This window comes from Pseudomonas matsuisoli (assembly GCF_014647635.1).
Taxonomy (GTDB): domain Bacteria; phylum Pseudomonadota; class Gammaproteobacteria; order Pseudomonadales; family Pseudomonadaceae; genus Pseudomonas_P; species Pseudomonas_P matsuisoli.
Genome location: NZ_BMPO01000004.1, coordinates 402,489 through 460,159, shown reverse-complemented (window position 1 = coordinate 460,159; position 57,671 = coordinate 402,489). Strand labels below are relative to the sequence as shown.

At 61.7% G+C, this 57,671-nt stretch carries 44 protein-coding genes and 1 pseudogene (2 of these 45 cut by a window edge); 13 read left to right on the top strand and 32 right to left on the bottom strand.

Annotated features, from left to right (window positions below):
• On the bottom strand, positions 1–390 hold the start of the coding sequence (hemB, locus tag IEY47_RS11375; protein ID WP_188983344.1) for a porphobilinogen synthase. Its footprint begins 624 nt before the window's first position; the window shows 390 of its 1,014 coding nt (coding positions 1–390); it begins with the start codon at positions 388–390; the stop codon falls past the left edge of the window.
• Between the two features lie 230 nt (positions 391–620).
• Between hemB and IEY47_RS11370 the strand changes: the two genes are divergently transcribed.
• The gene (locus IEY47_RS11370) at positions 621–1,175 is read left to right on the top strand and encodes a DedA family protein (RefSeq protein WP_188983343.1); all 555 of its coding nucleotides are present in this window, start codon (positions 621–623) and stop codon (positions 1,173–1,175) included.
• 130 nt (positions 1,176–1,305) lie between these two features.
• A complete protein-coding gene (gene elbB, locus IEY47_RS11365; protein WP_188983342.1) occupies positions 1,306–1,959 on the top strand; it encodes an isoprenoid biosynthesis glyoxalase ElbB in 654 nt (217 codons plus the stop codon).
• 253 nt (positions 1,960–2,212) lie between these two features.
• On the opposite strand, the gene IEY47_RS11360 is transcribed toward elbB, so the two are convergent.
• The 4 genes from IEY47_RS11360 to IEY47_RS11345 are packed head-to-tail and all read right to left on the bottom strand — an operon-like array spanning position 2,213 to position 5,764.
• Positions 2,213–2,662, bottom strand: a complete 450-nt coding sequence (locus IEY47_RS11360) for a YaiI/YqxD family protein (RefSeq protein ID WP_188983416.1) — start codon at positions 2,660–2,662, stop codon at positions 2,213–2,215.
• On the bottom strand, positions 2,662–3,294 hold the full coding sequence (locus IEY47_RS11355) for a LysE family transporter (protein ID WP_188983341.1): 633 nt from the start codon (positions 3,292–3,294) through the stop codon (positions 2,662–2,664). The genes IEY47_RS11360 and IEY47_RS11355 overlap by 1 nt, the downstream gene beginning before the upstream one ends.
• Before the next feature lie 11 nt (positions 3,295–3,305).
• Positions 3,306–3,848 (bottom strand): mechanosensitive ion channel family protein, encoded by a 543-nt coding sequence (locus IEY47_RS11350; protein ID WP_188983340.1) that lies wholly within the window; start codon positions 3,846–3,848, stop codon positions 3,306–3,308.
• Positions 3,848–5,764: an ATP-binding cassette domain-containing protein gene (locus IEY47_RS11345; RefSeq protein WP_188983339.1), complete on the bottom strand. Its 1,917-nt coding sequence runs from the start codon at positions 5,762–5,764 to the stop codon at positions 3,848–3,850. Before IEY47_RS11345 ends, IEY47_RS11350 begins: the two co-directional genes overlap by 1 nt.
• A gap of 76 nt (positions 5,765–5,840) precedes the next feature.
• Here IEY47_RS11345 and IEY47_RS11340 point away from each other — a divergent pair, with 76 nt between their 5' ends.
• Positions 5,841–6,296, top strand: a complete 456-nt coding sequence (locus tag IEY47_RS11340) for a TIGR02444 family protein (RefSeq protein ID WP_188983338.1) — start codon at positions 5,841–5,843, stop codon at positions 6,294–6,296.
• Between the two features lie 60 nt (positions 6,297–6,356).
• On the opposite strand, the gene IEY47_RS11335 is transcribed toward IEY47_RS11340, so the two are convergent.
• From IEY47_RS11335 to IEY47_RS11295, 9 genes are all read right to left on the bottom strand, one after another.
• Positions 6,357–7,349, bottom strand: a complete 993-nt coding sequence (locus tag IEY47_RS11335; protein WP_188983337.1) for an AlgP family protein — start codon at positions 7,347–7,349, stop codon at positions 6,357–6,359.
• Between the two features lie 161 nt (positions 7,350–7,510).
• The gene (rsd, locus tag IEY47_RS11330; RefSeq protein WP_188983336.1) at positions 7,511–7,996 is read right to left on the bottom strand and encodes a sigma D regulator; all 486 of its coding nucleotides are present in this window, start codon (positions 7,994–7,996) and stop codon (positions 7,511–7,513) included.
• Positions 7,997–8,287: 291 nt separating this feature from the next.
• Complete coding sequence (locus IEY47_RS11325; protein WP_188983335.1) at positions 8,288–8,779, bottom strand: disulfide bond formation protein B; 492 nt, start codon at positions 8,777–8,779, stop codon at positions 8,288–8,290.
• Between the two features lie 161 nt (positions 8,780–8,940).
• Complete coding sequence (locus IEY47_RS11320) at positions 8,941–10,221, bottom strand: heme biosynthesis HemY N-terminal domain-containing protein (RefSeq protein ID WP_188983334.1); 1,281 nt, start codon at positions 10,219–10,221, stop codon at positions 8,941–8,943.
• Positions 10,218–11,441 (bottom strand): uroporphyrinogen-III C-methyltransferase, encoded by a 1,224-nt coding sequence (locus tag IEY47_RS11315; RefSeq protein ID WP_188983333.1) that lies wholly within the window; start codon positions 11,439–11,441, stop codon positions 10,218–10,220. Before IEY47_RS11315 ends, IEY47_RS11320 begins: the two co-directional genes overlap by 4 nt.
• A gap of 16 nt (positions 11,442–11,457) precedes the next feature.
• Positions 11,458–12,222 (bottom strand): uroporphyrinogen-III synthase, encoded by a 765-nt coding sequence (locus tag IEY47_RS11310; RefSeq protein ID WP_188983332.1) that lies wholly within the window; start codon positions 12,220–12,222, stop codon positions 11,458–11,460.
• A complete protein-coding gene (hemC, locus tag IEY47_RS11305; protein ID WP_188983331.1) occupies positions 12,219–13,157 on the bottom strand; it encodes a hydroxymethylbilane synthase in 939 nt (312 codons plus the stop codon). The genes IEY47_RS11310 and hemC overlap by 4 nt, the downstream gene beginning before the upstream one ends.
• Before the next feature lie 115 nt (positions 13,158–13,272).
• Positions 13,273–14,019 (bottom strand): LytR/AlgR family response regulator transcription factor, encoded by a 747-nt coding sequence (locus IEY47_RS11300; RefSeq protein ID WP_188983330.1) that lies wholly within the window; start codon positions 14,017–14,019, stop codon positions 13,273–13,275.
• A complete protein-coding gene (locus IEY47_RS11295; protein WP_188983329.1) occupies positions 14,016–15,104 on the bottom strand; it encodes a sensor histidine kinase in 1,089 nt (362 codons plus the stop codon). The genes IEY47_RS11300 and IEY47_RS11295 overlap by 4 nt, the downstream gene beginning before the upstream one ends.
• Positions 15,105–15,439: 335 nt before the next feature.
• Here IEY47_RS11295 and IEY47_RS11290 point away from each other — a divergent pair, with 335 nt between their 5' ends.
• The 4 genes from IEY47_RS11290 (at position 15,440) to IEY47_RS11275 (ending at position 19,950) form a co-directional block, all read left to right on the top strand.
• Positions 15,440–16,237 carry a PP2C family protein-serine/threonine phosphatase gene (locus IEY47_RS11290; protein ID WP_229779375.1) on the top strand — a complete coding sequence of 266 codons (798 nt, stop codon included), beginning with the start codon at positions 15,440–15,442 and terminating at the stop codon, positions 16,235–16,237.
• A gap of 4 nt (positions 16,238–16,241) precedes the next feature.
• Complete coding sequence (locus IEY47_RS11285; protein ID WP_188983327.1) at positions 16,242–17,975, top strand: serine/threonine-protein kinase; 1,734 nt, start codon at positions 16,242–16,244, stop codon at positions 17,973–17,975.
• A gap of 32 nt (positions 17,976–18,007) precedes the next feature.
• Positions 18,008–18,853, top strand: a complete 846-nt coding sequence (locus IEY47_RS11280; protein WP_188983326.1) for an FHA domain-containing protein — start codon at positions 18,008–18,010, stop codon at positions 18,851–18,853.
• A gap of 128 nt (positions 18,854–18,981) precedes the next feature.
• Positions 18,982–19,950: a ribonuclease Z gene (locus IEY47_RS11275; protein ID WP_188983325.1), complete on the top strand. Its 969-nt coding sequence runs from the start codon at positions 18,982–18,984 to the stop codon at positions 19,948–19,950.
• Positions 19,951–20,076: 126 nt separating this feature from the next.
• Here the strand turns inward: IEY47_RS11275 and IEY47_RS20780 are convergent, their stop codons facing one another.
• The 8 genes and pseudogenes from IEY47_RS20780 to IEY47_RS11240 form a co-directional block, all read right to left on the bottom strand.
• Positions 20,077–20,790: a methyl-accepting chemotaxis protein gene (locus IEY47_RS20780; protein WP_373293569.1), complete on the bottom strand. Its 714-nt coding sequence runs from the start codon at positions 20,788–20,790 to the stop codon at positions 20,077–20,079.
• 141 nt (positions 20,791–20,931) lie between these two features.
• Positions 20,932–21,999: pseudogene (locus IEY47_RS20775) on the bottom strand (methyl-accepting chemotaxis protein); the annotation flags it as partial.
• Between the two features lie 215 nt (positions 22,000–22,214).
• Entirely contained in the window at positions 22,215–22,835 is a 621-nt protein-coding gene (locus IEY47_RS11265; RefSeq protein WP_188983323.1) for a LysE family translocator, read from the bottom strand.
• Positions 22,836–22,863: 28 nt separating this feature from the next.
• Entirely contained in the window at positions 22,864–23,643 is a 780-nt protein-coding gene (locus tag IEY47_RS11260) for a transporter substrate-binding domain-containing protein (RefSeq protein ID WP_188983322.1), read from the bottom strand.
• Between the two features lie 98 nt (positions 23,644–23,741).
• Complete coding sequence (locus IEY47_RS11255; protein WP_188983321.1) at positions 23,742–24,398, bottom strand: hypothetical protein; 657 nt, start codon at positions 24,396–24,398, stop codon at positions 23,742–23,744.
• 501 nt (positions 24,399–24,899) lie between these two features.
• On the bottom strand, positions 24,900–27,968 hold the full coding sequence (locus IEY47_RS11250) for an efflux RND transporter permease subunit (protein WP_188983320.1): 3,069 nt from the start codon (positions 27,966–27,968) through the stop codon (positions 24,900–24,902).
• Positions 27,965–29,215, bottom strand: a complete 1,251-nt coding sequence (locus IEY47_RS11245; protein WP_188983319.1) for an efflux RND transporter periplasmic adaptor subunit — start codon at positions 29,213–29,215, stop codon at positions 27,965–27,967. The genes IEY47_RS11250 and IEY47_RS11245 overlap by 4 nt, the downstream gene beginning before the upstream one ends.
• On the bottom strand, positions 29,212–30,288 hold the full coding sequence (locus tag IEY47_RS11240) for an efflux RND transporter periplasmic adaptor subunit (protein WP_188983318.1): 1,077 nt from the start codon (positions 30,286–30,288) through the stop codon (positions 29,212–29,214). Before IEY47_RS11240 ends, IEY47_RS11245 begins: the two co-directional genes overlap by 4 nt.
• Positions 30,289–30,780: 492 nt before the next feature.
• On the opposite strand from IEY47_RS11240, the gene putA reads away from it, so the two are divergent.
• Positions 30,781–34,722, top strand: a complete 3,942-nt coding sequence (gene putA, locus IEY47_RS11235) for a trifunctional transcriptional regulator/proline dehydrogenase/L-glutamate gamma-semialdehyde dehydrogenase (protein WP_188983317.1) — start codon at positions 30,781–30,783, stop codon at positions 34,720–34,722.
• Between the two features lie 342 nt (positions 34,723–35,064).
• Here putA and gudD read toward each other — a convergent pair whose 3' ends face one another.
• Positions 35,065–36,414 carry a glucarate dehydratase gene (gene gudD / locus IEY47_RS11230; RefSeq protein ID WP_188983316.1) on the bottom strand — a complete coding sequence of 450 codons (1,350 nt, stop codon included), beginning with the start codon at positions 36,412–36,414 and terminating at the stop codon, positions 35,065–35,067.
• 286 nt (positions 36,415–36,700) lie between these two features.
• On the opposite strand from gudD, the gene IEY47_RS11225 reads away from it, so the two are divergent.
• Both IEY47_RS11225 and IEY47_RS11220 read left to right on the top strand, forming a co-directional pair.
• Complete coding sequence (locus tag IEY47_RS11225) at positions 36,701–37,414, top strand: FadR/GntR family transcriptional regulator (RefSeq protein WP_188983315.1); 714 nt, start codon at positions 36,701–36,703, stop codon at positions 37,412–37,414.
• Complete coding sequence (locus IEY47_RS11220; RefSeq protein WP_188983314.1) at positions 37,411–38,037, top strand: class I SAM-dependent methyltransferase; 627 nt, start codon at positions 37,411–37,413, stop codon at positions 38,035–38,037. Before IEY47_RS11225 ends, IEY47_RS11220 begins: the two co-directional genes overlap by 4 nt.
• Before the next feature lie 279 nt (positions 38,038–38,316).
• On the opposite strand, the gene recD is transcribed toward IEY47_RS11220, so the two are convergent.
• The 7 genes from recD to IEY47_RS11185 form a co-directional block, all read right to left on the bottom strand.
• On the bottom strand, positions 38,317–40,167 hold the full coding sequence (recD, locus tag IEY47_RS11215) for an exodeoxyribonuclease V subunit alpha (protein ID WP_188983313.1): 1,851 nt from the start codon (positions 40,165–40,167) through the stop codon (positions 38,317–38,319).
• A complete protein-coding gene (gene recB, locus IEY47_RS11210; protein ID WP_188983312.1) occupies positions 40,160–43,708 on the bottom strand; it encodes an exodeoxyribonuclease V subunit beta in 3,549 nt (1,182 codons plus the stop codon). The genes recD and recB overlap by 8 nt, the downstream gene beginning before the upstream one ends.
• A 175-nt stretch (positions 43,709–43,883) precedes the next feature.
• Positions 43,884–47,129: an exodeoxyribonuclease V subunit gamma gene (gene recC / locus IEY47_RS11205; RefSeq protein ID WP_188983311.1), complete on the bottom strand. Its 3,246-nt coding sequence runs from the start codon at positions 47,127–47,129 to the stop codon at positions 43,884–43,886.
• Positions 47,130–47,133: 4 nt separating this feature from the next.
• Positions 47,134–48,360: a spore maturation protein gene (locus IEY47_RS11200; protein WP_188983310.1), complete on the bottom strand. Its 1,227-nt coding sequence runs from the start codon at positions 48,358–48,360 to the stop codon at positions 47,134–47,136.
• A gap of 384 nt (positions 48,361–48,744) precedes the next feature.
• Positions 48,745–48,906 carry a DUF1328 domain-containing protein gene (locus IEY47_RS11195; protein WP_188983309.1) on the bottom strand — a complete coding sequence of 54 codons (162 nt, stop codon included), beginning with the start codon at positions 48,904–48,906 and terminating at the stop codon, positions 48,745–48,747.
• Positions 48,907–48,964: 58 nt separating this feature from the next.
• Positions 48,965–49,147 carry a hypothetical protein gene (locus tag IEY47_RS11190; protein WP_188983308.1) on the bottom strand — a complete coding sequence of 61 codons (183 nt, stop codon included), beginning with the start codon at positions 49,145–49,147 and terminating at the stop codon, positions 48,965–48,967.
• 10 nt (positions 49,148–49,157) lie between these two features.
• Positions 49,158–49,436: a hypothetical protein gene (locus IEY47_RS11185; protein ID WP_188983307.1), complete on the bottom strand. Its 279-nt coding sequence runs from the start codon at positions 49,434–49,436 to the stop codon at positions 49,158–49,160.
• Between the two features lie 636 nt (positions 49,437–50,072).
• Between IEY47_RS11185 and algB the strand changes: the two genes are divergently transcribed.
• Positions 50,073–51,419 (top strand): sigma-54-dependent response regulator transcription factor AlgB, encoded by a 1,347-nt coding sequence (gene algB, locus IEY47_RS11180; protein WP_188983306.1) that lies wholly within the window; start codon positions 50,073–50,075, stop codon positions 51,417–51,419.
• Positions 51,416–53,215, top strand: a complete 1,800-nt coding sequence (locus IEY47_RS11175) for an ATP-binding protein (RefSeq protein ID WP_373293563.1) — start codon at positions 51,416–51,418, stop codon at positions 53,213–53,215. The genes algB and IEY47_RS11175 overlap by 4 nt, the downstream gene beginning before the upstream one ends.
• Before the next feature lie 37 nt (positions 53,216–53,252).
• Here IEY47_RS11175 and IEY47_RS11170 read toward each other — a convergent pair whose 3' ends face one another.
• Positions 53,253–54,041, bottom strand: coding sequence for an N-acetylmuramoyl-L-alanine amidase (locus tag IEY47_RS11170; RefSeq protein ID WP_188983304.1), 789 nt, complete (start codon positions 54,039–54,041; stop codon positions 53,253–53,255).
• 342 nt (positions 54,042–54,383) lie between these two features.
• Between IEY47_RS11170 and IEY47_RS11165 the strand changes: the two genes are divergently transcribed.
• Positions 54,384–55,805: a DASH family cryptochrome gene (locus IEY47_RS11165; RefSeq protein ID WP_188983303.1), complete on the top strand. Its 1,422-nt coding sequence runs from the start codon at positions 54,384–54,386 to the stop codon at positions 55,803–55,805.
• Between the two features lie 141 nt (positions 55,806–55,946).
• On the opposite strand, the gene IEY47_RS11160 is transcribed toward IEY47_RS11165, so the two are convergent.
• Positions 55,947–57,671 carry the 3' portion of a GGDEF domain-containing protein gene (locus IEY47_RS11160; RefSeq protein ID WP_188983302.1) on the bottom strand. Its footprint extends 180 nt past the window's final position, so 1,725 of the gene's 1,905 nt are visible here — the last part of the coding sequence; its start codon lies off the right edge, out of view; the stop codon is at positions 55,947–55,949.

The following is a 57,671-nucleotide window of genomic DNA, read 5'->3' as shown; positions in this document are numbered from 1 at the left end:
CAACGCGACGTCGGTCATCACTCCCAACTCGGGGAACTGCTCGCGCAATGCGCGAATCGCACGCTGAACCAATCCATCCGGGTTCCAGGCTTCCGCGCCGTCGAGGGATTTGCGTTCGACGGGAATGAAAGGGAACAAGTCGATCACCGGGATGCCCAACTCAACCCAGCGCTTCGCTTCGATAAGCAACTGGTCGATGGACAAGCGTTCCACGCCTGGCATGGACGCAACGGGTTCGCGACGATTGTCACCGTCGAGAATGAAGACCGGAAGAATCAGGTCGTCAGTGGTCAGGACGTTCTCACGAACCAGTCTTCGGGAAAAATCGTCACGACGGTTGCGGCGCAGGCGGGTGGCCGGAAACAGACGATTCGCAGGCGTAAAACTCACGGCAGACTCCCAAGGCCCGATACACAGGCACAGTGCGTTAACATGTAACTCAAGATTATGAACAAATGATGACTAACCGACTCCCCGATGCGACCACGCGTCACATCTCTCCATTGCGCGCCGGTTCCAGAACGATCGCAATGCGACCTGGACATGACTGGATTCGCCTTCGGCTTTCCCTCGCCAGCCCCAGAGCATAGACTGCTCGCCTACCTCACCCGGTCGTATCCATGCTCGAACAGCTTCTCCAGCAGGCAGGCTACCCCGCCGTCGTACTCGGCACCTTCCTCGAAGGCGAAATGTCGATTCTGCTGGCTTCCTTCCTCGCTTTTCGGGGCTACCTGCAAATCGAATGGGTCGTTGCCTGTGTCTTCGTCGGCACCTTCGCTAGCGATCAACTCTGGTACTTCCTCGGTCGGCGGCATGGCCGTCGCATCCTTGCCCGCCGCCCTAGCTGGCGTGCGCTAGGCGATAAAGCACAGGCGCTCCTAGCGTTGCACCCGGATCTTTGGGTGCTTTGCTTTCGGTTCTTCTGGGGCATGCGTACCGTCATGCCCATCGTCATCGGATTGTCCGGCTATTCCTGGCGACGTTACCTCGTTCTCGACGGCATCGGGGCCATCATCTGGGCGGTGGCACTCGGCGCGATCGGCTACAACCTGGGCTACGCGCTGACCGCGGTGATCGAAGATTTCCATCTCTACCAGATGTATCTCCTCGGGGCACTGGTCCTGCTGGGTTTGTTGGTCTGGCTGTACCGACGACGACGCGACTCGGGCGAATAGCCGCCGAACGCGCGCTACCGGGTGCGTTCGAATGTGTCACGTGGCCTATCGGGCACCTACTGGGGCTAGCCGCCGGGAGCTACCCGCCCGGAGCCATTCACATCTCTCCAAGATCCAAGAGGAACCCGTCATGAGCAAACGCGTTGCTGTCATCCTGTCCGGCTGCGGTGTCTACGATGGCGCCGAAATCCACGAAAGCGTGCTCACACTGCTGCGCCTCGACCAGCAGGGTGCGCAAGTGCAGTGCTTCGCGCCCAACGTCGAACAGATGCACGTGATCAACCACCTTAACGGTGAAGAGATGCCGGAAAAGCGCAACACCCTGGTCGAGGCCGCCCGTATCGCGCGGGGCGAGATCAAGGACGTTCGCGAGGCGCGCATGGAAGACTTCGATGCGCTGATCGTCCCCGGCGGTTTTGGCTCCGCGAAGAATCTGTGTGATTTCGCCATCAAAGGCGCCGATTGCAGCGTCCAGCCCGACGTATTGCAATTGGCCCAGGCATTCGCCGACGCGCGTAAACCGATTGGCTTGATCTGCATCTCCCCGGCGATGTCCGCACGCATCTTCGGTGAAGGCGTGGAATGCACCATCGGCCACGACGCAGACACCGCGGCAGCCATCGAAAAAATGGGCGGTGTACACAAGCCGTGCGACGTCGACGGGATTGTCGAAGATACCAACCGAAAGCTGGTGACGACGCCTGCCTATATGCTGGCGAAGTCCATCAGCGAAGCCGCGAGCGGCATCACCAAGCTCGTAGATCGTGTGCTGGAATTAGCCTAACGCCTTGTAGGGGGACTCTTGTAGGGGGCGACTTCAGTCGCCTTAGCGGACCCGACCGATCGCGGCCCGACCGATCGCGGCCCGACCGATCGCGGCCCGACCGCCCCTACATGCCCTACAGAACCGTGGTCATCTACCGTAACGTAGGTAACACATATCCTCTGTAGGAGCGGGCCGGGCGGCGATCCGCTTGCCCGCGAACGCAATTGCCGCCACGACGCCTTCGAAGGTTGAATCGCCCAAATCCTTCAACCTACCGCATCAACCTCGTCAGCACGCGATCCAGCCCATTGGAAAACGCCTGCTTGTCCTTTTCACCGTAAACCGCCTGACCACCACCGACCTGCCCCTGCTCACGCAGGTCGGTGAATAGATTCCGCGTCGCCAGACGATCACCCATGTTGCGCTCGGTAAACTCCTGGCCACGTGGATCGAGGGCTGCGACGCCCTTCTTCACCAAGCGATCAGCCAAGGGAATATCACTGCAGATCACGAGATCCCCGGGCTCGGCGTGCTCGACCAAATGATCATCCGCGGCATCCGGGCCGGCGGGTACCACGATCAGGCGAACACACACGAAGGGCGGCTTGACTTGCCCTTGCCCCGCCACCAGCACCACCTCGAACTTGCGCTTGAGCGCGAACTTCACGACCTGGTCTTTGGCCGCCTTCGGGCAGGCATCCGCGTCGATCCATACCCGCATCAAGCACCCGCTCGGCGAATACTGGCCAACAACAACGCAGCGGTACCGAACAAACCGGCGAATGTCCGGTTCATGAGGCGTTGCTGACGCGGAGACCGCAGCAGGCGCAGCACCTTTGCAGCGAGCCCGGTGTACCCCGCCATGACGATCATATCCACGATGACCATGGTGACGGTGATGACCACGTACTGTGGCAAAAGCGGCAACTGCGGCTGGATGAACTGGGGCAGCACGGCAAGCATGAACACGGTCGCTTTCGGATTGCTGGCATTGATGAGGAATCCGCGCAGCACGAGCGCCGAAGCGCGATCCGACACGGGTGCAGCCTGCGTGCTATCGACGTCCACAACGGGGGCGCGCCATTGCCGGTAAGCGAGAAACAACAGATACGCCACACCGAACCATTTGATGAAAGCGAATGCCAGACTGGAGGTCGCGATCAACGCACCGACACCCGCCGCGACGATGGCAATCTGTAACACTAGCCCGAGCTGCAACCCCAGAACGGTCCAGTAACCGCGCCGAAAACCAAGCGTCAGCCCGCTTGCCATCGACGCAACCGCGCCCGCACCGGGCGAAATGCTGATGACCCAGCATGCAAGGAAATACGGCAGCCAATTTGCAAAAGACATAAAGCCCTCTCTCAGCGCCAGCGCCGGACAGCCTTCTGGAAGAACAACGTGTTAGGCACCTGGACCAACGCACCAGCGCCCTCTTCGGAGACATCTTCCAGCGTGACGTAGAACAAGTTGATGAGAATGACGCGGCCCTTGATGCCAGGCTTATCGGCGGTGTCGACCACCTCGACGGTATCGCCCAGCCGAAACGGGCCCATGGAAAAAATCAACACCGCGCAGAACATATTCGACAGCACGCTCCAGATGGCGAAAAACGCCACCGCCGCTACTGCCGCGAAGCCGGTAAGCGCCGTCCACAGCACCTGCGCGGAAACGCCAAAGCGCTCCAGCACCAGCATGAATGCGCTGCCCAGAATCAGCCATCGCAGGACGCCCCGCAGCGGAAGCAGCACTTCTCGCGGTAACGACGCATAACGGTGCCCAAGGCGCGTTATTGCGCGCGTTACCACGCGCTGCGCTAGCCACGCCAACAAGAGAATCAACAGCACCTGGCCGAAGCGAACCAGCGGCACACTCCAAGCCAACAGGATCTCCTCGTACCGCTCCATCAATTCGCCTCCTCTAAGTGGCGCTGCAAGTCCTCGAGTTCCTCGAGCGCAACCAGCCAGGCCTCTTCGAGCTCACTTTCCTGGCCTTTCAATCCCGCCTGCTGATTGAGCAGCGTCTTGAGTTCGTCCTTGCGCGCCGCCTCGTACAGGCCCGCCTCACCCAGACGCTCTTCGACTTCGGCAAGCGCCTGTTGTACGGTCCCCAGTTCTTTTTCCAGCTTGTCCGCTTTGCGCTTGTGAGGCGCGAGCAATTGCCGCAGGGACGCCGCAGCTTGGCGCTGTGCGCGCTTGTCCGTCTTTTCGCCTTCGCTCTCGGCAACCGCAGACGTTGTCGATGACTGCCGCGCACGGTGATCCAGGAGCCAACGCGCGTAGTCTTCCAAATCGCCATCGAATGGCTGGACACGCCCTTCGGCCACGAGGAAAAACTGGTCCGTCGTGCTCTTGAGCAGATGTCGATCGTGGGACACCACCAGAACGGCGCCCTCGAAATCCTGCAGCGCCATCGTCAGGGCAAGGCGCATCTCCAGATCAAGGTGGTTGGTCGGCTCATCGAGCAACAGCAGATTGGGCTTACCCCATGCGATCAGCGCCAGTGCCAACCGCGCTTTCTCTCCGCCGGAAAAATTACGCACCGCCTCATCGCACCGCTCACCTCGGAAATCGAACCCCCCAAGGAAATCACGTAATGTTTGCTCTCGTTCACCCGGCGCGATCCGTTGAACATGCAAGAGTGGACTCGCTGCCGGGTCCAGGGCATCCAGCTGATGCTGGGCGAAATAGCCGACGACGAGGTTTTCGCCCCGGGACAACGCTCCCGCGACCGGCGCCAGATCGCCTGACAAGGTCTTGATCAGTGTCGACTTGCCTGCACCGTTCGGGCCGAGCAGGCCGATACGCGCCCCCGGCACGAGCTGTAGCTTGACCTTTTCCAGTACCGCGCGGCCTTCATAACCCAGTGCGCCTTCACTCAGGTCGAGCAACGGGCTGGAGACCTTGTCCGCCTCACGGAAGCTGAAATCGAACGGTGAGTCGACATGAGCCGGCGCCAGTTCCTCCAGCCGTTCCAACGCTTTGATGCGACTTTGTGCCTGGCGCGCCTTCGTGGCTTTCGCCTTGAAACGGCGAATGAAATCTTCCATGTGCGCGCGTTGCGCTTGCTGCTTCTCGAACGCTTGCTGCTGTTGGGCCAACCGTTCTGCCCGAGTACGCTCGAACGCAGAGTAGCCGCCGCGATAGAGCGTGAGCTTGCGCTGCTCGAGATGCGCGATGTGATCGACAACGGCATCAAGGAAGTCACGGTCGTGAGAAATCAGCAGCAACGTCCCGGGATAGCTGCGCAGCCAACCCTCCAGCCACAGGATGGCATCCAAATCGAGGTGGTTCGTCGGCTCGTCCAGCAACAGCAGGTCCGAGGGGCACATCAGTGCCTGGGCAAGATTCAGGCGCATGCGCCATCCGCCAGAAAAGTCACCGACGCGGCGATCCATTTGCGCGTTGTCGAAACCCAGACCGGCGAGCAACTTGCGCGCACGTGCTTCGGCGCTGTAGCCATCGACGCTGTCGAACTCGCTGTGCAGCCGTGCTTGCGCAGTACCGTCATGGGCGGCTTCGGCAGCCTGCAGCGCGGCCTGGATGCGCCGCAGCTCGAGATCACCGTCTAGAACGTAATCCACCGCTAGGCGGTCGAGCGTGTCCACCTCCTGCCGCATGTGTGCAATGCGCCAATCAGGAGGCATCTGGCAATCGCCGGCATCTGGTCCAAGATGCCCACGAAGCAAGGCGAACAGACTGGACTTGCCCGCGCCGTTGGCACCAATGAGGCCTGCTTTCTGGCCCGCGTGCAGGGTCAACTCCGCGCCTTCGAGCAAGCGCTGCGGACCCCGTTGTAACGTAAGATTCTGAAGTCGGATCATAGTGGGCGCGGATTTTATCAGGTTGGCCCAAGGGCGTATCTAACGTCCTTAGGGGCGCGTGAGGGGAATACGAGGCATGCTGAAACTGTGGGATTTCGCACTGGATTTTTACGCTCGGCCTGGCGTCGAGGCGGATTGCCTCGCGCTTCAGGAGCGCGGCGTGGACGTGTGCCTGTTGCTCTGCTGCGCATGGCTCTTCGCCAACGGTACGCCCTTCGAGCCCGCGCGCTTCGCATCGCTGCAAGGCATCGCGTCCTCGTGGCAGGACCACGTCATCGCCCCGTTGCGGCGCATCCGACGTGACTGGAAGGAAGGCGCACGCGAGGACACCGCGCTGAGCGCGCTGCGTGAACGGCTCAAACGCCTCGAACTCGACGGTGAACGTATTTTGTTGGAGCGCCTGGAGACAGCGACCGCGTCATGGCCGAAAGGCCGAACGCCTTCGCCCAACTGGCTCACAAGCGCAACGCAGATCGCCCGTGATGACGCAGCCACGCAACGCCTGATCGAACGCTTGCGTGGCGGTGCGTAAGCGGAACGTCCCGCACTTACAGCCCGGCAGCCAATGCCGAGCTGTCAGAATACACACGTATCAGGACGGCTTTTCAGGCGTGTCCGACGTGTCCACCGAGTTAACGGGGACGTTCTTGACCGGCGCTTTGCGGGTACTGGGCTTGGCCGCAGGCTTGCGCGCCGCGGGAACGGCGGCAGCCGGATTTAACGCAGGCGTGGTAAACGCCGGTACCGCGGTGTCACCTTCGACAGGCTTGGCCGGCGTCGTCGGTTTCTTGGCGGCAGCGGGTTTTGTAGCGGGCTTGGCTGTGCCATTCGAGGCCGCGGGCGTCTTGGCAGCAGCAGGCTTGGCAGCGGACGCAGGCTTAGACGCCGTAGGCTTCTTCGCCGCGCTATTCGCTTTTACCGGCTGCGCTTTCGTAGGAGTTGCCTTGTTTGCTGCTACGGGAGGTTTAGCGGCGGCAGTGGGCTTGGCTTTAGCCGGCGCACTCGCTGGTTTAGCTGGAGCCGTCGTCGCCGCTGCGGTAACGGGCTTGCGCGTCGTTCTGGCGGCAGGAAGCGGCTTGGCTGACGTAGTGGAGGCTTTGCTCGGGGATGTCTTAGCGGCCACTTTGCGGTTGTTCGCAACGGGTGCGGTCGCCGCCTTCTTTTTCGCGGCGGGCATATCGCGGTCGACCAATGCCTTGCTAGCGGCCAGTTGAACCTGCTCGATGCCTTTGGCGAGCGAGCGGGTCTCCTGCACGTCGCGCTTGAGCTGCGCGATGTACGTGAGGGTTTGTTCCTGGCGGGTCTTGAGATCTGCGATCAGCGGTTCGAGCTCGGCAACCTTCCCGGATGCTTTGTTCTGCGCTTTGGCCTTACCGGCATCAGTGGCCTTTTGCAGTTTTTCGCGCGCACTCTGCAACTTCTCTTGGGCTTTGCCGCGCTGCTTTTCATGATCGGCGAGTAGTTTTTCCGCATCGGTCAGTGCCGATGAGCAGGCCTCATCCAAATGGTCGATCAGGCTCTGTGAGAGTTGTTGCAGCAGATGAAGCGGTGTAGCGACGGGCGACGACTTCTTTTTGGCTGACATAACGAGCCTCCTGACTGAAACAGGCCCCCATACTAGTCAGCACAGATGACGATCGCAAAGCGGTCGCGCGCGAGTTCAACAAGCATAGGCACCGAACGCCGCACCGCTCGAAAAACGGTGCGGCCCCATTTCAGTCAAACGACCGCATGGGACAATGACGATCAGGCCGATGCGGTGGGGGCTTCAGGTGCGGTCTGTGCTTGCTCGTGCGCCTTGTGCAGCACCTCGATCAAGCAGTCTTCGAGCTCGAAGCGCTCTTGCAACATCTGACCGAGACGCTTGAACTGGGCTTGCGCATTCGCATTGGACGCGCGCGCCTCGCAGCCATCGTTATAGGCAAGAACCGCCTCGGTGCTGGCTTCGATACGGGGATAAATTTGATGGGCGAAGTCGATACCGCGCGTGTCACCGAAGGCTTCGGCTTCACCTAGCAACTGCTCGTACACTTCGAAATGGCCCGCTGAGACGTAGTCCAGCAGGATGCCGCAAAATTCACGCTGATTCTCTGCCGTGGTCGCTTCTACTTCGGCCTTGTCATTCATGTCGGCATACGCCTTGATCAGCTCATGCCGTGCGTGAAGCCAGCGATCTACCAACTGATTGACTCCGCCCCAGCGCTCTTGAACGTTCTCGCAGCTATTGAGCATGTTGACCTCACTCCCCTACAAATTATCGGCAACACACCGGATCAAACCGGCCGCCATGGGTGCCACGACGCGCTGCATGGCACGCCGCATACGAGTTTCAAGACATCCGGAGAGTAAGCCGGTGTCCATCCAGCCCACAAGACTGGCCGTCGGAAACCTGCTTTCGACAATGCAAGTCCTCAGTCGGCAAAAAATAAGAACACGGCATGGAACCGGTTGTTCCATCAGATTGCTGGCGATCTGCCCCGGCTTGGCCGTAACGCAAGGCTCAGCCACCCAGACGCACTGCACCTAATGTCGGCGTAGCAATTGAAAAGCAGACAGCAGCATGAAACCTGCAAATGCCAGCAGGCTCCATTCCGCAACGCTCATGCCGTACAGGCTCCAATTCACTTGCAGGCAGTCCGCCGAGCCGTCGAAGATGGCCTTGACCATGGTAGGGAATGTCATCTCGTCCAGCATGCGTTCCAACGGCATGAGGCAGTCGGATGAACCTTCACGCGGCAGATTCTGCAACCACACCTGACGACCCGCGCTGAACGCTCCGAACGATGAGAACGCCAGTGCCACGGCACCGTAGATACGCCGGCCGAAGGCCTTAGGTCGATGCACGACAGCCGCGAGGCAGGCCACCGCAAAAGCGGCCATGCATGCACGCTGTATCAGGCAAAGCGCGCAAGGCGCGAGCCCAATCCCGTGCTCGAGATAAAACGCTGTTCCCAGGATCGCCGTGGACACCAGCAATCCGAGCAGGAACAACAACGGCGGGCCGGCTAAAGGCATTGGATCACCGACTGAAGAAGAGGCTTTACGGTAAAAAAACCATGCGACGCTTTCAAGCGGACACGCCGCGCCTCGAAGGCTCGGCATCATCCATTATCTCGCGCACCTCCGCCAGGAGGGCGCGCAGGCAGGTTCTTGATACCTAAGACGTCATCGCTAAATCAGTTACGGGCAATCGTCGCGCCGGGCACTGTTGCGGCACGGATTACCGCACCGCTGTGAGCCGTAGTGACCAACGCGGGCAGACGCCGATCCGAAAGCTCGAGCCCTTCGACGAACAACCGTTGGCTCTTCACGTCCTCACCCAATTGAGCAAGCAATCGAGCAAGCTCCGCACAGGTTTCTGGCTGACGATCGAAGCTCAGGCTGCTTTCGAGATAGTCCCGCGCCTTGCCCCAGAGGCGGCATTTCTGGCTCAGCCGCCCGAGACAGCGCAGCAATACAGCGTCGGATGGATGTTGCGGCAACCAGCGCTCGGCAACCTTCAACTGCGCTGCAGGATCGCGCGTCAGCAACACGCCGTAGAGCTCAACTAGAGGCCCTGCGTAGTTCGCCTGGATGGCGTGTCGCAGGACGGGCTCGGCTTCATCGTCTGCGCCCATTCGATGCAGCGCAGCGGCGTAGCGCACGACCAGCTCCGTGTCTTCTCGCAGCGCCGGACTCAACTCGCGCCATGCGTCGATCAACCGCGCTGGGGATTCGCTGGTAGCGGTCTGCCCGAGTAGACCTTCCAAACGTCCACGCCACGCCTGGCGTTCGAGCAATGCCAGCTCGTCACCCGTTAGCACTTTCTGCTTACGTAGCGCTGGCAACAGTTCGATAACCGCAGGCCAATCGTCACGTCGCTGATGGACCTGGGCCAACTGGCGCAAGACATGGCGGTGACTGGGATGGCGTTGACGCATGGCCTCCAGTGTCGTGACGGCACCGTGGGCGTCGCCGTGATCTTCCTGCAACTCCGCATGCGTCAGCGCGATAGCAAGTTCCGCTTTCGGCTGGCGCTCCAGCGCACGCTCCAGTAACGCGTCGCGCTCTTCGACCTGTCCAAGCTCGTTCGCTGCGCGGGCCGCGCCAAGGTAGAGCAAAAGAGGCTGGGGGTCAGATTCGGCGGCACGTTTGAGGTGCCCGAGTGCGCTCTGCCAACGTGCCTCCGACAACTCCAGCATGCCCTGTTCGACCGCTTTACGGTTACGGCGCTCGCGGTGATAACGCGACCACGGGTTGACGGTCCGGCCAGAGACGTACAGCGCGCGCAACAGCCATCGAATCAGGATCAGCGCAACCAGAATGGCAACGAGAAGGCCCAGAAAAACCCAGAGCGTCGATTCGTAGCGAAACCCTTGGTAGGCGATGAGGACGTAGCCGCTGTGCAGGCTCATGGCATAACCCAACGCACCTGCGATCGCAGCAAGGACCAGAACGATCACCAATACCCGGATCATGCGCCATTCTCCGCAGGCTGTTCGGCTGGCTGCTCGCTGTCCTCGCCCGGCGCGTCGGCGTCCGGCATATCGGCGCCATTGGGTTTATCGACGCCAGCGTCGTCTCGCCCGCGCTGGCGTACGTAGGCTTCCAGACGCGTCAGCGCGGGACGCAAATCAGGCGTTTCCACCTCGACGATCTGGCCGGATAACTGGCCCAACCGCTGCTGCAGCGACTGCACGCTGGCGTTGCGCGCATCGAAATACTGCTCAAGCACCTCGCGTGCTTGCTTGACCGCGCCCTCGTAGACGTCCTGACGCGCATTCAAGGCGCCCCATTGCGCTTGCTCCATCGCCAGCGACAATGTCAGACGCACCTGGGATAGCGTCTGACCGGCCAGCTGTGGACGGATGTCCTGGTCCGCATGCAGGTCAAGGCGCACATATTGAGCAAGCGTGTCGCGCCACCGCTGCCAGTCCCACCATGGGCGGGTGGTTCCGTCCATCGCCACCGCGCGCGAACGTTCATCGACGACGAACTCAGGCGCCATCGCCTGAAGGTCGTCGACCTGCGCGCGTAGTGCCGCCAATTGCAGATACAGGCCATTACGGTCGGGCTTGGGCAGGCTGCGCAATGCCTCCAACGCCTTGATCAATTCACCGCGGGCGGCAAACGCGAGTGGATCGTCCTGCACGCGGATGATGTCGTCCGCGGCCTGCAGCAAGGCCGTCGCACTGTTGATGTCCTGAAGCGCGGAAAGCCGCAGCATCCCGAGACGGACCAAGTGTTCGGCCTCGGCCAGACGCCAAGCCTCACGGCTTTCACCCATGACCTGAGAGAGCCCCTGCGCAAGGCTTTGCTGATTGCCCTGCAGCGTCATCAGCAAGCGCTGTTGTTCCGCCATTTGATCGGCGGTTGGCAGTGCCTCGACACGACGTTCCAAGCGCTCGCTACGCTGCCCCTGATCGCCGGCAAGGCGACGCGCCTCGTCGATCGCCTGGGCGATTTCGGTCTGCTGTGTGTTCGAGCCGTCACGCACCTGCTGCCACTGCCAGGCGCTCCAACCCCCGACGGCGATACCCACGGCGCCCACGAGCAATGCAAGCAGGGCCAGGCCATTCCCCGAACGGCGTTCCGCCGTCACGGGCGGAGCGATGGGGTCAGGTGACGGCGTGTTGAGTTTGGGTTCGTCCGCAGGGGCGGTTGAATGATCGTTCTTCTCGGGTGGCGTTTCGTTCACGTAACCTTCCTTTGCCTTATTCCTCGGGCTGACTTTTCGCCAGCGCCGCCAGCAACGCTTCGTTGGAAGCGCCGCGACAATCCACTATTCGAGTACATCCTGCATCGCGAGCAAGCGCCGCTACACGGGCGCTGGGAACGAACAGGGGCAACTGACTCAGCGCGGGCCACGCATCGCCGGAAGCGCGCTGCAGATGTTCAAAACCCTGCCCACTGCTGACAACCAGCCCATTCAGGCGTTCCGCCTGCACGACCCGCGCGGCGTGTCCAGGAGGGGATTCGAGAGGACTTCTGCGATAGAGCGCCAGGGCATCCACCTGCGCGCCCCGCTCGACGAGCCCATCGTGCAATGCTTCCCGCCCGCCTTCTCCGCGCAACAGCAGCACCTTCGGCTCGGGCACCGCCAGCGCCTCATTCAACTCGGGCAGCGCCAGAAGCGTTTCACTGTCCTTGCCATCCGGCCAGACCGCATCGATGCTGAATTCCGCCAACACGGCGGCGGTCCCAGGTCCAACCGCGAACCAGTACGGTGCCAGGGGCAATTGCGGCCAATAGATGTCGATACGCTCGCAGCCGAGGCGAGCGGCGGGTTTGCTGATGGCAATGACCGCATGGTAACGGTCGAGCTCCAGGATGCACGTGCGCTGTTCAGGCGTTTCGGGCAGGGCTTGGATGTCCAGCATCGGCAGGCTGTAACCAAACAGCCCGTGCGCCTCAAGCAATGCGGCAAGCGCCTCGCCCTCGGCAGCAGGACGTGTCAGCAACAGGCGCCAAGCCATCATTCGGACGCGCCGTAAACCGCATCGAGGATTTGCTGCGCACCTAATGCGAGCAGATCCTCGGCGACACGCTCACCCAACGCGACAGCCTCGTTACGGGGCGCGCGCTGCTCCGCCTGCAACAGCACGCCGCCATCGGGCTGTCCCACTAATCCGCGCAACCACAACTGGTCGTCCTCGAGCTCGGCGTAACATGCAATCGGCACCTGGCAGCCACCGTTCAACCGACGATTCAACGCGCGCTCAGCCTCGACGCGGCTGGCGGTATCGGCATGGTGTAACGGCGCCAACAGGGCATGAATCTCCTCGTCCTGGGTCCGGCACTCGATACCTACCGCGCCTTGTCCGCCGGCGGGCAGGCTTAGCTCTGCCGAAAGACAATCGCGAATACGCGCTTCGAAGCCAAGGCGAATGAGCCCTGCCGCTGCGAGGATGATGGCGTCGTACTCGCCGGCATCGAGTTTCGCCAGACGGGTGTTTACGTTGCCACGCAGGAAATGAACCCGGAGATCAGGACGCCGCGCGAGCAACTGCGCTTGCCGCCGTAGGCTTGAGGTGCCGACGACGCTGCCTGCTGGCAGATCATCGAGATGGGCGAAATGGTTCGAGATGAAAGCGTCGCGTGGATCTTCTCGCTCGCAAATGCAGAACAGCCCCAACCCTAGAGGAAATTCCATCGGTACGTCTTTCATCGAATGCACCGCGATGTCGGCGCGTGATTCGAGCAGTGCGGCTTCCAGCTCCTTGACGAAGAGTCCCTTGCCGCCGATTTTTGCGAGCGGCGAATCGAGCAGCTTGTCCCCTCGACTCACCATCGGCACCAGCGACACGACCAATCCGGGATGAGCCGCCTGCAATCGGCTTTTGACGTACTCCGCCTGCCACAGGGCGAGGGCGCTTTGGCGCGTGGCGATGCGGATTTCTCGGGGGAACGACATGGCGGCACTCAACAACAAAAGGTCGCCATGATAACAAGAAGCGCCAGGCTTCGAAGGAAGTGGCAGAGTGTCGCGCTGCCAGCGGTCGGCAGCGCTTACCGGTTCGAATGGACCGTTAGAGCGTGCTCATCAAACGGCGTACACCGGCCACATGCCGCCGGCTCACCGTCAATGCGTCACCGTTCATGCCCCGCAGGAACAACTGGAAGTGCCCGAGCGGGGTCCGCTGCAAGCGCTCGATCCGCTCGCGGGCGACCAATGCATTACGGTGGATGCGTACGAATCGATCGCCAAACTCGTCTTCCAACGACTTGAGCGGCTCGTCCAACAAGACTTCTCCGTGGTCGTGGCGCAGCGTCACGTACTTGTGGTCGGCGATGAAGTAGATCACCTGATCCAACGGAATCAGCTCGATCCCTTTGCGCGTACGCGCGCTGATATGGCTGCGCGGCCCATTTCCGGTATCCGCGGCCGGCCGCGTCAATGCGGCAAGCTGCACACGGTTCGGGCGCTCGGCATTCTTCAACGCCTCGGCAAGTGATTCCGGCCGGACCGGCTTCACCACATACCCGATTGCGCTCACCTGAAACGCTTCCAGGGCGAACTCGTCATGTGCAGTGCAGAAAATCACGGCAGGCGGCGTATCGCGCTCGCAGAGCTTGGCGGCCACTTGCAGGCCATCCAAGCCCGGCATGCGGATATCGAGTAGGACGACATCTGGCTTCAGGCTGTCGATCAGCGTAAGCGCCTCTTCACCATTACTGGCAGCCGGCTCGAGGACTCGATAACCACCGAGATCGCTTACCAGGCGATTGAGACGTTCTCGGGCCAAGGGTTCATCATCAACGATCAGGACATTCATATAGATCTGGCTTCCTGGCGGTTGTCTCGCAGGGGGTAACGTAGACGGGTAACGTGACAGCCATCACGGCGCTCTGAAGTGAGACTAGCCTCGGCTCCGAAAAGTGCCACAAGCCGGGCCTCGATGTTCAGCAACCCCTGTCGCGTGCCGCGTGGCGATGTTGGTTTGACCGCATCGTCGTAGGGGTTACTGACCTGGAGTTCAAAAAAACCGGATTCGACCCATGCATCGACCTCGATGGTGCCACCTTCGACGCGTGGCTGGATACCATGCAACACCGCATTTTCTAGCAGCGGTTGCAGGGTGAGCTGTGGAATACGCATCTCTTCCGGCACACCCTCGACCCGCCATTGCATCGCGAGCCGGTCACCGCAGCGGTATTGCTCGATGGACATGTATCGCTGTGCAAGCTCCAACTCCTCGCACCACGGCACCAAGGTGTCGGGGCGCGCAAGGCTGGCCCGGAACAAATCCGAGAGATCGAGCACGGCCTGCTCGGCTTTGTACGGGTCGATCACGATCAAACTCGCGATACTGTTCAGGCTATTGAATAAAAAGTGCGGGCGGATACGGGCCTGCAAGGATTCGATACGCGCGCGCAACTCCGCCTGCTGTTGCCGGCGCCACTGGCTTTGCAGGTAGAAATAGCGCAGTAGCAGCGCCGACATGATCAGCGCGATGCTGCCGTGACGCAGGTAGAGATTCATCTCGTCCACGCGCTGCAGCGGCCCTACGAGCTGGAAGTAGTCGCTGACAGCCGTGCAACCCAGCGTTAGCGCGACAACCACAAGCGCACAGCAGAAACCGGCGATCGCAGGACGCAGCCGCGCTAACAGCGGGCGCAGACGGCACAGGAGCGCGGCCGAGAGCAGCACGATCCACTGTACGAACAACGAGGTGAGCGCAAGCCTTACCCAGTCGAAATGCACCTGCCGAGCGTCCGCGAGCACGAGGACCAGCACCAGCAATTCAGCCGCCAGCACGAGGCCCAACAACGCCTCGGATTCGCACAGCTCTGGTAGGAAGAAGTCATCGACCCGAGCGGGTTTGGATTTGAACGCTAGCAGGTTGCGTAAACGCCACATCAGGTCAACGGACTCGCGGGTTCGATAGGAGATCGTCGCGATCCGGCGTTGACCGCGTCCTACGGTCGGCTTACCGGACGGCAGCCATAGCTGAGCATCTTCCCCGGAGCGCGCCCTGTCGGCAAGTCACGATCATGAGCCAAATACGTCTTTGTGATGCAGCTTGAGTAACCTCGTGTAGCGCGACTGGAATGAACGGCGTCGACTATCCTTCCTTTCTCCAGACACCTCTTGCAAAAGGCGTTGTCTATCGACCGGTTTTCTCGACGCAGCGACGACGCGAATACACCAGCGTAGGCAGTGGACAACCATGGAGATCGGCAAGGATGACGGCGTTGGCAAGACATAAAAGAGCGTTCGCGGCCCTGACCGTAGCCGGCCGCGTGCGCAGGCACAACGAAGACGCCGTGCTCTGTTCGCCGGAGCTGGGACTTTGGGCCGTTGCCGACGGCATGGGTGGCGCGCAACGTGGCGAAGTCGCCAGTGCTTTGGCCCTGGAAACCCTCCAGCGGGCCATTGCCAACGGCCAGGGCCTGCGCACGGCGATGCATGCGGCAAACCTTGCCGTGTTCGAATACGCCGAGGCGAACAACCTGGAAATGGGGACCACCCTGGTCTGCGTTCGCATTCATGACGACTCTGAATATGAATTGGCCTGGGCGGGAGACAGCCGCGCCTATTGCATCGACGCCCACGGCATTCGCCAACTCTCCCATGACCATAGTTGGGTCCAGACCATGGTCGACGCCGGCGAACTGACCGTGGACGAAGCCCGCCGCGACCCCCGACGCAATATCGTGCTGCGCTGCATCGGCCAGACGCTAGAGGGGTTCGATATCGGCTACAGCCGCGCCCCGCTAGAGCCCAACGAGCGAATGCTGTTGTGCAGCGACGGACTCTCGGGCGAGCTGGACGACACTGAGCTCTTTCGTCTTTGCAACGATGACGCCGACCCTACGACCACTGTGAACCGCCTTGTGCAAGGTGCGAACGACTGCGGCGGGCGAGACAACATTTCATGCATCGTGATCGGACGGAACGTTACGGCAGTGATGACGATCGAATCGGCGATGCGCCGTTTTATCCGGCGCCTGATCAGCCCGAAGAAACCCCGACAACCCTATACGCCCTGATGCCATGACCGAACGGACAATCGAAATGCGCGGCTATGAAGTCCACAGCCTGCTAGGGCGCGGTGGTATGGCCGAAGTCTATCTGGCGACCCAGCGATCGCTTCAGCGCAAAGTGGCAGTCAAAGTGCTGCTCAGCGCGGACGACGAAGAATTCAAGCAACGCTTCATTCGCGAGGCGCACATCGTCGCGTCTCTCCACCACCCCGCCATCATCACGATCCACGATGTCGGCCGGCTGGCGGACAACCGCCTCTACCTCGCCATGGAATATGTCGCTGGTGGTGACCTGCGCCGCTACAAGGGTCGCGCCTTGCCCGCAGGTCAGGCGCTGGGCATCATTCGCGAGATCGCCGAAGGGCTGGCGGTCATTCATGACAACGGCCTGGTCCACCGCGATCTGAAGCCTGCCAATATCCTGTTTCGTGAAGACGGCACGGCGGTCATCACCGATTTCGGCGTCGCCAAGAAGCTCGAAATCGACAGCGACGTGACGCAATTCGGCATTGCCGTCGGCAGTCCGGCCTACAGCAGTCCCGAGCAAGCGCGCTGCGAGGTGCTCGACCAGCGCAGCGACATTTACAGCCTGGGCGTCATCCTGCTCGAACTGCTTACGGGCACGAACCCCTTCAAGGGCACAGGCTACAACGAGACCGTGCTCAACCAGGTCCAGTTGGTCGCACCGCCGCTCACCGGGCGCTTGGCTCTCTATCAACCGCTCCTGGACCAGATGCTCGCCAAACACCCGGACGACCGTTTCAAGGACTGCGGTGAATTGCTGGCGGAGCTCGACGAATTCCAAGACGACAGTGTGCCGCGCATGGCGCTGGCCCCTATCGCCACAGCGAAGGCGTCCGCACCGACCGCGAGCACGCCGACACCTGCCACAACATCGACCGCACCCACCAGGACCCGCGCCGCCGGACGTGGCAAACCGGTCCTTCTGATGTGGTGCCTGCTGGGCGTCATTACCTTTGGTGTCCTGGGAGGTGGCGGGTATTTCGCGCACCAACATTGGCAACTCGCGAATTACATCGAACAGGGCAACCAGCGCTTCGCCGAAGGCAAATTGATCGAACCTGGTGAAGACAGCGCAGATCACTATTACCGCCTGGCGCTCGCTCAGGCCCCTGAAAACCAGGAAGCGCTCGCCGGTTTGCAACGCGTGAAAAGCGCTCGCGTCACCCGCTTGCTCTGGAAGGCCGAACAGCGCCTGGAGGACGGCCAGTTAGTCGCGCCTGTCGGTGACAGCGCGGACGACTACTACCGCCAGATTCTCGCGCTCTCACCTGGTCACGCTGCCGCCGAAGCCGGCCTGCGACGCGTGGCGGAACAACGTGTCGCGCAAGCATTGCAGCAGGGTGACGAACGTCTGAAGCAGGGCCAGCTCGTTCTGCCCGAAGATGACAGTGCCGTGTACTACTATCGTCAAGTGCTTGAATGGGAACCACAGAACAGCGCGGCGCAAGAGGGTCTCGCGCAGGTCAACCAACGCTTCGTGGATGAAGCCAAACGCGCCTACGCGCGTCGTGAATACACGCTGGCCAAGGAATACATCGCGCAAGGGCTGGAAATCGATGAGAACAACGCTGCACTGATACGGCTGCAGGATACCCATACGCAACGCACCAAGGCTGCACCGTCCCGCTCAGCCGCGACGACGACGGCTTCTACCGGTAATGGCACCTTGGAAAACCCGGTCATCCAGGTCAAACGTATCTGGAACCGTATCTTCAACTGATGTTTGCTCAGGGAAAGGAGCAGGCAGGGCAAATGCTTAAAATTCAGTTCAACGATAATCGCCAGGCACCGCTCTGGCTCGTCAATCAGTGTTTCACGATCGGCCGTGACTCCCGCAACGATCTCGTTCTCGAAGACGACGGCGTTGATGATTTTCACGCCGAAATCCGCAACGAGCAGGGGATCTATTACCTCTCCGACACCGACAGCGAAGGCGGCGTGCTCGTCAACGGCGCGCTGATCGAGGAGCGCTACGCGCTGCAAGCCGGTGATCAGGTGCGCATCGGGACGGCTGACCTGCAATTACTCGACCCCACACGAGCGCACAGCGCCAGCGGTGGCGGCCGTTGGTATCTGCAGGTGCTCAGTGGCGAGCAGGAAGGCAAGAAATTCCACATCAATGGTTCCATGACCTTTGGCCGCTCGATCAAATGCGAGCTGAGTTTCAGCGACATGGCCCTTTCCCGTCGGCACTGCGAATTTTTCCTGCGCGATGACATCCTCGAGCTGAAGGACCTCGCGTCCATCAACGGTGTGACCGTCAACCAGCAGCGCGTTACGACGGCGCAACTCAAGCCAGGCGATGAAATCCAGATGGGCTCGGTGACGATGTTGGTCATCGGGCCCAAACCTGCGCAACAGGACGTCATCGATGAGGACGCGACCGTTTTCATGCGGGCAGCCGACCTGCCACCGCCCACGCCGCGCAGCGACACACCGCCGGCGAACCGTCGCTCTTATCGGCGTCGCCAGCCGGAGCCTGTGGGCAATATCGTCCCCGACGCGCCGACCACTGGGACGGGAAAGATCGTACTCATCGGCCTCAGCGCCACCGCCGTGGTTGCCGTAGTAGGCACCCTGCTCATCTGGTTTACCTGATCGCCACGCCGACGAAACCTTACCTGTGGGAGCGAGCCATGCTCGCGACAGCGTACGCCCTCACAAAACCCAAACGCCTCCATACCTCTAAACTGACGACGCACACGTAGCGACTCGAACGGACACTCATGGACTTGATCTTCCTAGGCACCTCCGCCGGCACGCCTACTCGCTCTCGCAACGTCAGTGGGCTTGCCGTCCTCGAAGAATCCGGGCGCGGCTGGCATCTGGTGGATTGTGGCGAAGGCACGCAGCACCAAATACTGCGCACACCCTTGTCGCTGCACACGCTCGAGTCGATCTTCATTACCCACGTCCATGGCGACCACTGCTACGGCCTGCCAGGCCTCGTGGCAAGCGCTGGGCTCACTGGCCGACGAGCCCCGCTGCGGATCGTTGGTCCGGCGGATATCGAGCGCTGGCTGACGACGACACTCACGTTGACCGGCTGCACTCTTCCCTTCGAGCTCCACTTCGAAGCGGTAGAACGCACGTCCCAGTGGCAATCGCACACCTTGCATATCGACGCCTGGCCGCTTTCTCACCGCGTGCCGTCCTACGCCTACCGCTTTACCGAAGCACGCCCCGGCCCGCAGCTTGCCTTTGCTTCGCTTGAGCGCGACGGCGTACCCAAAGGGCCTTTGTGGGGGCGCTTACTGCGTGGCGAGGACGTAGAAAATCAAGGGCGCCGCTTTCGCAGCCTTGACTACGTCACCTTTGACCGCGAGCCTCGGCGCATTCTCGTCGCCGGCGACAACGATCGCCCCGAGCTGCTTGCCGATGCATGCGACGGCGCCCAGGTTTTGGTTCACGAAGCGACCTACACCGCGGATGTCGCCGAACGCGCAGGCCCAAATGCCGGCCATAGTTCGGCATTCGGCATCGCTCAATTCGCCCAAGCCACCGGTCTCCCACACCTGGTATTGACGCACTTCAGTGCGCGCTACCAAAACGATGAGCGTCACAGCCCATCCATCGAAACCTTGCGAGAGGAAGCGGCAGCTCATTACGACGGCGCACTGTTCATGGCAAAGGATTTCCAGCGTTATCGGCTGGATAAGCACGGCGCGCTAATGCTGCTGCCAGATCCTGCGTAGCGTCCTTGCGTCGGCGGCTGCATCTCACACAAATGAGCTTCAACGCGCACGTAGGGCGGGTGAAACCCGCGGCTTATAAGGGCCACGCGGGTTTTCACCCGCCCTACGTCTCGATGCGCGGATGCCTTACACGCGGAAGCGGCTGACCATCATCTGCAACTCGTTGCCCAGGCGCGCGAGCTCAATGCTGGAGGCTGCGGTTTCCTCGCTGGCGGACGCCGTTTGCTCGGAAATATCCCGTACGTTGACCACACTACGGCTGATCTCGTCTGCAACGGCGCCCTGCTGCTCGGCAGCGGCCGCAATCTGCTGGTTCATCGACTGAATGTTCGAGACCTTGTCGGTGATCGACTTCAGCGCGCTACCGGCCTTACGCGTCAGGTTGACGCTGCTGTCCGTCATATCGCGGCTGTTTTGCATCGACGACGCCACCTGGCGGGTGCCCTGCTGGAGGCCGGCCACCAATTGCTCGATTTCTTCGGTCGACTGCTGCGTACGCTGGGCAAGCCCGCGAACCTCGTCCGCCACGACCGCGAACCCGCGACCCGCTTCACCTGCACGTGCAGCCTCAATCGCCGCGTTGAGGGCCAGCAGATTGGTCTGCTCAGCCACCGCTTTGATCACGTCCATCACGCCGCCAATCTTGTTGCTTTCGGCTTCCAGCATGGCCATAGCGTCCGTCGAGCGCGTCATCTCGCCCGCGAGCTGCTCAATGTGCGTGACGACTTCGGAGACGACCTTCTCACCCTGACGTGCATCCGTATCGGCTTCGCTGGCGGCCACGGACGCCTGTTCAGCGTTACGCGCCACTTCCTGCACGGTCGCAGCCATCTCATGCATCGCTGTCGCGACCTGGTCGGTTTCGACCTTCTGACTGTTCACACCGGCGCTGGTCTGCTCGGTAACCGCAGACAGCTCTTCAGCGGCACTGGCGATTTGCGTCACGCTGTCACGGATGCCGCCAATCAGGTCGCGCAACGTTGTGCCCATGTCCTTGACGCCTTGCTGCAACGCACCGATTTCGTCCTTGCGGTCGACCCGCGCAGTCTCGGTAAGATCGCCCGATGCGATCTTCTTGACCACCTGCAGCGTGTCACCCAGCGGACGGGTAATCTGGCGCGTGATGATCCAGGCAGCAAGCAGCCCCACCAGTAGCGCAGCCAGTGCAACGGAAATCTGAAGCGTACGTGCTTGCGCAATTTCCATATCACGGCGCTCGATCTGGATTTTGGTGAGTTCTTTACTCAACCGAACGATTTCGTACCCCTCCTGGGTCAGCTCCTTGCGTGCGGTGACAATGTCATTGTTCGCGGAATTCGCCGCCCGGACTGCGCTCAGGTATCCATCGAGTGCCGCCTCGATTTGTGCAGCTTCCGCGCCCCGTTCACCATCGAAGACATTTGGAATACCGCGAGCCAGCACACGGGTCATCTCGATCTGACGCTCGACGGTGGCGGCAGCCTCATCGCCAGGCGCAATGTTGTAGCCCCTCATTTCATACCGAACCATCAACCAGTTCTCACGCAGCTGCGCGAGCGCACGGTACCGGGCCAGGCGATTTTCATCGTAGGTAGCAAGCTGCATGACGGACTGATTGATCGTTTCGATGACTTCGCTGGCCACCTTGGCCAAGCGCCCCATCTCCGTGCGTGCGTCGTTACCGACACGATAGCCTTCTCGCATTTTCTGCAACGAAACGCGGTAGGCGGCGATCTGGTCGCCTTGCGCTTTCAACAGCGCAACGTTCGCCGGACTGACAAAACTGTTCAGTACCTCCTGATGCTGCGCGGCGAACCCGTCCACGGCCGCCTGAACGGTCGCGGCGACCTTTTCGTCACCGTTCGCGAGCATGTACTGCAGCCGCGTGACCCGCAGCTCGGTCAATGTATCGTTCAGCTCGCTGATTTCACCCATCCAGATGCTGCGTTGAGCCACGCCGCTCAGACCGATCCAACTCGAGATCGCCAACGCTAACGTCAGAATGAGTACAAAGCCGAATCCCAGCGCTAATTTCCAGGTAACGCTGATGTCAGCAAACCACTTTTTCATCGACCTTCCTTCCGCATGAGGCACAAAAACAATTCGCCGGACTGGCAGCACTTTTCGCTATCGTCCGCTGATGTTCTTTCTTGAGCTAAGGAGACGAAAAATAATCTTTGGCGTCACGTAATTGACATGAACCAGACGATTGGTAGGCACGGAAAAGTCGCTACGGTCGGGCGACCGATTGGATAGGTGGACATAGAACAGCGGCGTTTGGAGACCTAACGACGCGTTAAAGCGAGTTTCACGGCGAAACCCAGCAGGACGGCGCCCGTCATCCGATCTAACGTCTTGGATACCTTCGGCCGACGCAGCAAGTCCGACAGCGGGCGTGTGGCCAGGATCAGCGCCGTATACCAGACGAGCCCCAGTCCGACATGGAGGCAGGCCAGACCGAATGTATAAGGCGTAGCGTCGAATCCGGCAGGCACGAATTGCGGAAGAAACGAGACATAAAACACGCCGATCTTCGGGTTCAGCAGATTGCCGAGCAGCCCCTTCGCAAACCAGGCAGTGCCGGTCGACGACAGATCACCTTCACTCAGCACAACCGGGCGCGGGCGTAGCAGCAGGTTCATGCCCAGCCAGCACAGGTACACCGCGCCACCCCATTTCAAGAGTGTGAATGCCAGATCGGACGCGGCGACCAAAGCACCTAGCCCGACCGCCACAAGAACGCCCCACACCAGGCAGCCCGCACTGATACCAAGCGCTGCTCGCGCCGCCTGGCGACTGCCCTCGGTCGCTGCTGTACGCAGCACAAGTGCGGTATCGACGCCCGGCGTCACGGTCAACAAGCTTGCCGCCAGCAGGAACGCCAAAAGAGATTCGGTCACGCTCATGGCTTATCTCCTGCTGGGCTACACGTATTTACTTTTTCAGGGGCGCCAGGAAGTGGGCGGTGATCTGCTCGTATTCACCCGCCGCTTTCGCCAAGTGCAGCCACTGATCGACGTAGCTCTTCCACGCGATGTCGTCGCGCGGCAAAAGGAATGCCTTTTCGATGTATTGCATCGGCGTTTCCGGGTTCACTGCACACAGGTCCGGATAGTGCTGACTTTGATAACGCGCTTCGGACGCATCGGTGATCATCACATCCGCTTTGCCGTCTACCAATTGCTGGAAGATCGCCAAGTTTTCCTTCTCCAGCGTCAACTTCGCCTGCGGCAGGTTAGCGTGGACGAACGCCTCGTTGGTGCCGCCTGGAGGCTCGATGAGCGTTACCGAGGGTTGATTGATCTGGGCGATGGTCTGGTACCGCTCGACATTCTCGCAGCGCACGAAGGGGATCTTGCCGTCCAGGGTGATCGGCGAGCTCAGGAACGCGACCTTCTGCCGGGCCAGAGAAACGGACACGCCACCCACAGCGATATCGCATTTACCTGCGAGCATGTCTGGCGTCATGGTCTTCCAGGTCGTCGGAACCCACTGCACCTTTACGTCCAGGCTTTTCGCCAGCGATTCGGCTAGGGACACGTCGATACCCTCGTAGCCGCCATCCTCACGCAAATAGGTGTAAGGCTTGTAGTCGCCGGTAGTGCAAACCCGGAGCGCACCGTTCTGCTGGACGCTATCGAGGTGGGAAACCGGGGTTTCGGCATGGGCCAGACCGGCGAAAAGCAGCGCTCCTGCTGCCAAAGCGAATTTCATTGTTATGTCCTTCTAGGCAAACGCATGTGTGCGAAAACGGGAAGCGTCGCTGGCGACGCCGAAACGGAAGCTACCGCCACTTGCGGGGAAGAAACAAGTCACAAACGACTCTGGCACATCCCTTCTCGCTCGGTTGCAAGCAGCCGCTCGTTCGCGGTCGTTTGGCCTTTGAACGTGGCAAGAACGTCCATCGTCGAGTTTGGTACGAGCAGGTTGGCGGTTACGCCATAGCGGTAGATCTGGTAGCGGTTGCGCACAGGCATCGTACCCGGGCAGTTGGAGAAGTAGCCGTATTCGTAGCGAGTTTCGGAGCGGCAATTCTGTCGGCCAGAGCCATCTGGTGAGCAATAGGTGCGCGAGACCGGGCCCTCGCAGTAACCCGGCCCCCTGCATTCGACTCGCTCATCACGCGTAATCTGCTCGCCATGTCGCTCCGTCCAGGCAACGCTCATGTCGAAGGGCAGCGCATTGGCCGCGCCCTGCACGAGAAATGTGCTGCCGTCGTAGGCCGCCTTCGGCACCTCGGCTTCGATTGTCGTATGACCCACCATGAGCGCAAGATCGTTGGCAAATATGAGCGGTTTCATGCCGAACTCCAGCGAGCCCTGGCCGGGGCGCAGTTCGGCTGCCTGGCCGCCCAGGGCTTTTAAACGCGCAGCGTCTTGGACCTGTAGATAGCCACTGGCGGTATAGCCCGAGCAGCCGGTCAGCAAGAGCATCAGGGCAGCGAGGATGAGCAGCGATGTTGTTTTCATAGGGGGCTCGGCGCGCCACCGGACGGGCGCCGGTGAGAGTGCGCATTCTGGAGCGAGCCCGAAACAGCGTCCAGCCTGTCGCAGCGGGATATATGGCGAGTGAAAACGCATGCGCGGATCTTTAAGCGACGTCGCCTGTTCGACCGCTGGCGACTAAAGCGGATGGCCGCCCCGTCGCCCCTACAAAAGCCGCGTCTCGCAAGATCTTCGCATCGCCCCGCCCCGCTCTCTGTAGGGGCGACTTTAGTCGCGAGCGAAATCGGGCGCGCTGCAGGTATCGAGGCTATTGCGCGCCCCCCAAAAACATCTCTGCTCTAACGTAGGCAGGTTAAGAAGCGGTGTTGCCCTGTTCGATCGCTCGCGGCTAAAGCCGCCCCTACAAAGGCGGCGGTTCACAAGATTTTCGTATCGCCCGGCTCCGCTCTCTGTAGGGGCGATGGGGCGGCCATCCGCTTTAGTCACCTGGGGCGTTATCCACCCTCACTCGCCCGACAAACCCCATCACGCCTTGTCGCGGGCCGGTTCGTCTTCTTCCTTGATCCGATACCACGTCACATACAGCGCTGGCAGGAACAACAGCGTCAGCAGCGTCGCACTGAAGATCCCGCCAATCATCGCGTAGGCCATCGGGCCCCAAAAGACCTCGCGGGCGATGGGGATCATCCCGAGGCTGGCCGCAGCAGCAGTCAACAGGATCGGGCGTCGACGATGCTCGGTCGCCTCCACGACCGCTTTCCAGGGCGAGTCGCCGGCCTTCTCGAAGGCATCGATCTGCGTCACCAGAATCACCGAGTTCCGAATGATGATGCCGATCAGCGCAAGGATGCCGAGGATCGCTACGAAGCCCATGGGCGTGCCGGTAGGCACCAGCGCCACCACGACACCAATTAAGCCGAGGGGCGCCACGCTGGCGACGAGGAACATCTTCTGCACGCTGTGCAGCTGAATCATCAGGAAGGTCGCCATCAGGAACAGCATCAACGGCACGACGCTCGCAATCGGCCCCTGTGCCTTGCCGCTCTCCTCAACCGTACCGCCCGTTTCGATGCTGTAGCCATTGGGGAGCTTATCGCTGAAGGCCTGAATTTTCGGCGCCAATCGGGCGACCAGATCGGTGGGCTGGATCTCGCCGATGACGGTCGCCTTGAGCGTGATCGTCGGCTTGCGATCACGACGCCACACCAACGGTTGCTCCAGGTCATAGCGCACGGTCGCGAACGCGCGCAGCGGGATGGCCGTGCCACTGGCATTGGTGATCTGCAGGTTCTCCAAGGTTTCTGGAGAGCCGCGCTCGCTGTCCACCGCGCGGCCGACGACGTTGACCAGATAAATATCGTCCTTGACCTGGGTCACGTTCTGCCCGCTGACCACGCTGTTGAGTACGTTCGCCACATCCTGGGACGACAGCCCCAGCTGGCGCGCACGGTCCTGGGAGATGTCGATGCGCAGGACCTTACCTGGCTCGTTCCAGTCGTAGACCATTTCGCCAATCTCGGCCTCTTCGTCCAGCAGGCGCGACAGCTCAAGGGTATGCATTCTGACCTGGTCTACATCAGGCCCGCTCACGCGGTACTGAACGGGCCGTCCCACCGGCGGCCCCATTTCCAAAGGCTGGACATACGTGCCGATGCCGACGAAATCCGCCCGCAATCGATCCTTCAGCTTGCCGATCAACCGTTCGCGCGCCTCGAGATCATTGGCCACGATTACCAACTGCGCGTAGTAGGCGTTTTGCAGTTGCTGGTCCAGCGGTAGATAGAAGCGCAGTGCGCCTTGGCCGACGTACGTACTCCAGCGACGGATGTCTGGATCGTCTTTCAGCGTCGCCTCGAGCCTATCGACCACCCGTGCCGTTTCATTGATGGAGGCGTACTGCGGCAGGTTGAGATCCACCAGTACTTCGGGCCGATCCGAGGAGGGAAAGAACTGGTTCTGCACGTAGCGCATGCCGAACAGTGCCGCCGCGAACAGCAGGATGGTGGCGATGATGGTGAGCCAGCGGTGACGCATGGCGAACAGCAGGCTGCCGCGCGACCAGCGTGCAATGCGCCCCGGCTCATCGTCGTCCTTTTTCTGCTTCATCTTCTTCGGCAACACGTGCACCGCGATCACCGGTGCGAAGAACACGGCGACGATCCAGGACAGCGCCAGCGCTACAGCAATGACCGCGAACAGAGTGAACGTGTACTCCCCGGCCGAACTGTTGTTGAGGCCAATCGGGACGAACCCGGCAACCGTGACCAATGTGCCGGTCAGCATCGGGAACGCAGTAGAGGTGTAGGCGAACGTCGCGGCGTCGTGAAGCGAGTCGCCCTTCTCCAGGCGTGTGATCATGACCTCCACCGTGATCATCGCGTCGTCCACCAGCAGCCCCAGCGCAATGATCAACGCGCCGAGAGAGATGCGCTGCATGGTGATCCCGCTCATTTCCATGAACATGAACACCATGGCCAACGTCAGCGGAATTGCACAGGCCACCACCAACCCCGCGCGCAGGCCGAGGCTCACGAAGCTGACCGCCATGACGATGATCACCGCTTCGAACAGGGCGTGGGTAAAGCCGCTGACGGCCTCCTGCACCACTTCCGCCTGATCGGACACCACATGCACTTCGACCCCGACCGGCAGGTCCGCCGTCAACGCGTCCATTCGCTCGTGCAAGGCCTGGCCAAAGGTCTGGATGTTGCCGCCATCGGTCATCGCGATCGCCAAGGCAATCGCGGGTTTACCGTTGTAACGAAACTCCATCGTGGGCGGATCGGTGAAACCGCGTCGGATCTCGGCTATGTCAGCCAACCGATAGAAGCGATCGTTGACGCGAAGATTGACGTCGCGCAGATCCGCTTCGGAAGCGAACTGGCCGCTGGTGCGCACGGAAATTCGTTCAGGTCCGGCCTCGATCACGCCGGCCGGCGTCGTCGCGTTCTGCGCTTGCAGGCTTTGCATGATCTGGTTTTGGTCGATACCCAGAGCTGCCAGCTTGCGTGTGGAGAACTCCAGGTACAGCACCTCATCCTTCTGCCCGACCATTTCGACCTTGCCAAGATCGGGTACCGTCTGAATTTCCGCGCGCACTTGCTCCACGTAATCGCGAAGCTGACGGAAGCTCAGGCCATCGGCGGTGAAGGCGTAGATCGACCCATAGACGTCCCCGAACTCATCATTGAAGGACGGCCCCTGAATGCCTTGCGGGAATTCTCCTTGAATATCCTGAATCTTCTTGCGCACCTGGTACCAGATGTCAGGGATGGCCCCGGCGCTGGTGGTGTCGCGCAGGTAGATCAAGATGGTCGATTCACCCGGCCGCGTGTAGCTCTCGGTGTAATCGAGGGAATCCAGCTCTTCGAGCTTCTTCTCGATGCGGTCCGTGACTTGATTCAGCGTTTCATCGACCGTCGCGCCGGGCCAGCGCGTTTGCACGACCATCGTCTTGATGGTGAAGGACGGATCTTCTTCCCGTCCGAGGTTGAAGTAGGAATAGATGCCCATCAGCAAGGAAACGAACATCAAGTACCAGGCGAAAGACTGGTGGCGTAACGCCCAGTCCGACAGGTTGAAACCACCCTTCATGGCTGTACGCCCTCATCCATCCGGACCTTCTGCCCCGGCTTCAAGAAATTCACGCCGGCACTGACCACGCGCTCTCCTGGTTTCAGTGAACCGTTGACACTGACCCGATCGCCTTCGCGAGCCAGTACTTCTACATCACGCGGCTGGACCGTCTTGGCCTCGGGGTCGACGACCCAAACCCGGAGCTTGCCGTCCTGATCCTGTACCGCACTGGACGGCAACCAGGTACGCGCATCGATTGGTCGCGACAGCATGACGGTGATGGCAGTACCGAGATAGAACTGCTCGGGGGTTTGATCCAGCGTGAGACGTACCCGTTGTGTGCGTGTAGCCGGATCGGCCTGGGGCTCGACCTCACGGATGTGGCCGGTGGTCCGCACCTCTGGTTCGAGTTGCGACTCGATGGTGAACTCAGGCTCGTGACGCAATTTGTCCACCAGATAGGCCGGCAAATCGAATACCGCTTCGCGCACATCCGGCCGCGCCAAGGTGACGACATCCTGCCCGGCGCCCACCACCTGTCCGACTTCCACGTGCCAGGCATTTACCACGCTGTCATGGTCGGCATGCAGGGTGCCGTAGCCGACCCGATCCGCGGCCTGCCGCGCTGCGGCATCCGCTTGGTCACGAGCGGCACGCGCACTGCTGAGCTGCGTGATGGCCTGATCCAGCTGCGCCTTGGCGCCGACACCGCGATCGAACAATTGCTGCTGGCGTTTCGCATCCGCCTCGGCGTTGAGAAACTGTGCCTGGCTACGGGCAGCGTCGCCTTGGCTCGCACGCAGGGCGTTCTGCTGGTCGGTGGGGTCGAGAGAGGCAAGTTCGTCACCGGCGCTTACCTTCGCCCCGACATCGACCCGACGTTCCGCAATGCGACCGCCGACCCTGAAGCCGAGCGTCGTTTCGTAACGTGCCTGGATGCTGCCGGCAAAGCGCCCGATGGTTTCCTGCTGCTGCGGCTTAACCTCGACGTAAAGGACGGGGCGGATCGGGGGCTCTGGAGGTGGGTCGTCGGAGCAGGCGGTGATGGCGAAAGGCAGAAGGAGGAGAAAAGCCAGCCGTATAGCGGAAATCGTTGATTTGCCATAAATGCTGGCGGCGCACTTTCCACCGCATTCGCGGGCAAGCCCGCTCCTACAAAAGCCGCGCGCAGTCTCTGTAGGAGCGGGCCGGCCGGCGCTCCGGTTGCCCGCGAATAGGGTCTGCCCAGGCACGTGAAACTTAACGCCCTTCCAAATCCCCCTCATTCCCCCGCCCCCTTCTCATTCGCGATCTCCACCGCTTGATCCGGGTGCAAGAGCTGTCCCCCGGCGACCACCACACGGTCGCCGTCCTGCAAACCTTCCGCGATTACGACCTCGCCCGTGAGGTAGCGCCCGACCTGCACATTGCGCAAATCCGCCTTTCCTTCGGGACCGACGACCCAGACGGCGGGATCTTTGCCCGACTTGGTCAATGCTGCCCAGGGCAACTGCGCTGCAGGTTTTGCCTGGTAATGCGCACTGGCACTGACGGTTGCGCCCAGGGTCATTTCCTGGGGCGGATCGATAAGGCCGATCTTCACTTGGATCGTCCCGGTCTCGGAGGATACGGTCGGCGTCACCTCACGAACCTTGCCCTTCGCCTTGACTGCTGGGTTATCCAGCAAGACGACTTCAATCGACTGCCCAGGAGGAATGGCCAGCAACGACTCGTAGATATCGAATACCGCGTCACGGTCACCATCCCGAGCCAATCCGAATACCGGCGCGGATGCTTGAACGACCTGGCCGACTTCGGCCTGACGTGAGGTGATGACGCCGTCGGCGTCCGATTTCAGATCGGTGTAACCCAGTTGCTCGCGCGCGTCTGACAGTTGCGCCTCCGCCGCCGCGAGTGAATTCTTCGCCCCTCTCTGGGCGGCGAGCGCGGCGTCGTATTCACTTCGGCTGGTGTAACCCTTAGGCAGCAGTTGCTGCTGGCGCCACAGGTCGGCGTCGGCCTGTTTGACCCGGGCGCGCTCGGCAATGGCCGCCGCCTCGGCGGCGCGCAGGTTGTTCAATTGGTCCTGCCGATCTAGCCGCGCCAGCGTCTGGCCACGCTCGACGCGGTCGCCGACCTCCACCAGGCGCTCACTGATCTGCCCGCCTACCCGGAAAGACAACTGCGTCTGCACACGCGCCTGGATATCACCGGTCAACGTGGCGCTCACAGCGCGGTCCTGCAGTTGCACGGTCTGCACCTTGACGCGAGGTACATATTCCTCAGGGCCGGGCTCGTCTCCGCACGCGCTGAGCAGAACCGCCGCGGCCATCGTGGCGCCAATCGAAAAAAACCGCATCGAAACTCCTTTCGAACTCTGCAGCAGGTGCAGAAAACCGCCAAATCAGCGGTAAGCCCCGGCCAGTGCCGTGCCCGTTGGTCGCATGCGACGGATCGTTGTCAGGGGACCACTCTCCAACTTACATACATGGATGTCAGTCGTTCGTGGACATGCGACTGCAAGTGCGGCGTGCCGGTTCCAAGCGTTCTTTACGGGAGCCAGCGACAGATAGAGGCTCTGTTAAGGAGAAGCGATTGCCATAAATGGGCTCCTACAGAGACTGCGCTTTTCTGTAGGAGCCCATTAATGGGCGATCAGCCCTGAACACACCTCCATTTCGACCAATAGCAACCCGACAGAAATCAGGTTGCACCTAGTTGCACCTTTACACGCTAACCGTTAGCCTGCCGTCCGACCGCGCGATCCTTCCGGGCTTTCTCTGCCCCTCGCGCGCAGTGCCAGACAATCGAGGGACGACGTATCCCTCCCACAGCTCGACGAGGATCTCTCATGGCAGCCACAACCGTTGGTGTGAAGCTTGATGACGCGACCCGCGACCGCCTGAAACAGGCCGCGCAGACGATTGATCGCACCCCCCATTGGGTCATCAAGCAAGCGATTTACAACTACCTGCAACAGATCGAAGCAGGTAACGCCACGGTTGGCGCAAGTGTCGAGGAAGGCAACGAAGAGACGGAAACGCCCGAAGCCAGCCATCAGTACTTCCTGGATTTTGCCGAGAGCATCCTGCCCCAATCCGTGCTGCGCGCCGCGATCACCTCGGCCTATCGTCGCCCCGAGCAGGAAATGGTGCCGATGCTGCTGGAACAGGCGCGCCTGCCCGAAGCCACGGCTGAAGCCGCACACAAGCTCGCCTACCAGCTGGCTGAGAAACTGCGTAACGCCAAGGGTGCTGGCGGCCGCGCCGGTATCGTTCAGGGGCTGCTGCAGGAGTTCTCGCTGTCTTCTCAGGAAGGCGTGGCATTGATGTGCCTGGCAGAAGCCCTGCTGCGCATCCCGGACAAAGGCACGCGCGATGCGCTAATCCGCGACAAGATCGCCAACGGCAAGTGGCACGACCACCTCGGCAAGAGCTCGTCGATCTTCGTCAACGCGGCCTCCTGGGGCCTTCTGCTCACCGGCAAGCTGGTATCGACGCACAACGAAGAGAAGATGTCCTCGGCGCTCAACCGCATCATCGGCAAGAGTGGCGAGCCGGTCATCCGCAAGGGCGTGGACATGGCCATGCGCATGATGGGCGAGCAGTTCGTCACGGGTGAGACCATCGGTGAAGCCCTGGCCAACGCCACCCGCTTCGAAGCCAAAGGCTTCCGCTATTCCTACGACATGCTTGGCGAAGCTGCGCTGACCGAGGAAGACGCGCAACGCTACCTCGCTTCCTACGAGCAGGCCATCCACTCGATCGGCAAGGCTTCCAACGGCCGTGGCATCTACGAAGGCCCGGGCATTTCCATCAAACTGTCCGCCCTGCACCCGCGCTACAGCCGCGCTCAGTACGAGCGCGTGATGGACGAATTGTACCCACGCCTGCTCGGCCTGACCCTGCTCGCCAAGCAATACGACATCGGCATCAACGTCGACGCCGAGGAAGCGGATCGCCTGGAGCTGTCGCTGGACCTGCTCGAGCGTCTCTGCTTCGAGCCGAAGCTGGCCGGCTGGAACGGCATCGGCTTCGTCATCCAGGCCTATCAGAAGCGCTGCCCGTTCGCGCTCGACTACGTGATCGACCTCGCCCGCCGCAGCCGTCATCGCCTGATGATTCGTCTGGTGAAAGGCGCCTACTGGGACAGCGAGATCAAACGCGCCCAGGTCGAAGGTCTCGAAGGCTTCCCGGTTTATACCCGCAAGGTCTACACCGACGTTTCCTACATCGCCTGCGCCCGCAAACTGCTGAACGCGCCGGACGCCATCTTCCCGCAGTTCGCCACGCACAACGCCCACACGCTGGCGGCGATCTACCAGATCGCCGGGCAGAACTACTACCCTGGCCAGTACGAGTTCCAGTGCCTGCACGGCATGGGCGAGCCACTGTACGAACAGGTCGTGGGCAAGCTCTCCGAAGGCAAGTTGAACCGTCCGTGCCGCGTGTACGCGCCGGTCGGTAGCCACGAAACCCTGCTGGCGTACCTCGTTCGCCGCCTGCTGGAGAACGGCGCCAACACCTCGTTCGTCAATCGCATCGCCGATCACTCGATTTCCATCAATGAGCTGGTCTCCGACCCGGTCGTGGAAGTCGAGAAGCTGGCCGCGCAAGAAGGTGGCATCGGCCTGCCACACCCACGCATTCCACAGCCGCGCGACCTCTATGGCAGCGCACGCGTGAACTCCAGCGGTATTGACCTGGCGAACGAACATCGCCTCGCGTCGCTCTCTACCGCGCTGCTGACCAGCGCCATGCAGGACTGGAAAGCCCTGCCGATGCTCGGCGGCGCCGTCAGCGAAGGCACGCAGGAGCCGATTCGCAACCCAGCAGACCACGCTGACATCGTTGGCTACGTGCAGGAAGCGTCGGAAGCAGATGTCGACACCGCTCTGCAAGCCGCGGCGGCGGCCGGCCCCATCTGGCAGGCCACACCGCCAGCTGAACGTGCGGCGATCCTCGATCGCGCCGCCGACCTTATGGACAGCCAGATCCAGCAGCTCATGGGCGTGCTGGTGCGCGAAGCCGGCAAGACGTACATGAACGCCATCGCCGAAGTGCGCGAAGCCGTGGACTTCCTGCGTTACTACGCGGTGCAGACGCGCGAGCATTTCGATAACGGCAGCCACCGCCCACTGGGCCCCGTGGTCTGCATCAGCCCGTGGAACTTCCCGCTGGCGATCTTCAGTGGTCAGGTCGCAGCCGCCTTGGCGACCGGTAACACCGTACTGGCCAAGCCCGCAGAGCAAACCCCGCTGATCGCCGCACAAGCCGTGCGCATCCTGCTTGAAGCCGGTATTCCGGAAGGCGCGCTGCAATTGCTGCCAGGTCGCGGTGAAACCGTCGGTGCCCGCCTCGTCGGTGACGAGCGCGTCAAAGGTGTGATGTTCACCGGCTCGACCGAAGTCGCCGGCATCCTTCAGCGCAACCTCGCCGGTCGCCTGGACGCCAACGGCAAACCGGTCCCGCTGATCGCCGAAACAGGCGGCCAGAACGCCATGATCGTCGACTCCTCGGCACTGGCCGAACAGGTGGTGATGGACGTCGTCGCCTCGGCATTCGATAGCGCCGGCCAACGTTGCTCTGCCCTGCGCGTGCTCTGCGTTCAGGAAGACGTGGCCGATCGCGTGATCACCATGCTCAAGGGCGCTATGGCTGAATATCGCCTGGGCAACCCCGAGCATCTCGCCGTGGACATCGGCCCAGTGATCGACGCGGAAGCTCAAGCCAACATCGAAGCCCACATCAAAGGCCTACGCGACAAGGGTCGCACGGTTCACCAGCTGTCCCGCGTAAGCAAGGCCGAGGTAGGCCGTGGCACCTTCGTCGTACCGACGCTGATCGAACTCGACAACTTCGATGATCTCAAGCGTGAAGTCTTCGGCCCCGTGCTGCACGTCGTGCGGTTCGCTCGCAAAGACCTCAAGTCCCTGATGGACCAGATCAACGGCACCGGTTACGGCCTGACGCTCGGCGTGCACACCCGCATCGACGAAACCATCGCTCAGGTCGTCAGCCATGCCCATGCCGGCAACCTCTACGTCAACCGCAACATGGTCGGCGCCGTGGTCGGTGTGCAGCCGTTCGGCGGCGAAGGCCTCTCCGGGACCGGCCCGAAAGCTGGCGGCCCGTTGTACATGTACCGCCTGCTGTCGACCCGCCCGGACAACGCCATCAGCCAGGCCTTCTTGGCCAGCGACACAGGCGCCACCCTCGATGCCGGTGCCCGCAGCCTGCTGCAGAAGCCGTTCACCGAACTGGCCGAATGGGCGAAGAAGCAGAAGCGCACCGACCTCGTGGCCGCGTGCGAGCACTTCGAGGCGGAAAACCAGAGCGGCACGACGCGTCTGCTCCCTGGCCCGACTGGCGAACGCAACAGCTACACCCTCTCCCCGCGCGAAGCCGTACTCTGCCTCGCCGAGGAGCAGGACGACCTGCTGACGCAGATTGCTGCCGTGATGTCGGTGGGCAGCGGGGCTGTGGTGCAGAAGACCAAGGCCACTGACGAACTGGTTACGAGCCTGCCAGCAGCCGTACAGGCCAAGGTCGTTCGTGTCGCGGACTGGAAACAGCCCGATGCGCGCTTCGACGCGGTGCTGTACCACGGCGACTCCGATCAGCTTCGTGAAGTCTGCCGCACGGTCGCCGAGCGCAAGGGCCCGATCGTCAGCGTCACCGGCCTGTTCCGTGGCGAAACGGCAGTGCCGCTGGAGCGCTTGCTGATCGAACGCTCGCTGAGCGTGAACACCGCAGCAGCGGGCGGGAACGCGAGCTTGATGACCATCGGTTGATGGCTAATCGCAGCAGCACAAAAAAGGCGGTGTCTTCGGACACCGCCTTTTTATTTGGCTCGCTGTAGGGCAGGTGCAACCCGCAGCTGTCACCGCTCGAAAGCAACGCCACACTTGACCCTGCATCTGAGCCTAAAAGCCGCGGGTTTTACCCGCCCTACAACATCCATTTAAAACGTTGGAGACTGTAGGGGTGACCGGGCGGCGACCCGCTTTAGTCGCGAAGCCCTTCGCAGAAGGGCCGCTTTCAAAAAGCCCGCTTGCAGCTATGGACCGGGCATGCAGTACGGTGCATCGATCAACGAGCGAGGCGACTAAAGTCGCCCCTACAAGGCAGACGCCTTACCGCACCAGACACGGCTTCTTGTTATCGAACGTCCAGCCTGGGATGAGGTACTGCATGGCCACGGCATCGTCCCGCGAGCCTAGGCCCATGTTCTTGTACAGCTCATGCGCCTTGGCCAGCTCGTCCATGTCGATCTCGATACCCAGGCCCGGCTTCTTCGGCACCTGCACCAAACCACCTTCGATTTTCAGCGGCTCCTTGGTCAGGCGTTGACCGTCCTGCCAGATCCAGTGGGTATCGATCGCAGTGACCTTGCCCGGCGCGGCAGCGCCAACGTGGGTGAACATCGCGAGCGAAATGTCGAAGTGGTTGTTCGAATGCGAACCCCAGGTCAGGCCCCAGTCGGCGCAGGTCTGTGCGACGCGTACAGAACCTTGCATCGTCCAGAAATGCGGGTCGGCCAGCGGGATGTCGACGGATTGCAGTGACAGCGCGTGCACCATCTGGCGCCAGTCGGTGGCGATCATATTGGTAGCGGTCAGCAGGCCCGTTTCCCGACGGAACTCAGCCATCACCTCACGCCCGGAGAAACCGCCCTCGGCGCCGCAAGGATCTTCGGCATAGGCAAGTACGTGGTGCTGATCGCGGCATAGGCGGATTGCTTCCTTCAGCGACCAGGCCCCATTCGGGTCCAGCGTGATACGCGCGTCCGGGAAGCGCTCGGCCAATGCAGTCACCGCTTCGATTTCCGCATCACCGGAGAGCACACCGCCCTTGAGTTTGAAATCTTTGAAGCCGTAGCGCGCATAGGCCGCTTCGGCGAGCCGCACGATCGCCTCAGGTGTCAGGGCTTCTTCGTGGCGCACGCGGAACCAGTCATTATCCGCGTCGGGCTCGCGGCGATAAGGTAGGTCGGTTTTGCCTTGGTCGCCGACGAAGAACAGGTAGCCCAGCATTTCGACCGCATCGCGTTGCTGGCCTTCGCCGAGCAATGCAGCGACGGGCACTTCCAGATGCTGACCCAATAGGTCGAGCAGCGCCGCTTCCACGGCCGTAACGGCGTGGACGGTGATGCGCAGGTCGAACGTTTGCAACCCACGGCCACCGGAATCGCGGTCGGCGAAGGTCTGGCGCATCTGGTTCAGCAACTGCTGGTAACGCCCGATGGGCTGACCGACCAGCAGGCTGCGCGCGTCTTCTAAGGTCTGACGGATCTTCTCGCCGCCCGGCACTTCGCCGAGACCCACGTGACCCGCACTGTCCTTAATCAACACGATGTTGCGCGTGAAGTACGGGCCGTGAGCGCCGCTGAGATTGAGCAGCATGTCATCGTGACCGGCCACTGGAACGACGGTGAGCTCGGTGATGACGGGTGTTCGGCTGACAGCCTGGGTCTGCGCGTTCATGGATATTCCTCTTGTTTTATGACCGACCCGCAAGCGAGGTTCATGACCTGAGCACCCGCCCGCAGCAGATAAGTCATCATACAAGTTGGTTAAACAAAGGCAAGATGCTTTCGTTTTTGCGCGCAAAAAGACGGGAAAGCGCCCTGTAAGGAGGCTTGACCTAATGCTTAAGCAATAATTTGTTGTCGTACAACGCGACGGAATCATGCACGCCAATGACGCATAAGCTACGTCTCGACGGTGTGCCCGGTGTTAAGCTTTTACCCATTCGCAACTGGAATCACCGATGTCGTTATCTACATCCACCGTTCGGCGCAGCCCTGGCCTCGCTCATGAAATGGTCAGCGAGCTCACTCGACGCATTGTCTTGGGCACGTTGAAGCCGGGCGACAAGCTGCCTTCGGAAAACACCTTCGTGAAGGAATACGGCGTCAGCCGCACGGTCGTACGCGAAGCACTGTCGCGCCTGCAGGCATCTGGGTTGGTGGAGACGCATCATGGAAAGGGCACGTTCGTCCTTGAGCGCGTTACGCACAACGGCCTGCGCCTCAGCCACGAGACGGCAAACAATGTGCGTGGCGTATTGGAACTGCGTTTGGGGCTCGAAACACAGGCAGTCGCCCTTGCAGCACTAAGGCGGACGGACGCACAACTGGCCGAAATGCGCCAGGCACTGGATGACTATGAAACGCTCGCCAGCACCGGCGACAGCTGCGCCGAGCCGGATAAACGCTTCCACCTGCTGATTGCCGAGGCGACCGGCAACCCCTACTTCACCGACATCCTGCTGCACCTTGGCAACGCGATGATCCCCCGCAGCCGAATAGCCCCTGAAGAACGCGGTGACAGCGATCTGAGCCGGCAGGCCTACCTCGCTAACCTCGAGCACGAAGCCATCTACAACGCCATCCGTCGTCAGGATACGGACGCCGCCCGCGCGGCGATGTGGACGCACCTGACGAATAGCCGCGAACGCTTTACCCCGGAGTCAGAGACATGAGCCAGCCGGACATTAGCGCCCGCACCATCGCCCATTACGGTCGCAATGCCGCCGGGTTTCGAGAGAACACGCGAGACCACGATGTCAGCCAAAACATCGATGCACTGCTGCGCCATTTACCGGCGCACGAAGCGCTGACGATCCTCGACTTCGGCTGCGGGCCCGGTCGCGACTTGGCAACCCTCAAGGCGCTCGGCCATCGACCGATCGGACTGGATGGAACCGCACAATTCGTGGAAATGGCTCGTCAGGACAGCGGCTGCGAGGTTTGGCAACAGGACTTCCTGGCACTGAATCTGCCGGCGGCCCATTTCGACGGCATCTACGCCAACGCGTCGCTCTTTCACGTACCTAGCACCGAACTGCCGCGCGTGTTGCACGAGCTACACGCAACGCTCAAACCCGAAGGCGTGCTGTTCAGCTCCAACCCCCGCGGCGCAGGGCAAGAAGGCTGGCAAGGCGAGCGCTATGGCGTCTGGCACGACATCGAATCGTGGCACCGCTATCTCACTGCGGCCGGCTTCATCGAGCTCGAGCATTACTACCGCCCCGCCGGTTTGCCTCGTGATCAACAGCCGTGGCTGGCAAGCGTGTGGCGGAAGGTGGTTCGTAAGGCATTTTGAGCCGCTGAGCGGGTAGAAACGGGCAATCCATTGCTTGGGCCGTATCCGCCCAACTTGTCGCGGCGACCTCTTGGGCGCAGGCGACTAAAGTCGCCCCTACCGAAGTGCGTAGGCTAAATTCTTCGGTAAACTTCAATCCTTGTAGGGGCGACTTTAGTCGCCCGCGATGCCTCGCTCACCATCAGCCCCACAGCAAAAATTAATTCTGTGAGTCGTAGGGCGGATTAGCCGAAAGGCGTAATCCGCTGTGCTTCTCACCCGCCTCACTGTAAACGCCGTCTAGAACAGATCGAGTTGCCCCGGCGCCGTTTCTGGCGTGGCCTGCATGATGGGCGCTACTTCGGTTCGTAACCGCTCCGCCAATCCCGCCGCACGCTCGGCGCGGGTGGTTACCGCTTCGGCCAGTCGCTCCGGCAGGCCCCAGATTTCAACCCGCCGCTTCGCCCGAGTAATGCCGGTGTAAAACAACGCCCGCGTGAGCAGCGGACTCGGCTGCTCAGGCAGCGCCAACAGAACCTCGTCGAACTCCGATCCCTGACTCTTGTGTACGGTCATGGCGAACGCGCTGTCGTGACTGGGCAGGCGTGCCGGAGCGAAGTGGCGGAATTCGCCCTCGCCTTCGAAGAACACTCGCAGGCCGAAATCCGTGCTCAGGCACACGCCCACGTCACCATTGAACAACCCTAGCGCATAGTCATTCTGACGAACCATCACCGCGCGCCCCGGGTACCAGCGTTCCCGTTCGGCCAGCCCATGGCGGCGCTTGAACCGCTGCTCCAGCGCATCGTTCAGGCTTGCCACGCCCCATGGACCTTCCCGCTGCGCGGCCAATGCGCGGAAGGCTGCGAAGGCAGCGAACGTCGCCTCGGGATCACCGGTTTTCGCAGTGGTGAGATACGGCAAGTACCCGGCTTCCAATCGATCCAATAGCGCTGCCTGGACGGGGGCTGATTGCCATGCCAGATCCGGACGGTCTTCTTTGAGCAACCGCTGCGTACCGACGGCATCGCCCGCATTGATACGCCGCGCCAACTCGCCAATGCCACTGTCACCGGCGAAACGGTGGCTGTGCGTCAGCAGCACCACCGCATCCCCGAGTGCAGAGCGAGGTGGATCAAGCGGGACCAACTGCCCGGTGACGCGTCCCAATGCGTCGACCGTCTCCGCATCGAAACCCCGTCCCTCGCAAAGCTCGGCAAAGACAGCGCCCGCTTCCACCGCTGACAATTGGTCCTTGTCCCCCAACAGGATCAACCGCGCGCCAGCTGGCATCGCGTCCACCAGCTTGGCCATCAATGCGAGATCCACCATCGAGGCTTCGTCGACGATCAGTACGTCCAACGCCAGCGGCCGCGCGGCGTCATGGCGAACCTGAGGGCTGTCGCCCCGCGCACCGAGCAAGCGATGCAACGTCAACGCCTCTTCGGGCAGTGCGGCCTTGATCGCATCGCTGACCGGCAGCTGCGCCTTGGCATTACGAATCGCCTCGGCCATCCGCGCGGCAGCCTTGCCGGTCGGTGCAGCCAGGCCGATCGCCAGCGACTCGCCGCCTGGTTGTTCCAGCAATGCCGCCAGCAGACGCACGACGGTGGTGGTCTTGCCTGTCCCAGGCCCGCCGGAAATGACGGCCAGCCGCCGGCTGACGGCCTGCGCTGCAGCAAGGCGCTGCCAATCCGGGGATTGACCGGCGTTGAAAGCGAACAATCGATCCAAGCTTTCGCGCAAAACGCTCTCATCGACCTCAGGACGCGCCGCAACGCGCGTCAACAATGCCTCCGCGAGGGCCTGCTCATAGGCCTGATAACGCGCAAGGTAAAGCCGATCCCCGTCGAGGATCAGCGGGCGATAGTCGCCGGGGCTTCCGATCACGGAGGCCTTGCTCAACGCGGTGCGCCAATCAGTGAGCGCAGGCAAGGTGAACCGATGCTCAGGCCACGGTCGGCGCCCGGCCAGGCGGTCCAGAGGCATGCATACATCGCCGGCTGCCAGCGCCTGCACCACCAACGCCGCCGAGGCGAGCACGACCTCATCGGTCAGCGGGTCGAGGCGTTGCAGGCTTTCCGTTATCGCCCTTTCGAGCGGGCCCAACGGGAGTTCGGTCAGGCTTTGGGGAAGACGCGGCTCAACCATGCGTGTCACCTCCCTGGAACAATGCATCCAAGGCGTCCAGCAACGCATCACTTGGGCGCGCGAAATGCACGCCGGCCTCCGGCATGCCGCGCAGGAACAGGTACCAGGCGCCGCCCAACTGGCTGTCGTCGAAGCCAGCGAGGCGCTGACGCAGAAAGCGCCGCAGCGCCACGAGATAGATCAGGTACTGCAGGTAGTAGTGCTCCCCGGCGATAGCTTGCTGCAACCGCTCCCCGCCGTAGTAATTCGCGTCCGGGCCCAACCAGTTGGATTTGTAGTCGAGGATGTACCAGAGGCCATCGTGCTCGAAGGTGAGGTCGATGAAGCCTTTCAGAAAGCCCTGAAGATTATCGAAGGTCAACCTCTCGGCCGCCGTCCGCGCAGCAAGGTCCAATCCCATCCCAGGATCGACCAGAATGCGCCGCAGCGCGTCCATGTTCAGCCCGGCGACCGGAAAGGTGAAGCCCAGCTCGGGTAAACGCCGGCCACCATCCAAGGCCGCCAGGCTAAGGCCAGCGCCATCCAGATCACAGGTCAGGACACGCTCCAAGTGCGCCCGCGCCACGTCGCCCCAGAGCACCGCATCGATCCCGTGGGCGGTCAACGCCGGGTCGACCAACGCGTTGAGGTCGCCCTTGCCCCGCGCCCAATCCTCGAAGATCGCGTGCAGACAGGTTCCTGCTCGCGCGCCCCGCGGAAAGGCAAAAAAGCCTTCACCTGGTTCGGCAGCGCTGGGGATGAACAACGTGTCGCGATCCGGGGCCTCCATGTGCATGCCCGCGGCCAATCCAGAGAAGCTGCCGATCCGCCAGGCGCTGGACAAGGTCCGCGCGAGCGCCGCCTGCCGCCCCGGCGCAGCCGCCCGGTGCTCCCCGCCCACATGGTGTTCTTCTTCGAACGCCGGTACCACGGCGATGCCACCGGCACTGTCTAACGCGAGTGTTTCGATCTCCTGCCGCAGAGTAGCCGGCGTCTGAATTTTGAGGTGTTCAGCCAGAGCGGTTAGTGCATCCGTACCTGCGCTCTGCCGGCCATGAAGCAACCATGCCAGCGCGCTGCTGTGCAGACCGTCATCCTTCAACGAACCGTCCTTCTTTACCGCGCAATCGATCGGTCCCCAGTGCAGCCACAGTCGATCTCGTGCTCGCGTCAGCGCCACATAGGCAAGCCGCAGCCGCTCGGCGAAGCGCTCTTCGCGCGCACGCTGGCGATAGTCGTCCAAGTGCTCGCTGCCCAGGTCGAGCAGCGGCGTGCCGCCCTCGGCGTGACACGTGATGTCTTCGTTCTGCCGCAACAGGGCGCCGTCCCATAGATACGGGCAAAACACCAACGGATACTCCAGCCCCTTGGACGTGTGGATGGTGACGATCTGCACCCGATCGGCATCGCTTTCCAGACGCAGTAACGCATCCTCACCGTGCACCTCAGCCGCGCGCTGTGCGTGGAACCAGGCAAGGAGCCGTTCGAGACCGGGCCGCTTCAAACTCTCGGCCTGCAGCAACTCGGCAAGGTGCAACAGGTTGGTGAGCCGCCGCTCGCCTTCCGCCAGCGCCAATAGACGCTCGGCCACGCCCTGCTCATCCAGCCAGGCACGGAACACGCGCATGAAGCCCTGTTGCTGCCACAATTGGTGATAGCGCTCGGCCTGCTCGCGCTCCTCATCCCAGGCCCGGCTGTCCGCCTCGCTCGCCGCCAGTTGCGCGGCGCTCCTGCCCAGGAGCCGCGAACCGAGCGCGTACCGCAGCAACCCTTCGCGACCCGGTTCGGCATAAGCCGCCAGTACGGCTGCCAGATCAGCCGCCTCCTCGCTGTGCCAGACGCTTTCCTTGCCACGCCGCACGCTGGAAACACCCCGCGCCAGCAGCTCCGACGCAATTTCGCCCGCTTGCCGGTGGCTGGAGACAAGGACCGCGATATCACCGCCTTGGAGAGGCGTGCGCAGGTTGTTGTCCGCGTCGTCGAAATAAGCCTCGCCACGTGCACTCGCGGCCAGCAGGTAAGCGATGCGCCGCGCGGTGTCGGTCGCCGCCCGCGCGCCAGCTTCACCTTTGCCAAGGTTGTCGTCGCCTAGCCAGACCAGCGACAACGGCGCCGCATCCGCGGGCAATACGAGTTGCGCACGCGGGCGCTCGCTCGCGCCCACCTGGACATAATCCAACCCGTTTACGGCGAACGGCGCCGGGCGGTCGAACAATTGATTCAGTGCCGCGATGAGTGCAGGCGTGGAGCGATGATTCGTCGCGAGGCTGTACTGCCGCGCCGCTTCCTCACGCGCCTGCAGGTAGGTGTTGAGGTCCGCACCACGGAAGGCGTAGATCGCCTGTTTAGGATCGCCGACAAAACACAGATCACCCGTTTCACCGGAATAAATGCGCGAGAAGATCGCGTACTGAATGGGATCGGTGTCCTGGAACTCGTCGATGAGCGCGACCGGGTACTGCTCCCGCAACGCCTGCGCCAACTGTTCACCGCCCTCGCCTTCAAGGGACTGCTTGAGCCCGTTCAGCAGATCGTCGAACGCCAGCAGGCGCTGCGACGCTTTGCGCTGGGGCAGCTGAACGTTCAACGCAGCCAGCATCCGAACGTGTAGGTCGATCAGCCGCTGCTCGCCGACCGGCAACGCCGTCTCTAGCGCTTCGGCCAACGCGTCGAGCGCCTCAGCCAACTCACACAATGGGGCGACGTGGCCTTTTTTGCAGGCTTTCGCCAGTGCCATTGCCCCCAGTTTCTGCACGCCTGCCGGCAGGCTGAACAACCCGGCGATATCCGCGAAATAACCGTCCAACTCAGCTTGCCAGCCAGCAAACTTCTCGCGTTTGTGCGTACTTTGGCTGAGCCCTTCGTGGGCCAACAACGTCGCAATCCAGCCCCGGCCCGCTTCCGCCCAAAGCGCTGCCGCCCGCCGCCACGCCTCATCGACGGCAGGCAATACGGGCGCTTCCGCCGCTTGCGGCTCGACGCGCAGGTAAGGCTTGCCTAGATGCGGCCGTAGCCGCTGGCGCAGCCCCTGCGGGGTAACCTTCTTGTGGACGAGAAACGCCGCCCAAGCCGGATCGGTCTTTGCCAGCTCATGCCGCCAGAGGTCCGCCAACAGCGCATCCACCAGCTCGCGGTCATCCTGGGTCAACTCACTGTCGAAATCCCCGCCTGCATCGAACGCCGAATCCTGCAGCGCGCGCTGGCAAAAGCCGTGAATGGTGAAAATCGCCGATTCGTCGAACCCATGCACCGCCAACAACAACCGACGGTGGCTTGCAGGATCCGGAAACCGCGCGTGCAGGTCGTTGAGCAACGCATCGTTGCCAGGGCCGTTTTCATAAATGTCCAGCAACTCGGCCAGGCGCTTACGAATTCGCTCCCGCAGCTCCGCCGTCGCCGCCTTGGTGTACGTCACCACCAGTATCTGCCCAACGCTGAGCTGCCGTTCCAGCAGCATCCGTGCGTACAACGCCGTCAGCGTCCAGGTCTTGCCCGTGCCAGCACTGGCCTCGATTAGGGACCGACCGTTGAAGGGGGATGTGAGGAGGTTGAGGGTAGTCATTGTTTGTCCTGTCCTGGCGCAAGACGAGAATTCGCACAGTCCTGTAGGAGGCCTCCGGGCTGCGACCAGCTTGTGGGCGATCGCTTTAGCGCAGACACCCCCACGGTGTCAGTTAAGACACTGATCGCCAGCAAGCTGGCTCCTACAGGGATCGGGGTCGTCGAAAATGTTGTGTTCATTCCTCTTCGCCCCCCTCACTCAACGCATCCAACGCGGGCCCATAAAGCGACTCTGCCAACGCTTCGAAACGCTCATCCAGCGGGTCCCCACCACGGAAGGCCAATGCATTCCACGGATCGAGGCTTTCACCGGTGAGGTAGTCGTTGCCCGTCCAAAGCACGCGCGCTTCCATGCGGGCGGCGTCGAGGGGTTCTTTGCGGCCGGGGTTGCGGTATTTCTGGGCGAAACCATGGCTGCTGCGAGGGAAGACCGGTAGTGGACGAACGAGGGCTTCGCGGTAGGCGACAATCCAAGGTTCGAGGGCGGCGATGGGATCGGCCACCGGGCCCAGGCGCCATTCGCTTTTTGGCGACAGCAAGCGGCTTTCACGGGTGATCTCAGGGCCCGCGCAGGCATTGAGCATGAGGTGCCGCAGCCAGAACGGCGCGAGTTCCCAGGCGCCAAGATCGCGCAGGCGGTAGTCGAACAAGCCACTGGCGGTGACACCGTCGAGCCATCCATGGAGGTGGACACCACCGATCCGCAGGTTGATGAGCAACGGCTCGGGCGCGCCATCCGGGCGCTCTTCCAGCAAGGTCGGCATGAACGCGCGAATCGGTCCGCGTAATTGCCCCCAGTAGGCCTGACCGAGCTCACCGGTCGGTAACCAACCGGAAGCCGCCGCCACACGACGCTCATCGGCTTCGCTCCAACCCCGTTCGGCGGCCTCCAGTGCCAGGCGGCGCAAGCCGTTCAAGGCGGGGCGTTCCAATGCAAAGGGTTCGTCACCAGGCAGCGCCTCCTCGGCCTCGGGCAGGCGCAAACCCAGGCGTTGCTCGAGCAGGAAGCGGGCCGGGTGTTTGAAGCAGTGCACCAGCAGACTTGGTTCGAGCGTGAGTTCGGCGTCTTCGGGCGGCGGCATTTCGGAGATGAAAGCCGGCGGCTCGGCCAGCGGCGCCTGCGATAGCCGTTGCGCAGCTCGATGCCAGGCTGCAGAGAAGCCTTGGCGACGTCCTTGCGCGAAGTTGCCCGAGGCGAATGGCTGGAGGGGATGCGCGATGCAGATGCATTCGCTGACGGCAGTGCCTTCGCTCCCCGCGGCTGTCAAATCGACCGCTTCGAGCAATTCACTGACCAACACTGACGGCGGCAGATGGGCGTTGTTGCGGGGGTCGCGCCCGACATAGCTCAAGTAAAGGCCGTCGCGTGCCGACAGCAGGGTTTCGAGGAACAGGTAGCGATCATCGAGACGCCGCGCGCGGTCACCACGCCGAGGCTTGCGGGCGACCAGATCGAAGCCTGCGGCTGGCGTGCGCCGAGGCAATGCACCGTCGTCCAAGCCCAGCAGGCAGACCCAGCGGAACGGCAGGCTGCGCATCGGCACCATGGTGCAAAAGGTCACGGCGCCCGTGAGGAATCCGCCCGCGCTGCCGTTGCCTTCGAGGGCAGCCGCCAATTGCTGACGCACCAGCGCGAGTTCGACGGGGCGCTCGACCCCGGACGCATCGGCCTGTTCGGTCAGCGCGGCGCAGGCCTGGCTCAACATCAGCAGGACGTCGCCCGACTCGCGCTCATCGAACAGCTCGTCGAGCAATTGCTGCAGTACGGGCGTCCATTCGCGCAACGGGCGAGGTGCCTGCAACGCATTGCACAGACCCGAAAGCCTCGAGACGAAGGCATGGAAGCGGCCCAAGAGCTGTCCACGCGCACCTTCCAGCGCATCCAGCGGAAACTCATCGCCCAACAAGGGCGGCGCGTTTCCTGCCAAACGCGGGGGCGCACTGAACCCCAACAACAGTCGGTCGAGCCCCTGCCGCCAGGTATAGGACGCGTCTTCCGGCAGCCCGAGTTCGGCGCGGTGCTTGGCGTCGCGGCCCCAGCGAACGCCGGCAAGGTGCAGCCATTCGCGGATCGAAGCCAGATCCTCGGGCTCGATCCCGACCCGTCGCGCAATGGCGGGTTGTTCGAGCCAAGCGACGACTTCTTCAGCGGTGAAGCGGCTTTCCGGCAGGGCGAGTAATTCGATGAAGGCTTCGATCAACGGCAGCTCGGCGCGCAAACTGCGGTCAGCCAGACTAAAGGGAATTCGCGGCGCGCCTTCGCGAGGCGCGAACACCGCTTCGATGAACGGCGCATAGCGCTCGATATCAGGCGTGAGGACCACGACCTGATCTGGCGTCAGGGTCGGATCGGCGTTGAAACGAGCCAACAGTTGGTCATGCAGGATCTCGACTTCGCGCAGAGGCGAGTGCGCAACGTGCAGCTCCAGCGAGCGATCCGTCGGCGACCACGACAAACGCTCGTCAGGGTGCCGCGTGCGGAGGCGCAGGACATCGTTCTGCAAGGCATGCAGGAGCGTGTCATCGGCGAGCGCATCGTCATCGCTATAAAAGCCGGTCTCATCCGCCGCAGAGGCGAACAGGGTGTCGAAGAAATCTCGTCCTTGTTTACCCAGGCTTGCCAGCAGCGGATTGCCCACGTCCAGATACCAGCCGTCTGGATCGGCATCCGGCTGGACGGCGAGCTCGCGGATGTCTCGAATATCGCCCCACGCTTCGCGGCTCGGGTTGAGCGCGAACAGCACGACGTCCGTGTGCCGCGCCAGCGCTTCCAGTACGCGCAAGTGATGCGGCGGCAGGCTGCTGATACCAAAGACCAACAAACGCTCGGGCAGCGTTTCCAACGGCTCATCGGAACCCAGTCGCGCTAGCAGATCGCCCAACAGCCGCGCCCGGTGCGGATGACCGTCTTTGGTCAATTCACGCCAGAGCAGTGCTTGCCAGGCTTCATCTGGACCCAGGTCGCAGGTCTCACCGCGCTCCCACGCCGCAAGCCAGTCGTCACGAAACAGCAGATATTGGTCGAATACGTCTGCGATTTTCGCTGCCAACGCGAATCGACGGCGCTCATCACCCCCTTCGAGGTAGCGTTGCAGGCGTTCGGCTCCTGCAAGATTGCCTGGCTCGCACAGCCAGTCATACAGGCGCCAGGTCAGCGCTTGCGGGTTGAATGCAGACTGCTCGGGCAGCGCTCCCAGCACATCACGCGTCAGGTCCCAGACAAAACTTGCCGGCAGTTGCACCTTGAGGTGCATGGCGATGCCTTCTTCGCGCGCCAATTGCAATGTGAGCCAACGCCCGATGCCTTGGCTGGGTACGACAAGCCGGGCGGGCGCCAGCGGATCGCGCTGGGGCTGCGCAAGCAGGCGGCTGGCAAGCGTGCCAAGGGTTTCCAGGTCGGGGGCGTGGTAGAGACGGAACATGCGCTTAACCAAAGAACCAATAGCAGACGAAGATCGAGGCAATGACGCCGCAAAGGTCCGCTAGCAACGCGCAGCCCACTGCATGCCGCGCGCGCTGGATGCCGACGGCGCCGAAATAGACGGCTAATACGTAGAACGTCGTCTCGGTGCTGCCCTGAACGGTCGCTGCGATCAAAGCCGGAAAGCTATCGACGCCCTGGGCCTGCATCGTTTCGATGAGCATCGCGCGCGCGGCACTGCCAGAAAAGGGTTTCACCAAAGCGGTGGGCAGCGCGTCGACGAAACGCCCATCCAAACCCAACGACAGTACGACCCAGCGAATGCCGTCGAGGGCAATTTCCAATGCCCCGGATGCACGCAGTACGCCCACCGCACAGAGCATCGCGACCAGATAAGGAAGCAGACTCTTGGCGACGTCGAAGCCCTCTTTGGCGCCTTCGACGAATGCTTCGTAGACGGGTACCTTGCGCACCGCACCAACCAGCAGAAAGACCATGATCAATCCGAACAGCGTAAGGTTGCCTAATAGCGATGAGAGCGCGCCAAGGGCGGTCACCGACAGGCTGGACAGCAGGGCCATGAACGCACCGAGTAAAAGCGCGCCCGGAATCAAATAGGCAAGCACCACCGGGTCCCACAGCCGAAGCCGCTGCATGACCGCGACACTGAGCAAACCGATGAGGGTCGAGCAACTCGTCGCCAGCAAGATGGGCAGGAAGACCAGTGTAGGGTCTTCAGCCCCTTGCTGTGCGCGGTACATGAAGATGGTGACCGGCAATAACGTCAGGGACGACGCGTTCAGCACCAGAAACAGGATCTGCGCGTTACTGGCCACCGTGCTGCTTGGGTTGAGTTCCTGTAGCGCGCGCATGGCTTTGAGCCCGATCGGTGTCGCAGCGTTGTCTAGGCCCAATCCGTTGGCCGCGAAATTCATGGTGATGAACCCAAGGGCCGTATGGCCGCGTGGCACCTCCGGCATGAGCCGAGCGAACAGTGGCCCCAGCAGGCGTGCTAGCAGGTCGATCAGGCCCGCTTTCTCGGCAATCTTCAGGAAGCCCAGCCATAGCGTGAGCGTACCGAACAGCAAGATCATCACATCTACGGAAAGCTTGGCCATGGAAAACAGGCTTTCCACAATGGCCGCCCACACGCCGGGATCTCCGCCCAACCATCGAGCGAGTCCTGCAATCGTGCCAACAAGAAAGAAACACAGCCAAAGACCGTTGAGCATCTGGGAACCCTTATCGAAGTGCCCGGATGATAACGATTGAAGAAGAGAGGGTCACGGCATAGGCAGAACGCCTTGGCCACTGGCTGACGCCGCACCTGCGTACCGGAACTCGCTTGTGGCGAGATTCCGGTTGCAGCACACCTGATCCAGCCCGCACCGCGGGAGTACTCCCTGTACCCCTAGGTCGCTCCAGACATCAAAAGCAACCCGGCTCCATGATCAGCGCTCCTTCGATGAAGCGCGATAACACCTGAGTATTCAGGTCATGTGTAACGGTTTGATGAACCGTTACTTACAGAATTCGGGTCAACACGCACACCGACTGCTTGAACGGGTGTGCGGTCCGACCGGCGATCCATCGCTTCAAAGCGTCCGACCAACGTGTCAGGGTCGACGGCGACCGAAGATGAAGGACAGCACGAACAGGACCAGGAAGACGACGAATAGAATCTTGGCAATGCCTGCGGCGGTGCCTGCGATTCCGCCGAAACCCAGTACAGCGGCGATTACGGCAATTACCAGAAATGTCAGAGCCCAGCTCAACATGGCGTTTCTCCTCTTGTTTGAACCTACTTTATTTGGAGCTTTAACGACGCCCCGTGGTTCAGGTGCGTAGCGTCGGTGATGTGAAATCTTCCGCCACGACCGTCGGTTTGACGGTGTGCGTGGGCTGATCGAATTCGTTTGGATCCATCTGCTTTAGGAGCATCACGCCTGCGAGGTATGCGAGGATCAAAAGTACGCCCGAACCCAGTAACGCCATTGCAAAAAACTCGATAGGCATCATGAACGGCACCTTAAAACACCCAACGTGGCTGACGTGTCGTCTCAGCGAAGTCCTGGCGCTTCTCGGCGCGCTGGACCTTGACATCGCGGTCCACACGGCCCAAGAACTGAGCACCGTGTACCACGCGCGATTCATAAGGAAGGATGTGCTGGACCGTCGCGGACTTCGCGGTATCTGCAGTGGCGACGGCGCCATTCGGGAGCTGATGTTCGACCAGGGCGACGAGTGCAAAGGCGGCTGCAACCATGAAGCCTTTGTTCGCTAGTGTGCGGCTTTGCAGACGATTCATCCTGATCTCCTCGAATACTGATGTGGCTGGGGCCAAATTCGTTCTATGCGAGAGTCACTGCAGGCAGCATGCCAGAAAAAACGTAGTCAAAATATATATATAAAACAATGACTTACATATACGCGTCCCAATTTGGCCGGGTAAGCTGCACGATTGTCTTTTTTCGTACCATGCGTTTTGCACGACCCGTCGCATTGTGGATGTGATCCACTTCACGCTGCCATCCTGCCTCTACGAGAGGCCCCAGGGTGCGCATCCCTCGCCGGCCCACGAATTTGAACGTTTGCACAACATCGCCGCGCCAGCGCAAAGGCGTATCGAAAGGGGCTAGACTGGTACGCGACGCGTAATGACGAAGGCGACTTACACGTCGCATTGCGTTTCCGTGCAACTTGCATGAACAATTTCGGACTAAGAGCGGGACGTATCCGCCGGATGGCACAACGAGGCGCTTGGATAGTGCGTCGATCGGGTATTGGTCCGCTTGGCGCTGACACCCATATCCAACGTACTGCGCAATAACGAGTGCCGACGCAGAAGCGACATTCGCTGCTACCTTGGTAACCCCTCGCCCCACGCGCTGAGCGAAGCACACTTTCTGAATTACCCAACACGCCTGCTGGAGATTTGAGCACCATGGAAAACGCCGCGGAGAACCAGGGACGAATCCTGCTGGTGGACGATGAGTCCGCCATCCTGCGGACCTTTCGCTACTGCCTCGAAGACGAGGGCTACCAGGTAGCGACCGCGACCTCGGCAGCCCAAGCCGAAGCGCTCGTTCACCGTCAGGTGTTCGACCTGTGTTTCCTGGATCTACGCCTGGGAGAAGACAGCGGCCTGGACGTCTTGCAGCAGATGCGGGTTCAAGCCCCCTGGATGCGTGTCGTCATCGTCACCGCGCACTCCGCCGTGGATACAGCGGTAGACGCGATGCAAGCCGGTGCGGCGGACTACCTGGTCAAGCCGTGCAGCCCAGATCAGCTCCGCATGGCTGCGGCGAAACAGCTGGAAGTCCGGCAGATGGCGGCCCGACTCGAAGCCTTGGAAGGCCAAGCCACCAAACGGCGCGACATGTTGAGTTCCCACAGCCCGGCGATGATGGCGGTGCTCGAAACTGCCCGGCAGGTGGCTGATACCGATGCCAACATCCTAATCCTTGGCGAGTCAGGTACGGGCAAAGGCGAGTTGGCCCGCGCTATCCACGGCTGGAGCCGCCGTTCGAAGAAGCCACTCGTTACGATCAACTGCCCTTCCCTCTCAGCGGACCTAATGGAAAGCGAGCTGTTCGGCCACAACCGAGGCGCGTTCACTGGGGCGACGGAAAACACGCTTGGTCGCGTCAGCCAAGCGGATGGCGGGACATTGTTTCTCGACGAGATCGGCGACTTTCCCCTTGGTTTGCAACCCAAGTTACTACGTTTCATTCAGGACAAAGAATACGAACGAATCGGCGACCCGGTAACCCGCCGCGCGGACGTTCGCATTCTTTCCGCAACCAACCTTGCCCTGGATGAGATGGTTCGCGAGGGGCATTTTCGCGAAGACCTTCTCTACCGTCTGAATGTCATCACGTTGAACTTGCCACCATTGCGCGAGCGTCCGGAGGATATTCTCGACCTGGCCGAACGCTTCCTGGCCCATTTCGTCAAGGACTACGCCCGCCCTGCACGCGGGTTCAGTCCGGAAGCCGAGCGCGCGCTCGCGACTTACCGCTGGCCCGGCAACGTGCGTGAGCTGCGCAACGTCATCGAGCGGGCGAGCATCATTTGTCCGAAGGATCGCGTCGACGTGAGCCACCTGGGCTTAGGTGAGGCGCCCTCGAACAATGCACCTCGCGTGGGTGAATCGTTAAGCCTTGAAGACCTTGAGCGTGCGCACATCGCCGCGGTGATGGCGTCCAGCGAAACACTGGACCAAGCGGCGCGTACGCTGGGCATCGATGCCTCGACGCTTTATCGGAAGCGCAAGCAGTACGGTCTATGAAGCTCCCGCGCAAGTTACCTATGAAGCTGAGGACGCGCTTGTTTCTCAGCATTTCCGCGGTCATCACCGTGGCCCTGTTCGGCCTGTTCATTGGGCTGATCGGCATGACGCAGATGGCCCGCACCCAAGAAAACCTGCTACAGAGCCACTACGCCGTCATCGACACGACTCAGCAGCTACGACACCTTTTCGGCGACCAGCTGGCTACCCTCGCGATCCGGCCGATCGACCGTAACACGCTGGACCGGCAACAACGGGAACTGATCTCGTACCTGGATGAGGCGATCGAGCGCACCCGAGCCCCAGGCCGGGAAGGGCTGGAAGATATTCGCGAGCGTTATCTTGCATTCATGACCGAGCTTGGCCAGCCAGACGCCGAAGGGCGCTTGCGAAGCTTGGACTCCGCACGGTTCGCGCGCGCATTCACCGCCATACGTGACGCCCTGACCGACGTGCAGAGGGCAGCGCTGGAGGGTATCCGCCATGAAGGCGTGGAAAGCCGCAAACAAGCGACCTGGCTTTCCATCCTGCTAGGCACCGTGGCATTGATGGTCCTGATTATCGGGTTCCTCACCGCGCATACCATGGCACGACGCTTCGTTGGCCCGATCGAGAAGCTGGCCAAGGCTGCGGACCGTATCGGCCAGGGTGATTTCCAGATCGTGTTGCCGATGTCGCCTATCGCTGAATTGTCTTCCTTGAGCCGGCGGTTCGGCGTGATGGCCAGCGCCCTGCAACAATTCAACGAAACCAATATCGCGGCGCTCAAGGGCGGCCAGCGCCGTCTCCAGGCCGTGCTGGACTGTATCGACGATGGCCTGTTGATCGTTGCCCGCGATGGCACGCTGGAACATGCCAACCCGGTCGCCGAACGCCAGCTCGGCTGGGATACCGAGCGCATCGGCGTTCCATTAGGGGAAGCCTTGGCCCACCCGGAACTCGATGAAGCCGTCCGCCTGGTTCTCGCCGGACAAAGCCGCGAGGACCCACAAGAGGACCTGGCGCTGGAGATCGGCGGCGAACAGCGGCTGCTCGCCTGGCGCCTGATTCCATTCGGGCAACCCAACGTCGAAGTCGAAGGCGCCGTAATGGTCTTGCGCGATGTCACGGATCAGCGTGCGTTCGAGCGGGTTAGAAACGAATTCGTGCTGCGTGCATCCCACGAGCTGCGCACGCCCGTCACCGGCATGCACATGGCGTTCGGGCTACTGCGCGAGCGCCTGCACTTTCAGCCGGATGCACGTGAACAGGATCTCATCGAGACCGTCGACGAAGAAATGCGACGGTTGGTGCGTTTGATCAACGACCTGCTCAATTTCTCGCGCTACCAGACTGGGCAGCAAAAGCTGGAACTGTCGGCGTGCTCGCCTAGCGAGCTTCTGCAGGAGACGCTGGCGCGCTTCGAGGCGTCGGCGGCCGAGCACGGTACTGAGCTGAAGCTGGAAATTGAGGACAACCTCCCCTTGCTGAACCTAGACCGGACACAAATGGAACGTGTGCTCGACAATCTGGTGACGAACGCCCTGCGCCATACGACCAGGGGCGGTCACATCTGCCTGCAAGCACGTCGCCATACGGACCGCGTCATTATCAGCGTCGAGGACAACGGAGAGGGCATTCCCTACAGTCAGCAGGCCCGGATCTTCGAGCCGTTCGTTCAAGTGGGGCGCAAGAAAGGCGGGGCGGGCCTTGGCCTTGCCCTGTGCAAGGAAATTACGCGTTTGCACGGCGGCCGGATCGGCATCCACTCCCGGGTCGAGCACGGCACCATCGTGTATATGGCGTTGCCCGTCTGAAATCCTGCCCGCGGTCTCGCGGGCAGGTAAGTAAACGTTAAGACCTGCGGCTATTGTTCAGCACCCAAAGCAGTGCCGCCGTTTCCGCATCCGCCTGACCGTCATAGCGCTGCTGGCGATAGCGCATCTGGAACGCCGCGATGACATTGCGCGTTTGCTCGTCGAAAAGCCCCGTTCGCGGCACGTCGTAGCCGAATTTAGCCAGTTCGCCTTGGAACCACGTCGCGTCTGGAAGACCGTTCGCATACACCGCTTGCGCCCGCTCGACACTGGCGGCGTCCGGCCAACGAATCAGGCCAGCATCGGCCAGGCGCTTCCACGGGAACAACGGACCGGGATCGACCTTACGTTGCGGTGCGATATCGCTGTGACCGACGACCGCATCAGGACCCAGCCCATGCCGCTGCATGATGTCCTTGAGCAGAACGATAAGCTCGTCGATCTGCGCATCGGCGTACGGGTACCAAACCCGTTGCCCGTCTTCGTTAAGCCGGTAGCCCGGATTGATCATTTCGATGCCAATCGAACTGGAATTGAGCCAGGTCCTGCCGTTCCAGGTACTTTCGCCGGCATGCCAGGCACGCCGATTCTCGTCGACCAGTTGGTAGATCCGTGCGGGATCCCGGTCGATCAGGTAATGCGCGCTGACTTCTCCGTGCGTCAACAACTTCACGGACTGCTCGAACCCGGTCGAGGTGTAGTGCAGGACGATGAATTGCTCACGGCTGTCGTGATTGGCGGACACGTAGCGCTTGTCGATATGGGGCCCGCTGCTGCAACCGGCGAGAAGAAGCAGAAACAAGGCGAGAGGTAAGAATCGGGTCATTGCGGAAGGCTCGATCTCGAGTGATTGGCTGGAAGATAGGTGCTCACAACGGAGGCGTCGAACGCGTGGATTTGTGCGGAAGTGACGATCAACAACGCAGGAGGATAGCGGCTTTTGCTTCGCCGCCGGTCGATACGTCGTTAGTAGCTGTTTCCTGCAAGGGATGAGCGGCTGAGCCGTCTATCGCCTGCAATGAATCAAAAAATGCGAAATGCTTCTACATTTAGCCAGAGCCTTCGATGAAATGCGCTTGCGCTGGCACCAGACATAGTGGCCGGGCTAACGAACGGCATGCGGGTAATGCACAGCTTAGTGGTGCGTGGAAAAAGGCGGGGAGTATTCATGCGGACGCTGCTTTGGTTCAAACAGGATTTACGTCTCGACGACCATCCCGCAGTGCTGCACGCCGCGACGGCGTCACGATGTGTTCTGCCGGTTTATATTCTCGACACCCGCTTGCTCGGCATCTCGCCCCCGCGGGGGCATCGCGTTGGCGTACACCGCGTTCGTTTCTTACTCGAAGGGCTTGCGGCGCTGGACGGGGAACTTCGTTTCTACAACTCGCGCTTGCTCGTGCTGGCGGGCGATCCGGAGGTACTGATTCCTCGCTTGGTCGAGCAGATGGAGTTGAACGAGGTCGTGACGCTCGACGAGCCCGCGCCTGCCGAACGCGTCATGTTTGCGCGTATTCGCAAGCAGCTAGGTGATGCAGAATTGAAGGTCTTGCCCGCTGACGGTCTTGGTTTGCTCGACGGCGCCGGCGACAAGTCGCTCCCTACGGTCACTTCGTTCAGCCAGTTCGTTGCACAAGTCGAGACGCGCCAGCATGTATTCCAACCCCGTCCGGCGCCCCTCTCCTTTCCGCCGCTGCCGGCCAACAGCGAGACATTGTTCGAGCCCGTTCCGACGTTGTCGCAGCTCGGATTAGGCGAACCGCTGGCTTTCGCCAATAGCGCTTTTCCTTTCTCTGGGGGTGAGCCCGCCGCCAAAGCACGCTTGCAGGACTACTTCTGGTCAAGCCAAGGCATTCGTCGGTACCTGGATCAGCACGAACAATTGATCGGCGTCCAAACGTCGTCGAAATTCGCGCCCTGGATCGCCCAGGGCAGCCTATCGCCAAGACGCATTGCGGCGGAGCTGCGGCGCTATGAATCGCAAGCTGGCGCTGATGACTCCACGCGACTGTTCTGGCGTGGCTTGCTGTGGCGGGAATTCTTCGCCTGGACGCTACGCCGACATGGCAATGTCCTGTTCGAGTCCCACGGCCTCAAGACCGCGCAGGCGGCTCCGCGTGGTCATGACCAGCGTTTCGTCGAATGGTGTGAGGGCAAGACGGGCATGCCATTGGTGGACGCCGCCATGCGCGAGTTGGCGGCAACCGGCTTCATTTCCCACCGAGCGCGGCGTATCGCTGCAAGTTATCTCGTGCGCTATCTGGAGCAGGACTGGCGTCTTGGCGCAGCCTGGTTCGAAGAGCATCTGCTCGATTACGAGCCTGCCAGCAACTGGGGCAATTGGGCCTTTATCGCGGCCGCTGCTAGCGAGCCTCGGCGGAGCGCCTCGTTCAACATCATGCGCCAGGCACGAGCGCTCGACCCACAGGCCGAGTACATCGCCCGCTGGCTGCCTGAGTTGCGCGACATCCCAGCCGAACTGCGTCATACGCCATTCTTGCTACCGAACTCCCAGCGTGACGCGCTGCGTTATCCATGCCTTCAGAATATCCCGGCGGACTGGCAACCCTATATGCACACGGCAGCCTGAAGCGGCGTGCTGGATGGGCAGAGACGTAAGAGCCGATGAAGGTCCCGCTGCGCGTGCCTATCGCTTAGCGAGCGTTATCGATCGGAAGTCCGCTCGCGCTGGCGTCAGGGCGTCCTCGCCTCAGCCGCACCGAATAGCCATTCAGCCCCTCTCGACCCGGTTACGCCCGGCACGTTTCGCCCGATAGAGCGCCTGGTCTGCACGATCGAACGCAGCCTCGGCTGAATCCTCGCCTTCGAACGCCACGACACCCGCGGAAAAGGTGATGCTGACGGGCTGGCCTTTGAAGTGAAACGGACAGGCTGCAATCTTGCCGCGTAGATCGTCCAACAGCTGCTGGCCGGCCGCCAGCGACGTTTCAGGCAATAGCAGCGCGAATTCCTCACCGCCAAACCGGGCGATGAAGTCGGTCTTGCGCAGACGCTTTTGTAACTCCTGCCCGATGATCTTCAGCACCTTGTCACCTGCCAGGTGCCCGTATTCGTCATTGATCCGCTTGAAGTGGTCGATGTCCAACACAACCAGCAACAAATCGCCACCGTAACGCTGCCAACGCGCCTCCTCCAGCTGTGCTCGCTCAGCCCACGAGGCACGATTGGGTAAGCCCGTCAGCGCATCGGTCAGTGCCTTCATACGTTGCTCTTCGAGGTGCTGTTGTGCACCGTGGGCTTCCTGCTCCATCACCGCAACGCGCGCCACCAGCGCCTCCAGCCGCTCGCTGACCTCCTGCTCACGCTGGTTATTACGCTGCTGGAAGTCGCTCATCGTGGCCAGCAGGCCATCCAGGCGGCTGTCCACGGTGCGCTTCAAGGATTCGAGGTCGACAGCGTCCTGCACATCCGCCTGCAACCCGGTGACATGCCCGCGAAGCTCGTCATCCAACACGCGGGCGTCGCTGATCGACTCGTTGTAATCACTTTTCGCCTGGTTAAGACCACCGACGAACGCGGCCAGGCGCTGGCTCAATTCCGCCAGGTAGCGGGCGAAGGCGTGATCGCTATCGCCGCTCACCGCCAATACCAGCACGCCTAGATCGTCCAGCAACGGGACCAGCTCGTACCAGTTCAGCCCACCTTGCAGCCGCGTTTTCAGCGACTCGGCCTGGGGGGTAAAGCTCTGTGGAAGCGAAAGCTCGTCCAGCAGACGATTCAGGCTCGCGGCAATATGCGGGGCCACGGCGCTATAGCCCGGCTCGGGAGGCTGCGGCAGGGCATAACGTCCCTCCGGCAACGCCTCGAGTGACGGCTCGGCCCCTTCCGTGGTGGGCGCGGGCTCGCTAAGCGTCTCGATGTAAGGCTCCGATGCAATCGGCGCCGCATTGGTAGCCGCCAGTTCGGGCGCATCAGGATCAATCACTGGCGCCGTATCGCGATCGGGCTGCAATGCTGGCGTCGCCCGCAATTCAGGTTCACTGGCAACTTCGGGACGGGAGTCCGCGCGGTCAGGCCCTAACGGCTCGCCGGGCTGCGAGACGGCATCCGGATGCTCGGCATGGATTGTCGTCGCAGGCGTTGCGGGAACCGCACCCTCACCGCCGCCGAACAGCCTTTGTAAAAACCCAGAACGGCTGCTGGGTTCCCCGCCGATGACGTCCAGGGCCTGGGCCTGCAATCGATTCAACTCGGCCAGCAGGGCCGGAAGCTCACTGCTTTGGATAGCACTGCCGTTCACCTGCTTGGCGAACGCCTTGAGCGGTTTGTTCACCTCGCGGGGCAGTTGCATCTGCTGCAACCGACTGGCGAGCGAGCCCAGGGACTGCGCGATCATCTCCGCGCGTTGCTGACGACGCTGCTCGGAATCGAGCACCGCCTTTTCCAGCCGCGGGATCAGCGCTGATAACGCCGCATCCATGTTGTCGCTGCGCAC

Bases quoted from the DNA above. Each gene is read 5' to 3' on its own strand.
- IEY47_RS11350 (WP_188983340.1), bottom strand. From the start codon at position 3,848: ATGGAGCGGTACGAGGAGATCCTGTTGGCTTGGAGTGTGCCGCTGGTT.
- IEY47_RS11265 (WP_188983323.1), bottom strand. From the start codon at position 22,835: ATGAGCGTGACCGAATCTCTTTTGGCGTTCCTGCTGGCGGCAAGCTTG.
- IEY47_RS11255 (WP_188983321.1), bottom strand. From the start codon at position 24,398: ATGAAAACAACATCGCTGCTCATCCTCGCTGCCCTGATGCTCTTGCTG.
- elbB (WP_188983342.1), top strand. From the start codon at position 1,306: ATGAGCAAACGCGTTGCTGTCATCCTGTCCGGCTGCGGTGTCTACGAT.
- IEY47_RS11300 (WP_188983330.1), bottom strand. From the start codon at position 14,019: ATGAATGTCCTGATCGTTGATGATGAACCCTTGGCCCGAGAACGTCTC.
- IEY47_RS11355 (WP_188983341.1), bottom strand. From the start codon at position 3,294: ATGTCTTTTGCAAATTGGCTGCCGTATTTCCTTGCATGCTGGGTCATC.
- IEY47_RS11325 (WP_188983335.1), bottom strand. From the start codon at position 8,779: ATGCCTTTAGCCGGCCCGCCGTTGTTGTTCCTGCTCGGATTGCTGGTG.
- IEY47_RS11170 (WP_188983304.1), bottom strand. From the start codon at position 54,041: ATGACCCGATTCTTACCTCTCGCCTTGTTTCTGCTTCTTCTCGCCGGT.
- IEY47_RS11360 (WP_188983416.1), bottom strand. From the start codon at position 2,662: ATGCGGGTATGGATCGACGCGGATGCCTGCCCGAAGGCGGCCAAAGAC.
- putA (WP_188983317.1), top strand. From the start codon at position 30,781: ATGGCAGCCACAACCGTTGGTGTGAAGCTTGATGACGCGACCCGCGAC.
- gudD (WP_188983316.1), bottom strand. From the start codon at position 36,414: ATGAACGCGCAGACCCAGGCTGTCAGCCGAACACCCGTCATCACCGAG.
- rsd (WP_188983336.1), bottom strand. From the start codon at position 7,996: ATGCTCAATAGCTGCGAGAACGTTCAAGAGCGCTGGGGCGGAGTCAAT.
- IEY47_RS11195 (WP_188983309.1), bottom strand. From the start codon at position 48,906: ATGTTGAGCTGGGCTCTGACATTTCTGGTAATTGCCGTAATCGCCGCT.
- IEY47_RS11370 (WP_188983343.1), top strand. From the start codon at position 621: ATGCTCGAACAGCTTCTCCAGCAGGCAGGCTACCCCGCCGTCGTACTC.
- IEY47_RS11225 (WP_188983315.1), top strand. From the start codon at position 36,701: ATGTCGTTATCTACATCCACCGTTCGGCGCAGCCCTGGCCTCGCTCAT.
- IEY47_RS11345 (WP_188983339.1), bottom strand. From the start codon at position 5,764: ATGATCCGACTTCAGAATCTTACGTTACAACGGGGTCCGCAGCGCTTG.
- IEY47_RS11240 (WP_188983318.1), bottom strand. From the start codon at position 30,288: ATGCGGTTTTTTTCGATTGGCGCCACGATGGCCGCGGCGGTTCTGCTC.
- IEY47_RS11220 (WP_188983314.1), top strand. From the start codon at position 37,411: ATGAGCCAGCCGGACATTAGCGCCCGCACCATCGCCCATTACGGTCGC.
- IEY47_RS11260 (WP_188983322.1), bottom strand. From the start codon at position 23,643: ATGAAATTCGCTTTGGCAGCAGGAGCGCTGCTTTTCGCCGGTCTGGCC.
- algB (WP_188983306.1), top strand. From the start codon at position 50,073: ATGGAAAACGCCGCGGAGAACCAGGGACGAATCCTGCTGGTGGACGAT.
- IEY47_RS11285 (WP_188983327.1), top strand. From the start codon at position 16,242: ATGACCGAACGGACAATCGAAATGCGCGGCTATGAAGTCCACAGCCTG.
- IEY47_RS11310 (WP_188983332.1), bottom strand. From the start codon at position 12,222: ATGATGGCTTGGCGCCTGTTGCTGACACGTCCTGCTGCCGAGGGCGAG.
- hemC (WP_188983331.1), bottom strand. From the start codon at position 13,157: ATGTCGTTCCCCCGAGAAATCCGCATCGCCACGCGCCAAAGCGCCCTC.
- IEY47_RS20780 (WP_373293569.1), bottom strand. From the start codon at position 20,790: ATGCATGAGATGGCTGCGACCGTGCAGGAAGTGGCGCGTAACGCTGAA.
- IEY47_RS11280 (WP_188983326.1), top strand. From the start codon at position 18,008: ATGCTTAAAATTCAGTTCAACGATAATCGCCAGGCACCGCTCTGGCTC.
- IEY47_RS11295 (WP_188983329.1), bottom strand. From the start codon at position 15,104: ATGTGGCGTTTACGCAACCTGCTAGCGTTCAAATCCAAACCCGCTCGG.
- IEY47_RS11200 (WP_188983310.1), bottom strand. From the start codon at position 48,360: ATGCTCAACGGTCTTTGGCTGTGTTTCTTTCTTGTTGGCACGATTGCA.
- IEY47_RS11340 (WP_188983338.1), top strand. From the start codon at position 5,841: ATGCTGAAACTGTGGGATTTCGCACTGGATTTTTACGCTCGGCCTGGC.
- IEY47_RS11175 (WP_373293563.1), top strand. From the start codon at position 51,416: ATGAAGCTCCCGCGCAAGTTACCTATGAAGCTGAGGACGCGCTTGTTT.
- IEY47_RS11190 (WP_188983308.1), bottom strand. From the start codon at position 49,147: ATGATGCCTATCGAGTTTTTTGCAATGGCGTTACTGGGTTCGGGCGTA.
- IEY47_RS11165 (WP_188983303.1), top strand. From the start codon at position 54,384: ATGCGGACGCTGCTTTGGTTCAAACAGGATTTACGTCTCGACGACCAT.
- recD (WP_188983313.1), bottom strand. From the start codon at position 40,167: ATGGTTGAGCCGCGTCTTCCCCAAAGCCTGACCGAACTCCCGTTGGGC.
- IEY47_RS11320 (WP_188983334.1), bottom strand. From the start codon at position 10,221: ATGATCCGGGTATTGGTGATCGTTCTGGTCCTTGCTGCGATCGCAGGT.
- IEY47_RS11185 (WP_188983307.1), bottom strand. From the start codon at position 49,436: ATGAATCGTCTGCAAAGCCGCACACTAGCGAACAAAGGCTTCATGGTT.
- IEY47_RS11245 (WP_188983319.1), bottom strand. From the start codon at position 29,215: ATGAGGGGGATTTGGAAGGGCGTTAAGTTTCACGTGCCTGGGCAGACC.
- recC (WP_188983311.1), bottom strand. From the start codon at position 47,129: ATGTTCCGTCTCTACCACGCCCCCGACCTGGAAACCCTTGGCACGCTT.
- IEY47_RS11250 (WP_188983320.1), bottom strand. From the start codon at position 27,968: ATGAAGGGTGGTTTCAACCTGTCGGACTGGGCGTTACGCCACCAGTCT.
- IEY47_RS11335 (WP_188983337.1), bottom strand. From the start codon at position 7,349: ATGTCAGCCAAAAAGAAGTCGTCGCCCGTCGCTACACCGCTTCATCTG.
- IEY47_RS11275 (WP_188983325.1), top strand. From the start codon at position 18,982: ATGGACTTGATCTTCCTAGGCACCTCCGCCGGCACGCCTACTCGCTCT.
- recB (WP_188983312.1), bottom strand. From the start codon at position 43,708: ATGACTACCCTCAACCTCCTCACATCCCCCTTCAACGGTCGGTCCCTA.